This is a genomic window from Campylobacter sp. RKI_CA19_01116 (assembly GCF_025771405.1).
Classification (GTDB): domain Bacteria; phylum Campylobacterota; class Campylobacteria; order Campylobacterales; family Campylobacteraceae; genus Campylobacter_D.
Genome location: NZ_JAKMQF010000001.1, coordinates 229,037 through 269,688, shown reverse-complemented (window position 1 = coordinate 269,688; position 40,652 = coordinate 229,037). Strand labels below are relative to the sequence as shown.

General features: G+C 28.9%; 41 protein-coding genes and 1 pseudogene (1 of these 42 cut by a window edge). 26 read left to right on the top strand and 16 right to left on the bottom strand.

Annotation, left to right across the window (positions count from 1 at the left end):
• Nucleotides 1–25: 25 nt before the first annotated feature.
• From L8U41_RS01415 to mqnE, 7 genes are all read right to left on the bottom strand, one after another.
• Nucleotides 26–766 (bottom strand): Tfp pilus assembly protein FimT/FimU, encoded by a 741-nt coding sequence (locus L8U41_RS01415; RefSeq protein ID WP_263727603.1) that lies wholly within the window; start codon nt 764–766, stop codon nt 26–28.
• A complete protein-coding gene (locus tag L8U41_RS01410; RefSeq protein ID WP_263727602.1) occupies nt 763–1,920 on the bottom strand; it encodes a hypothetical protein in 1,158 nt (385 codons plus the stop codon). The genes L8U41_RS01415 and L8U41_RS01410 overlap by 4 nt, the downstream gene beginning before the upstream one ends.
• A 6-nt stretch (nt 1,921–1,926) precedes the next feature.
• Nucleotides 1,927–2,460 carry a hypothetical protein gene (locus L8U41_RS01405; RefSeq protein WP_263663848.1) on the bottom strand — a complete coding sequence of 178 codons (534 nt, stop codon included), beginning with the start codon at nt 2,458–2,460 and terminating at the stop codon, nt 1,927–1,929.
• A gap of 2 nt (nt 2,461–2,462) precedes the next feature.
• Nucleotides 2,463–4,862: a molybdopterin guanine dinucleotide-containing S/N-oxide reductase gene (locus L8U41_RS01400; protein WP_263727601.1), complete on the bottom strand. Its 2,400-nt coding sequence runs from the start codon at nt 4,860–4,862 to the stop codon at nt 2,463–2,465.
• 63 nt (nt 4,863–4,925) lie between these two features.
• Nucleotides 4,926–5,366 (bottom strand): phosphoribosyltransferase, encoded by a 441-nt coding sequence (locus tag L8U41_RS01395; RefSeq protein ID WP_263727600.1) that lies wholly within the window; start codon nt 5,364–5,366, stop codon nt 4,926–4,928.
• A gap of 9 nt (nt 5,367–5,375) precedes the next feature.
• A complete protein-coding gene (locus tag L8U41_RS01390) occupies nt 5,376–6,692 on the bottom strand; it encodes an NCS2 family permease (RefSeq protein ID WP_263702464.1) in 1,317 nt (438 codons plus the stop codon).
• 8 nt (nt 6,693–6,700) lie between these two features.
• Nucleotides 6,701–7,765 (bottom strand): aminofutalosine synthase MqnE, encoded by a 1,065-nt coding sequence (mqnE, locus tag L8U41_RS01385; protein ID WP_257933294.1) that lies wholly within the window; start codon nt 7,763–7,765, stop codon nt 6,701–6,703.
• A 115-nt stretch (nt 7,766–7,880) separates the two neighbouring features.
• On the opposite strand from mqnE, the gene L8U41_RS01380 reads away from it, so the two are divergent.
• The 5 genes from L8U41_RS01380 to L8U41_RS01360 all read left to right on the top strand — a co-directional run bounded on the left by L8U41_RS01380 (nt 7,881) and on the right by L8U41_RS01360 (nt 15,524).
• Entirely contained in the window at nt 7,881–10,235 is a 2,355-nt protein-coding gene (locus L8U41_RS01380) for a nucleotidyltransferase (protein WP_263727609.1), read from the top strand.
• Nucleotides 10,236–10,238: 3 nt separating this feature from the next.
• Entirely contained in the window at nt 10,239–12,038 is a 1,800-nt protein-coding gene (gene glmS / locus L8U41_RS01375; RefSeq protein ID WP_263727599.1) for a glutamine--fructose-6-phosphate transaminase (isomerizing), read from the top strand.
• A 128-nt stretch (nt 12,039–12,166) separates the two neighbouring features.
• Nucleotides 12,167–13,558 (top strand): class II fumarate hydratase, encoded by a 1,392-nt coding sequence (fumC, locus tag L8U41_RS01370; protein ID WP_263727598.1) that lies wholly within the window; start codon nt 12,167–12,169, stop codon nt 13,556–13,558.
• 42 nt (nt 13,559–13,600) lie between these two features.
• Nucleotides 13,601–13,975 carry an HIT family protein gene (locus L8U41_RS01365; RefSeq protein ID WP_263727597.1) on the top strand — a complete coding sequence of 125 codons (375 nt, stop codon included), beginning with the start codon at nt 13,601–13,603 and terminating at the stop codon, nt 13,973–13,975.
• A gap of 436 nt (nt 13,976–14,411) precedes the next feature.
• The gene (locus L8U41_RS01360; RefSeq protein ID WP_263727596.1) at nt 14,412–15,524 is read left to right on the top strand and encodes a DUF4153 domain-containing protein; all 1,113 of its coding nucleotides are present in this window, start codon (nt 14,412–14,414) and stop codon (nt 15,522–15,524) included.
• A 52-nt stretch (nt 15,525–15,576) separates the two neighbouring features.
• Here the strand turns inward: L8U41_RS01360 and L8U41_RS01355 are convergent, their stop codons facing one another.
• The 3 genes from L8U41_RS01355 to nadD are packed head-to-tail and all read right to left on the bottom strand — an operon-like array spanning nt 15,577 to nt 18,850.
• Nucleotides 15,577–17,952 carry a tetratricopeptide repeat protein gene (locus tag L8U41_RS01355; RefSeq protein WP_263702468.1) on the bottom strand — a complete coding sequence of 792 codons (2,376 nt, stop codon included), beginning with the start codon at nt 17,950–17,952 and terminating at the stop codon, nt 15,577–15,579.
• Nucleotides 17,953–17,961: 9 nt separating this feature from the next.
• A complete protein-coding gene (rsfS, locus tag L8U41_RS01350; protein WP_012661160.1) occupies nt 17,962–18,291 on the bottom strand; it encodes a ribosome silencing factor in 330 nt (109 codons plus the stop codon).
• Nucleotides 18,292–18,304: 13 nt separating this feature from the next.
• Entirely contained in the window at nt 18,305–18,850 is a 546-nt protein-coding gene (nadD, locus tag L8U41_RS01345; protein ID WP_263678587.1) for a nicotinate (nicotinamide) nucleotide adenylyltransferase, read from the bottom strand.
• Nucleotides 18,851–18,909: 59 nt separating this feature from the next.
• On the opposite strand from nadD, the gene gap reads away from it, so the two are divergent.
• The 10 genes and pseudogenes from gap (at nt 18,910) to L8U41_RS07880 (ending at nt 28,041) form a co-directional block, all read left to right on the top strand.
• The gene (gap, locus tag L8U41_RS01340) at nt 18,910–19,905 is read left to right on the top strand and encodes a type I glyceraldehyde-3-phosphate dehydrogenase (protein WP_263702469.1); all 996 of its coding nucleotides are present in this window, start codon (nt 18,910–18,912) and stop codon (nt 19,903–19,905) included.
• 1 nt (nt 19,906) lies between these two features.
• The gene (locus L8U41_RS01335) at nt 19,907–21,109 is read left to right on the top strand and encodes a phosphoglycerate kinase (RefSeq protein ID WP_263702470.1); all 1,203 of its coding nucleotides are present in this window, start codon (nt 19,907–19,909) and stop codon (nt 21,107–21,109) included.
• Nucleotides 21,106–21,786, top strand: coding sequence for a triose-phosphate isomerase (locus L8U41_RS01330; RefSeq protein WP_263702471.1), 681 nt, complete (start codon nt 21,106–21,108; stop codon nt 21,784–21,786). The genes L8U41_RS01335 and L8U41_RS01330 overlap by 4 nt, the downstream gene beginning before the upstream one ends.
• Before the next feature lie 3 nt (nt 21,787–21,789).
• Nucleotides 21,790–23,424, top strand: a complete 1,635-nt coding sequence (locus L8U41_RS01325) for a hydrogenase small subunit (protein ID WP_263682777.1) — start codon at nt 21,790–21,792, stop codon at nt 23,422–23,424.
• A gap of 126 nt (nt 23,425–23,550) precedes the next feature.
• Nucleotides 23,551–24,096 carry an ATP-binding protein gene (locus L8U41_RS01320; RefSeq protein WP_220517270.1) on the top strand — a complete coding sequence of 182 codons (546 nt, stop codon included), beginning with the start codon at nt 23,551–23,553 and terminating at the stop codon, nt 24,094–24,096.
• Between the two features lie 13 nt (nt 24,097–24,109).
• Nucleotides 24,110–24,802 (top strand): dUTP diphosphatase, encoded by a 693-nt coding sequence (locus L8U41_RS01315; RefSeq protein ID WP_240390174.1) that lies wholly within the window; start codon nt 24,110–24,112, stop codon nt 24,800–24,802.
• Nucleotides 24,799–25,518, top strand: coding sequence for an EI24 domain-containing protein (locus L8U41_RS01310; RefSeq protein ID WP_263702473.1), 720 nt, complete (start codon nt 24,799–24,801; stop codon nt 25,516–25,518). The genes L8U41_RS01315 and L8U41_RS01310 overlap by 4 nt, the downstream gene beginning before the upstream one ends.
• A complete protein-coding gene (locus tag L8U41_RS01305) occupies nt 25,502–25,909 on the top strand; it encodes a pyridoxamine 5'-phosphate oxidase family protein (RefSeq protein WP_263727595.1) in 408 nt (135 codons plus the stop codon). Before L8U41_RS01310 ends, L8U41_RS01305 begins: the two co-directional genes overlap by 17 nt.
• A 134-nt stretch (nt 25,910–26,043) precedes the next feature.
• Nucleotides 26,044–26,694 (top strand): annotated as a pseudogene (locus L8U41_RS07885) (cache domain-containing protein); the annotation flags it as partial.
• A 231-nt stretch (nt 26,695–26,925) separates the two neighbouring features.
• Nucleotides 26,926–28,041, top strand: a complete 1,116-nt coding sequence (locus L8U41_RS07880; protein WP_412175017.1) for a methyl-accepting chemotaxis protein — start codon at nt 26,926–26,928, stop codon at nt 28,039–28,041.
• 30 nt (nt 28,042–28,071) lie between these two features.
• Here the strand turns inward: L8U41_RS07880 and fldA are convergent, their stop codons facing one another.
• The 5 genes from fldA to L8U41_RS01275 form a co-directional block, all read right to left on the bottom strand.
• Nucleotides 28,072–28,563, bottom strand: a complete 492-nt coding sequence (gene fldA / locus L8U41_RS01295) for a flavodoxin FldA (RefSeq protein ID WP_240388293.1) — start codon at nt 28,561–28,563, stop codon at nt 28,072–28,074.
• The gene (locus L8U41_RS01290) at nt 28,564–29,256 is read right to left on the bottom strand and encodes a hypothetical protein (protein WP_263702475.1); all 693 of its coding nucleotides are present in this window, start codon (nt 29,254–29,256) and stop codon (nt 28,564–28,566) included.
• Nucleotides 29,257–29,259: 3 nt separating this feature from the next.
• Nucleotides 29,260–29,577, bottom strand: a complete 318-nt coding sequence (locus L8U41_RS01285) for a DUF2325 domain-containing protein (RefSeq protein ID WP_012661148.1) — start codon at nt 29,575–29,577, stop codon at nt 29,260–29,262.
• Nucleotides 29,578–29,664: 87 nt separating this feature from the next.
• Nucleotides 29,665–30,798 (bottom strand): tRNA pseudouridine(13) synthase TruD, encoded by a 1,134-nt coding sequence (gene truD / locus L8U41_RS01280; RefSeq protein WP_263727608.1) that lies wholly within the window; start codon nt 30,796–30,798, stop codon nt 29,665–29,667.
• A complete protein-coding gene (locus L8U41_RS01275) occupies nt 30,767–31,588 on the bottom strand; it encodes a thiamine-phosphate kinase (protein WP_263682771.1) in 822 nt (273 codons plus the stop codon). Before L8U41_RS01275 ends, truD begins: the two co-directional genes overlap by 32 nt.
• Nucleotides 31,589–31,685: 97 nt before the next feature.
• On the opposite strand from L8U41_RS01275, the gene L8U41_RS01270 reads away from it, so the two are divergent.
• From L8U41_RS01270 to L8U41_RS01220, 11 genes are read left to right on the top strand one after another with little or no spacing between them, the layout of a single operon-like run.
• Complete coding sequence (locus tag L8U41_RS01270; protein WP_257396275.1) at nt 31,686–32,324, top strand: DUF5644 domain-containing protein; 639 nt, start codon at nt 31,686–31,688, stop codon at nt 32,322–32,324.
• Nucleotides 32,325–32,334: 10 nt separating this feature from the next.
• Nucleotides 32,335–33,039 carry a hypothetical protein gene (locus L8U41_RS01265; protein ID WP_263682767.1) on the top strand — a complete coding sequence of 235 codons (705 nt, stop codon included), beginning with the start codon at nt 32,335–32,337 and terminating at the stop codon, nt 33,037–33,039.
• The gene (locus L8U41_RS01260) at nt 33,023–33,418 is read left to right on the top strand and encodes a hypothetical protein (protein ID WP_263663828.1); all 396 of its coding nucleotides are present in this window, start codon (nt 33,023–33,025) and stop codon (nt 33,416–33,418) included. The genes L8U41_RS01265 and L8U41_RS01260 overlap by 17 nt, the downstream gene beginning before the upstream one ends.
• Nucleotides 33,411–34,067: an RsmD family RNA methyltransferase gene (locus L8U41_RS01255; protein WP_263727594.1), complete on the top strand. Its 657-nt coding sequence runs from the start codon at nt 33,411–33,413 to the stop codon at nt 34,065–34,067. Before L8U41_RS01260 ends, L8U41_RS01255 begins: the two co-directional genes overlap by 8 nt.
• A 57-nt stretch (nt 34,068–34,124) precedes the next feature.
• The gene (locus tag L8U41_RS01250; protein ID WP_039617681.1) at nt 34,125–35,171 is read left to right on the top strand and encodes a flagellar basal body P-ring protein FlgI; all 1,047 of its coding nucleotides are present in this window, start codon (nt 34,125–34,127) and stop codon (nt 35,169–35,171) included.
• The gene (locus tag L8U41_RS01245; RefSeq protein ID WP_039617679.1) at nt 35,171–35,536 is read left to right on the top strand and encodes a rod-binding protein; all 366 of its coding nucleotides are present in this window, start codon (nt 35,171–35,173) and stop codon (nt 35,534–35,536) included. Before L8U41_RS01250 ends, L8U41_RS01245 begins: the two co-directional genes overlap by 1 nt.
• A 60-nt stretch (nt 35,537–35,596) precedes the next feature.
• Entirely contained in the window at nt 35,597–35,803 is a 207-nt protein-coding gene (locus L8U41_RS01240) for a hypothetical protein (RefSeq protein ID WP_012661139.1), read from the top strand.
• Between the two features lie 42 nt (nt 35,804–35,845).
• Entirely contained in the window at nt 35,846–36,280 is a 435-nt protein-coding gene (locus L8U41_RS01235; RefSeq protein WP_263682764.1) for a flagellar protein FlgN, read from the top strand.
• 10 nt (nt 36,281–36,290) lie between these two features.
• Nucleotides 36,291–38,120, top strand: a complete 1,830-nt coding sequence (gene flgK, locus L8U41_RS01230) for a flagellar hook-associated protein FlgK (protein ID WP_263678571.1) — start codon at nt 36,291–36,293, stop codon at nt 38,118–38,120.
• Entirely contained in the window at nt 38,120–38,869 is a 750-nt protein-coding gene (locus L8U41_RS01225; protein ID WP_257403646.1) for a TIGR02757 family protein, read from the top strand. Before flgK ends, L8U41_RS01225 begins: the two co-directional genes overlap by 1 nt.
• Nucleotides 38,854–39,606 (top strand): TSUP family transporter, encoded by a 753-nt coding sequence (locus L8U41_RS01220; protein ID WP_263702484.1) that lies wholly within the window; start codon nt 38,854–38,856, stop codon nt 39,604–39,606. Before L8U41_RS01225 ends, L8U41_RS01220 begins: the two co-directional genes overlap by 16 nt.
• Here L8U41_RS01220 and L8U41_RS01215 read toward each other — a convergent pair.
• Nucleotides 39,603–40,652 carry the 3' portion of a type II secretion system F family protein gene (locus L8U41_RS01215; protein WP_263727593.1) on the bottom strand. 111 nt of this gene lie beyond the right edge of the window, so 1,050 of the gene's 1,161 nt are visible here — the last part of the coding sequence; its start codon lies beyond the right edge, outside the window — the gene reads right to left on this strand; its stop codon occupies nt 39,603–39,605. The two genes, L8U41_RS01220 and L8U41_RS01215, sit on opposite strands and share 4 nt — an antisense overlap.

Below are 40,652 nucleotides of genomic sequence, written 5' to 3'. Positions count from 1 at the left end.
CAGGGTGATACAACATCAATATATCTTATAAGGCATGACAGTAGGTGTTTTTATTATTAAGTATAATATTTTGTGATTTATTTGAAGAAAATTTAGGGATATAAGCATAGCCACTAATGGGATTTATAATAATGCATATATGCTCATTTTGATTATTAGATAATCTTATAATACAATCATTATTAAAAGAAGCAAGTTTATCATAAACACGTGTTGCGTTTTTCAAAGGCGTATATAAACGACCATAATCATCGAAAACTAAACGCGTACTTCCTTTACAAGCACCTTCAAATAAAACTTTAGATATACCATAAGTTTTTTCTATATTGTATTTTAAATTTGCTTTGAAATCATTTTGATTTATCACTCCACTTTGACCTGAGTTCATTAATATATCTGGATTGATAAGATCAACAGCTATTTCTCTGTCTTTATTGATCATATTTTTACCTATGTTTGCATTGCCATCGCCGTTTTTATCTAAAAAAATGGTATAGGTTTGTTCATTATTAGTGGCAGATTTTGAGCGTATAAAATACAGTTGCCATTTAGCCTTAAACCACTCTCGTTTAGCAATGTTAAATTCTTTAACTCTAAAATCATTTTGCATTAAAGCTAAATGTCTTGTGTATTTAATATCATTTAAAACTTGCTCAGCTCCCAAACGCAAATAATCAGGTTTATAATAAACATAAGCCATAGAAAATAATAAGGATAATACTATACAAACAAAAACTAGTTCTATTAAAGTAAAAGCTTGTTTCATTTTATAGAATAATATACTTTATGCTTACCTAAACTAACATAGATTTTACTAGCTTTTTTACTAGAATGAAGCTCTAGTTTACCCTTAGAAATACCATAAAATTTAAGTCTTAAGGCTAGTTCTTTATCTTGCATAGCAATATGTGTGAGGTTGTGTTGTTTTAAATTTAGAGCTAATTCTTTGGCTATATGATAATCATAGGCAAAATGTTTTTTGGGATCTTTTAATAAATAATAAAAACTTTGATTAAAAACAATACCAAGATAAAAAAATAATAAAAATATCAAAGAACATTCTATAAAAATTTTATGTTTTAGGCGTAATTGTGGCATTCTTGAGCGATAAGAAGACATTAAATAGCGAATCAACAAAGGCGTACAAACCACACAAAAAGGTAAAAAATCTTCTAAAAAAAGTCTTTGTCTTATAGAAAAAATTAAACAAAAAACAAAAGTACTTGCACTAATAAACCATAAAAGTGGCTTATCATCTTGTAAAAGAATTCTGTAAGCAACATAAAAAAAATAAAGAAAAATCAAAGGCGAAAAACAAGCTGCAAAAATACCCAAAGTATCCAAAAAATACCCCTTAGGTTTTCCACTTGCATCAAATCCATAAACACTCATTGCGATAGCAAATAAAATCAAAGAATATATAATAAGCAATTTATCTTTTTTATAAATAGCAAAAAAGAAAAAAGATAAGTATAAAATTGCAAAATTTCCATCTACAAAAAGAACTAAAACTAATAAAACATAAAATAAAAATATTTTCTCGTATTCAAATAATACTAAAATTAAAAGCGTAAAAAATATCACAATACTTGATTCATTAATAAGTAAAGCACTAGCTACACTACCAGGGAGCAATATAAAAAGCACCACAGAAATAAAAGCATCAAAAGAAGTTTTGGTATATTTTAAAGCTAAAATGTATAATAAAATACAGCTTAAAGAGTGCAATAAAACAAAAGGAAGTCTTAATCCAAAGTCATTTTGACCAAAAAGAGTAGTGCCAAATTTAGCAATCATAGCAATTAAGCTATGATCATAAAAATAAATTTGTGCTTCATTGTAGCTTATAGATAAAGTGCTTATGCCATACAATAAAGCACAAAAATCAAAAAATAAAACGGCTAGCAAATACCTTTTCATTTTTGATTAGTCAAGTTTTACAGGACCATTACTTGCGTGAGATTGTAAAAATCTTAAAATTCTATCTTTTTCTGCATCAGTAATTTTTGCAAACCCTTGCATAGCAGATAAGTATGCATCCCATTCTTCCATTAAATGTTCTTTTGGTTTATGTGCTGCGTGACAACTTGTACAAGTATCATAATAAGTTAATTCTATCTCATCCCAAGCAAGAATTTCTTGATCAGTTAAATCTTTACTCTTAACTAAAAATTCCATTTCATTGCTTGCATTTTTAGCATTTAAAGTAAGTAAAAGATAAATTCCATCTTTAGTATAAGCAAGGCTTTTTGGATTTGTCTCCACAACCTCGCCTTTAACTTTAATCAAAGAATATTCACCCTCTTCTTTTATAAGCTCTACTTTAGAGCCTTCATAAATTTGTCCTACCACTTTTTTGTTAGCACTATCTAAAAGATCTACTTTTTCATTAAAAATAAACATATCTTTAGCAAATAAAGCACTAGCTAAAAAAGTCAATACTAATATAATCTTCTTCATTATTAAGCTCCTATAATTTCTGGTGGTGTAGTTGAGTTATAAGGTTTTATAACTTCTTTTAGCTTTTTAATACCCACTAGACAAGTATTTACACTAGTTGCTTGAGCCATAGTTGAAGTTGGTCTTGAGCTTGTTAAAACATTTACATGACCTGCATTACATCTTGGCTTACTATCGCTTACATCTTCAGGATCATACCAAGCACCCTCTTGAATACTAATAACCCCTTCCATAATATTATCTGTTACAAAAGCACCTGCTAAAAGTGAACCACGATCATTATATACTTCTACAACTTCCCCATGAGTAATACCAAGTTTTTTAGCATCATTTGTATTAATCACCACAGGCTCTCTACCTTGAATTTTATACAAATCTCTTACCCAAGTATTATCAAGCTGAGAATGCACTCTATATCTTGGGTGTGGGCTTAACAAATGGAAAGGATATTTTTTAACTAATTTTTCATTACCTAACCACTCAGCTGGTTCAAACCAAGTTGGATGTGCTTTAAAGTCTTCCAAGTTATATTTTTCAAATTTTGATGAATAAATTTGAATTTTTCCACTTTCTGTTGCAAGTTTATTTGCTATAGGATCGGCTCTAAATTCAGAGTGTCTTACGAAATTATAAGCTTCTTTTGGAGCTTCAAAATGAATAAATCCTTGTTTCCAAAAATCAGCAAATTCCATATAATAAGGACAATCACTTCTGCCATAAAAACCTTCAAGCCATTGTTGTTTTGTTTTATTACCTGTAAATTTTTTATGCTCTCTTTCACCTATTCTTTTTGCTAATTCTTCAAAAATATCATAGTCATTTCTACTTTCAAAATAAGGCTCAATTACTTTTTTCATAGCATAAACATAATCTTGAGAATAAGAACCACCAAAACTAATATCATCTCTTTCTAAAGTTGTAGTTGAAGGCAATACAATATCAGCCATTTTTGCCATAGGAGTCCACCAAGGCTCATGTACGATTAGCGTATCAAGAGTTCTTAAAGCTTTGATAAGCTCATTTGTGTCCGGATGATGACCCAATACAGAAGCACCTACTACATACATAAGTTTGATTTTTGGATAGGTAATTTCTTTACCTTTAAACTTAACTGTTTTGCCTGGATTTAATATTGCTTCTGAAATTCTACTTGCAGGGATATTAGTATCAAGATTATTTTTACCTTGCGGTAAACCTACTGGTAATCTTACACCTGAAAATGCTTGTCCGCCACCTGAATAGTGCATTGAAAAACCAAATCCACCACCAGGTAAACCCACTTGACCTATCATAGAAGCTAAAACCATTAAAGTCCAATCAGCTTGTTCGCCATGGTGCGCTCTTTGCATAGCCCAGTTACCTGCTAAGAAAGTTCTATTTTTCACAAAAGTATCTGCTAATGCGGTAATAACTTTTTCTTCAACACCGGTAATATTTGCAGCCCAAGCTGGAGTTTTATCAATACCATCAGTTTTTCCAAGTAAATAAGGTAAGAATTTGTCAAAACCATCAGTATATTTTTCAATGAATTTTTTATCGTATTTTCCACTTTTATATAAATAATTCATCATACCAAGCATAAAAGCTACATCGGTATTTGGACGAATTTTAATCCACTGGGCATTTAAAATTTCTGCTGTTTGAGTGTATTGAGGATCAATAGTAATAAATTTGATATTTGATTTGCTGTATTTTTTATAATACTCATCATTACCACGATTTGCAACTTTAAAGTCAATTTGATTACATTTATAAAGATCAGCTCCCCATAAAACATAAACTTGGGTATTTTCTAAAATAACCTCATGAGAAGTTTGTAAAGAATAAACTTCTAAATCCCCTACTATACTAGCATTAACCTTACCAGCAGCTCCATTACTATACTCTCCATCAGTGCCGATGTGACCACCTAAAGCTGTATTAAAAAATCTTCCTGCTACTGAGTTACAATTGTGCAATAAACCTACATGCCCCCAAGCACCATAACTTGCATTAAATAAATTTTCAATAGGAGTTTCTTTTAATTTTTGCAATACAAGCTCTAAAGCTTTTTCCCAGCTTACTCTTACAAAAGGCTCTTTACCTCTTAATTTAGGTCTTTTTTTACCTTCTAAAAAACTTTTTCTAACACAAGGATACTTTACCCTAGTATCTGAATAAGTTCTATCAATGATAGCATCAGTGATAATAGAAGGATGTTTGTCAGATTGTTGTGGTGTAACTTTTACAAGTTTTCCCTCTGAATTTACTTCAGCCCAAAAAGCACCAAAGTGAGTAGCGTGAGGAATTTTTTTAGTATCATAAAATTTAGTTCCCTCGCTTGCAGCTATTAAAGGATTAACCGAAGCAATCGCTGAAGTAGCAGCAAGTCCTTTTAGAAATTTTCTTCTTGTTAAACTCATAAGACATCCTTTCTTAACAAAATAAAGTCAATATATATTATAGCATTTGTATTTGATTTAAAGCTAAATTTTAATACTCCAAAAAAAGTCAATCCACTCTTTAGCTTCTTTTATATAAAACTCAGGGATTAATAATGCTGAAGGTTTATAAAAAACACTTGCTACTTTGAGTTCTAAATGAGGATATTTTTCCATTAAAACTCTTTTGATTTCTATCATAGTTTCACCACTATCTATAATATCATCTATCAAAAGAACTTTTTTATATGAACTAAGATCAGGGATATTAAAAATTTTAATCGTATCTAACTTTTGGGTATCTTCATAATGAATGGAATTTAAAGAAAATAAGTTTCTATTACCCATACCTTCTGCTAAAAAATGACCCAAAGTCATACCACCTCTTGCAATGGCAAGTAACACATCAGGATTAAATTCTTCCTTAATTTTGCGTGTAAAAGGGATAATTTCTTTTTGAAATTCTTCATAAGCATAATAATACATAATCACTTCCTATAAAAATTGTAATAAAAATACTAGCAATGAAATCGCACTTAATACAATAATACCAAGATTAATTTTATCAAATTCTTTTTGCATGATACGCATAAATAAATACGCAATAAATCCAAAAGCAAAACCTGTAGTAATAGAGTAAGTCAGTGGCATCATGATGATAATAAAAAACGCACTTACTGCTATAGCTTTATCTTTAAAATTAATATTTGCAACTTCCATAAACATTAAAACACCAACAAGCACCAAAATAGGATAAATAGAATTTGCAGGAATGGCTTTAAATACTGGCAGTAAAAATAAAGTAAAAACAAAACATATAGCAGTAACTAAAGCTGTAAGTCCTGTCCTACCTCCTGCTTCTACCCCTGCTGAGCTTTCCACAAAAGCAGTTACAGTAGAAGTTCCAACAACCGCCCCCATAGCCGAACTTGCCGCATCAGCGCCCAAGGTTTTACCTAATTTTTTCTCACCTTGCTTTGGATCATCAAAGATTTTTCCTCTTGAGCCTACACCTGTGATTGTACCCACACTATCAAAAAGCTGAGTAACAAAAAAAGTAAGTACTATAGGAATCATGCTAAGCTCTAAAGCTCCTTTAATATCAAGCTTACCAAATATAGTACTTAAACCATTATCTCCACTAATAACTGGTAAAGATAAAAGTTGCTCAGGAAATTTAGCTCCATCAATACCAAAAATCCAAGCACACAAAGCACTTACAAAAACAGCTAAAATAAACGCAGCTTTAATCCTCCAAGCCCAAAAAACAAAAACCAAAAACAAGCCAAACAATCCAAAAAGCACTTTAGTGCTTGAAAAATCGCCCAAACCTACTAAGGTTGCTTCGCTTTTGGTGATAATCCCCATTTGCACAAGTCCCATAAAGGCTATAAAGGTTCCAATACCTGCTGATATGGCTTTTCTTAAATCATTTGGTATGCTTTTTATCACCCAAATTCTAAAATTAGTAAAAGATAATAAAGTAAAAACAATACCCGATAAAAACACAGCTCCCAAAGCACTTTGCCAAGGAATTTGATAGGTATTACACACACTAAAAGTAAAATACGCATTTAGCCCCATACCCACACTCATAGCCACAGGAGTATTAGAGAAAAAAGCACTAAAAGTAGTAGCTATAATAGTTACTAAAGCAGTTGCGACAATTAAAGCTTCTAGTGGCATACCTGAATTACTCATAATATTTGCATTAACCGGTATAATATAAATCATTGCTAAAAAAGTAGCAATACCTGCATAAATTTCAGTTTTTACATCACTATTATGTTCTTTAAGTTTAAAAAAATCCATTTTTATCCTTAATAAGTTTTTAATTCATTATACAAACTATCTCGTTCTATTGCTATATAGCCTGAGCTTTGAATCATTTCTATAAAAGTTTTTAAACTCAAGCCATTTGAACTTTTTGCGCCACCTGCACTTTGTATGCTTTCTTTTTCTATAGTACCATCTAAATCATTTGCACCAAAATCTTGAGCTACCATAGCTAAATTTATACCCATAGTTGCCCAATAAGCTTTAATATTTTTAATATTATCAAGCACTATCCTTGCTATAGCTAAGGTTTTTAAAATTTCTACCGAGCCAAGCGGTTTTTTACCTGTAATAAAACTATTATCTTGTTGCCAAACCAAAGGAATAAAAGCATTAAAACCACCAGTTTGATCTTGAAGATTTCTCAATCTTATCATATGATTAATTCTATTTTCTCTACTTTCTATATGCCCAAAAAGCATTGTGGCGTTACTTTGTCTGCCTTTTTCATGCCAAAGTTTATGAATTTTTAACCAATTTTCACTACTTACTTTACCATGACAAATTTTTTTTCTAACTTCCTCATCAAAAATTTCAGCCCCGCCACCTGGCATAGAATCAACGCCATATTCAAGCATTTTTTCTATCACTTCTTCATAGCTCATATTAAAAGCCCTGCTTAAAAAATCAATCTCAGCAGCAGTTAAGGCTTTAATATGTAAAAATGGATATTTTTCTTTAATCATTTTAAAAATTTCCAAATACCACTGCCATGAAGTGTTTTTATTATGTGCTGAAACGATATGAATTTCTTTTGTATCTCTTAAAACTGTTTCATCAACTATTTTCATTATCTCTTCGTGCGACATAGTATAAGGATTAGGATTTTTCCTGTGTGCTGAAAAAGCACAAAATTTACAAGTATCTGCACATATATTTGTAGGATTAATATGGCGATTGATATTAAAATAAACCTTTTTACCATGCAAATTAGTTCGAATTCTTTGTGCGTATTTGCCTAAAGTAAAAAGCTCTAAATCCCAAAGCTTGTTAGCTTCTTCTTCATTTAATCTTTCTTGATTTTCTAGTTTTTCTATAATTGTTTGCATGTTCTTACCATTTTTTAAATTTAAATTACAATTATAATTTTAACTTACTTAAAATTTAATACAAAGTATTTTTGGTATGATACTAGTAAAATTAAATAAGGATTATTATCAAGTTATGGATATACAAAAAATTCAAAAATTAAAAAATTCTTTAAAAGATTATGAAGCTTATTGCTCTAGACTTTTTTTAAAACAAGGCTCGTTTAGTTTTTACCATTCTAAAGAAATTGATCGTTTTATAGAAGATGTTTACGAGCTTGTTTTGAATGATTTTTTTGATGATTATTTTCCGCATAATGATAAATTCCCTTTTTGTATTATCGCTATTAAACAATATGCTAAAATGAATTTAAGTATAAAAGAAAATGTTGATTTATTACTTATTTATAAAGATATAAAAGCTTATAATATCAAGCCTTTAATAAAAGCATTTATTACTTCATTAAATGATATTAATTTAAATATCAATTATCAAATTTGTGAAATAAATGGACTTTATAATATAGCTAAAAATGAACTAAAACAAAATATTTTACAATATCGTTATATTTGTGGATCTAAAATTTTATTCAAACAAATCAAAGAAAAAATTTCTCAAGCTCAAGATGAATTAAAAGAAGAATTTGCTTTAAAAATCTTACAAGAATTTAACCCTTATCATCAACCTTTAATCAAGCAAGAATTTGATATTAATAAAAATTTTGGTGGTTTAGATGAGCAGCTTGATATAGAAAATTTAAGTATATTATTTAAAGATTCTCCTAAAAATTATATGCTTAATTTTATCAACGAAAAAGAATTAAGCGAATTTAAACTTGCAAGTGATTTTTTATTTTCACTTAAATGTGCAATGAATCTTTTAGAAGGTAAAAACACTAATTTATTTTTAATACAAAATTCACAAGAACTTGCTAACTTAATGCAAAAAAAAGAAAAGAAAAATTTAGATCTTAAATCCATACTTATTCAAAAAGCTATGCAATGTATGCAAACTTGTGGAATTTATACGCAATTTTTAGCAAGGTGCATCCAAGAAAAACACTATAAAGATAATGAACTTTATGAAACACAAGATAGCTTTTTTACTTATTCTAACAAAAGTGAAAACCTAAACTTGATATTAAATCAACTTTTAAAATTAGATGATAAAGATTATAATTTTGATATCAAACTCATTTTTGCATTAAAAAGAGCAGAAAACAAAGATGAAAATTTAGAATTATTCAAGAAAATTTTAGAAAGAAAGCATTCTTTTGCTCTTTTAAAACTTCTTGCTGATGCTAATATTTTAAAAGATTTTTGCAAACCTCTTACTCAAAGCAAATTCTTACTTGAAGAAGAAGGTGTTTATAGCGCATTAGATAGAGCATTACTTTGCTTAAAATACTTTGAAGAAAAAGATTATAGCTTTGATGAAAATACACTTTTAATAATAAAACTCACCATACTTTTAAGTGCTATTCATGAAGAAAATGAAATTTCTTTAGCAAATATTTACAGAGCTTATGTAGGAAAATTCCAAGTTGATAATGAGCTTTTAGATTTTGGCTTAAGATTATATAAAAATTTTAATGCTTTTAAAGACATTATAGAAAAAGAAGATATTTATAATTCTACTATTGTTTTAAATTTTATTTCCAAATTAAATGATATAAATACCTTAAAAACCTTACATCTTTTATCTTTTTGCAATGCTAAGGCTTTGGGTATAGAAAATCATTTTTATTATAAAAGTTTAGAAAGATTATTTCAAAATGCATTAGAAGGCTTTGAGGATGAGAATTTAATTGATGAGAGCCAAAGAAGAGTAAAAAAAGAACAAACCCTAAAAAGAAGTAAGGCTTTTTTAGATCTTGATGAACAAACTCAAAATAATATTACTCATATTAAATCCAATTTATTTTTTATAAAAAATAGTTTTGAAAAAATCATTAAAATAACGCAAATTACACAAAAAGAAAATTTTACTTTTTGGCTTGATAATCAAGATAATTTTACCCTAGAGCTTATAATGAATAGAAAAAACAATCTTGAAAATATACTCAATACTTTAAGTTCTTTAAATTTAATCTTTATGAGTTTCTTTGAATTATTTGATGAAAAAGTTTATTTGAAATTTGAATATTCAGATATAGTAAGCGATACTCAAAAACAAAGTTTAGAAAATTTACTAAATTCTAAATTACATTTAAAAGTACAAAAAAAGGCAAAAAAACCAAACATTAAAAAAGATGAATTAAAATTAGATATGAATTATTCCAAAAGCTATGCCAAAATAACCTTAAACACAAAAGATCAAAAAGGTTTAATGGCTTATGTGATGGATGTGCTTGCAAGATATGATATTATCTTAAGCGCAGCAAAAATTCAAACCATAAAAGAAAGAACGCGAAATGTTTTGATTTTGCATAAAAATGAAAGCTTGCAAGATCATAAAGATCAAATTCTTAAATCACTAATAAGCGAGTAAAAGATGTGTGGAATAGTAGGATATATAGGGACCAAAGAAAAGAAAAAAATCATATTAGAAGGCTTAAAAGAGCTTGAGTATAGAGGTTATGATAGCGCTGGCATAGCAGTAATGAAAGATGGAGAGTTAGACTTTTTTAAAGCGGTTGGAAAATTAGAAAATTTAGCCAATAAAACTGCTAATTTTAATAGTGATGGCTTTGGACTTGCTATAGGCCATACGCGTTGGGCAACTCATGGAAAACCAACTGAAATAAATGCTCATCCACATTTAGGACAATACTCTTGCGTAATACATAATGGAATCATAGAAAATTACCAAGAATTAAAAACAAAACTCACACAAGAAGGTGTTAATTTTCTAAGTCAAACTGACACTGAAGTTATTGTACATTTATTTGAATACTATGCAAGTAATTTAGAACCATTTGAAGCTTTCAAAAAGACTATAGCTGAATTAAAAGGTGCTTTTGCAATCTTGCTTGTAAGTAAAAAAGATCCGAATACAATTTATTTTGCTAAAAATGCTGTGCCACTCATCATCGGAAAAAATGGCGATGAAAATGAATATTATTTTGCATCAAGTGATGCACCTTTAGTTTCTTTAGTGGATAAAGTAGCTTATCTTGAAGATGGGGATTATGGATATGTGAATTTAAACGAATGCAAAATTTGCCATGATCAAGCTTGCATACAACCTGCTTTTGTAGCTTTAAGTCAAGATAAAAGTTATGCTCAAAAAGATGGTTATAGATTTTTTATGGAAAAAGAAATTTATGAGCAAAGTAGAGTTTTAGGCGAAGTTTTAATGGGACGCTTACAAGGTGAGCAGATTGTTTTTGAAGATATAGATGAAACTCTTTTGCAAAACATAGATGAAATAACACTTTGTGCTTGTGGCACAAGCTATCATGCAGCATTAAGTGGGGCTTATTTGCTTGAAAGACTTGCAAAGATTAAAACTAAAGTTGAAGTAGCAAGTGAATTTAGATACAGAGAAGCCATTATAGGCAAAAATACTCTTTTTATAGTAATCTCTCAAAGCGGTGAAACGGCTGATACACTTGAAGCTTTAAAAATAGCAAAAGCACAAGGAGTTAAAACTTTAGCAATATGTAATGTGGATAATTCTAATATCGTGCGTTTAGCTGATATATCATTACTTACTAGAGCGGGCATTGAAAAAGGTGTGGCTTCAACTAAAGCTTTTGCCACTCAAGTAGCAACTTTATGGATGCTTGCAATCTATCTTGCACAAAAAGCAAATTTAGATATGAGTAAAGAAATCAAAGCTCTAAGAAGCTTGCCAAGTATAGTTAAAGTTGAACAAAACTTGCATGAAAAAGTACACAGAATTTCAAAAAGATACCTGCATGGCCACGGCTTTTTCTTTATAGGAAGAGATGTATTTTATCCATTAGCTTTAGAAGGGGCTTTAAAATTAAAAGAAATTTCATACTTACATGCTGAAGGCTATCCAGCAGGTGAAATGAAACATGGGCCTATTGCTCTAGCAGATAGCGAGCTTTTTACCGTTGCACTAATGCCGCAAAATTGTCTTTATGAAAAAACCAAATCAAATGTAGAAGAATTAGCTGCAAGGGATTCTACCCTACTTGCTATTTCTCCACTTGATTTTGATTTAAGCGATGATTTTATAAGAACTTCAAAACAAGAACACTATATGTGTGAATTTTTTGAAATGATGGTGATCTTACAGCTTCTTGCTTTAGAAGTTTCTATAAGACTTGGTAATGATGTAGATATGCCAAGAAATTTAGCAAAAAGTGTTACCGTAGAATAAATATTTTGTGTAGTTTTGAAAAAACTACACTTTTTTAAAAAATTTTATAAATACTTCTTAAATTATAAGCAAACTTTAGGGTTTATTTGGTTTAAATATCATATCTTATTTTATTACAAGGAAAAGCCATGGAATATAGAATCGAACACGATACTATGGGAGAGATTAAAGTTCCTAATGATAAATATTGGGGTGCACAAACTGAAAGAAGTTTTGAAAATTTTAAAATTGGTTGTGAAAAAATGCCAAAAGTTTTAATTTATGCTTTTGCAAATCTTAAAAAATCTTTGGCTTTAGTTAATAACAAACTTGGCAAATTAGACGATGCTAAAAAAGATGCTATTGTGCAAGCTTGCGATGAAATCGTAGCAGGAAAATTTGACGATAATTTCCCACTAGCAATATGGCAAACAGGTTCAGGCACTCAAAGTAATATGAATATGAACGAAGTTATAGCAAATCGTGCTACTGAAATTATGGGTGGTGATTTTAGAAAAGAAAAACTTGTTCATCCTAATGATCATGTAAATATGAGCCAAAGCTCAAACGATACCTTTCCAACTGCTATGAGCATAGTTTCAGTAGAACAAGTAGAAAAAAAACTTATCCCTGCTTTAGATGAGCTTATTGCGACTTTTGAAAAGAAAGTAAAAGAATTTGAAGGGATTATTAAAATAGGAAGAACTCACCTTCAAGATGCTACACCACTTACCCTAGCTCAAGAATTTAGTGGATACCTTTCTATGTTACTTCACTCAAAAGAGCAAATCATCGCTTCTTTACCTACATTAAGAGAGCTTGCAATAGGTGGGACAGCTGTTGGCACAGGATTAAATGCTCATCCAGAACTTAGTGAAAAAGTAAGCGAGGAATTAAGCAAGCTTTTAGGTACTAAATTTGTTTCAAGTCCAAATAAATTCCATGCACTAACAAGCCATGATGCAATTAATTTTACTCATGGAGCTATGAAAGGCTTAGCTGCAAATTTAATGAAAATAGCAAATGATATTAGATGGTTAGCAAGTGGTCCTAGATGTGGTCTTGGAGAGTTAAACATACCTGAAAACGAACCAGGAAGTTCTATCATGCCAGGTAAGGTTAATCCTACTCAATGTGAGGCTTTAACTATGGTTGCAGTGCAAGTTATGGGAAATGATGCAGCTATTGGTTTTGCAGCAAGCCAAGGAAATTTCGAGCTTAATGTTTTTAAACCTGTGATTATTTATAATTTTTTACAAAGCCTTGATTTATTAGCTGATGCTATGCATTCATTTAATATCCATTGTGCTATTGGTATAGAACCAAATAAAGAAAAAATAGATCATAATTTACATAATTCTTTAATGCTAGTGACTGCATTAAACCCACACATTGGCTATGAAAATGCAGCTAAAGTAGCAAAAAATGCTCACAAAAAAGGTATTTCCTTAAAAGAAAGTGCTATGGAACTTGGTTTGGTAAGCGAAGAAGACTTTGCTAAATTTGTAGATCCTACAAAAATGATAGGACCAAAAAAATAATCAAAAGACTAGGAATATCCTAGTCTTTTCTTAAGAGTTAATATGATTTATGAAAATGATTTTTTATTTATAGAAAAAGAAAATTCTCAAATTCCTTGGGTGAAAATTTTTACTAAAGAAAATTACAGAGAATTAAGTGATTGTCCAGCCTTTTTACAAAATATGCTTTTTCAATATGTTTTAGCTTGTGAATTAAGCCTTAGAGAGTACTATAACCCAGAAAAAATCAACATAGCTTCCTTTGCAAACTATGTACCAAGAGTGCATTTTCATGTTATGGCACGTTTTAAAGAAGATGGGTTTTTTCCTGAATGCATGTGGGGAAAACAGCAAAGAGAAATTAAGGATTTAAATTTACCTGACTTTGAAGGATTTATATCAATTTTACTTAACAAAATAAAAAATATTCATGTTTAAAAAATTTATTAATTCTAGCTATCTAGCTTTATTGAATCATCCACTTGGAGTTATTTTTTATTTATGTTTTTGGTTTTTTGTAGCATTTTTTTATGATTCATACCAAACTAGTATTTTTTTACTTTTAACCCTATTTATAATTTTTTGTGAAACATTCACTGAATCAAAAAGCAATTTAATACAAAATTATAAAAGTTTGAAAAATTTATGGGTTGGATTTTTTGGACTAATTTTTTATATATTTTTAAATTTTATTTTTAAAGATGGCATAGAAAATTATTTAATATTTTTTACTAATAATTCTTTGTATATTTCCTTAACAACAGCTCTTATAGCTTTAGTATGTGCAAGAAAATTATATAATTTTAATTATTTTCATCATTTTTTAGCTGCCATTTCTTTTAGTATAAGCTTTTGGTTCATTTTTGGTATATTTTTGGCTATATTTTATGGTTCATTTGATTTTTTATTTGATATTTCTTCAAGCATGTTAGATTCTTGTGTTTTATCATTATGGCTTTGTAGTGCTGGAATTTTTTCTTTATTTTTACTTGGCAATTTTACTTCATACAATTTTCATAAAATTTTTGTTTTTATACTAAATACTTTTAGTATTTTATATATAATCATGCTTTTTACCTATGGTTTAGGAGCATTATTTAATCTTTTAGAAAATCTTAGTATAGTTCATTTATGTCTTTGGTTTGGTAGTTTTTTATTAATTAATCTTTGGATAAATTTATCTTTTTATAAAATCAAAAAATCATTACTTTATGCCTTTTTTATTGTGGTACTATCACTAAATATTTTCGTATTTTATGCTATTATAATTAGAATTACACAATATGGCTTTACGCCAGAACGCTTAGCAGTATTAGCTTTAAATTTATGGCTTTTGATTGCAAATTATCTAAGCGTGTTTAAACAAAAAATAGCATTAAAATTTTCTTTTTATCTACTTGCACTTATGGCGCTATTTTTAGGATTTTTTGCAAATTACATAAGCTTCTCTTCACAAAAATATCAATTGCAAAAATTAGAAATCTCTATACATTCTTTAAATCTTGACTATATTCAAAGCAGGCAATATTATAATCAAATTAAAAGTATCAAAAACACCTTGCATAATCTTAATAAAAATTATAACAACAATTATAGTTTTGATGATTTTTTAAAAACTTATAATTTAACTCATTTAAAACCACAAAAGATAGAATTTCACAATATGTCCAAAAAATTTCATCCAAAATACTCCAAATTAAAAGAAAATTACGATGAAGTATTATTTGATTTTGTTGCTAATTCAAGCGACTTTAAATATTTTATGAAGATTGATGATAATACCTTATATTTTTTACTTCAGGAAAAAGAACTTTTAAAGCTTGAAAATTTTGACAAAATCTTAAAAAATTATCAGAAAAATTCACAATTAAGCTACAAACTTAGCAATAACTCGTCTTTGATTTTTATCCCTTTGGAGTTTGACATTAATATAAAAGGTCAAATAACTTTTTTTAAAACTCATATTTTCATTAAAAACACCAAATAGACTTTATTTATGCAAATTTTCAAATCTGCACAAATAATAAATCATACAAAGCTTAATTCCAAATTTGCCACCATTTTTTATTTTGCTGTTTTAATTTTTGCATTAAAATATTTTGATTTTTTAATGCAAATTCATTTTCTTCATCAAGCTTTAATAATTCTTTAGTACACTCTAAAGCTTGCTTGTATTCTTTTAGCTCTTCTAAACACTGAATTTTTCCCACCAAAGCATCAGTATTTTCTTTTGTTATCTTTAAGCAATCTTCATAACATTGCAATGCATCATGAAAATCACCTAAATTTCTTAAACACTCTGCCTTATAATAATGTGTCCAATTTTGACTTTCATCTAAATTTAAAGCCATATTAAGATATTTTATAGCTTCTTTAAAATCTTGCGAATACACTTTAACTGCACCCATAAAATGATAACACTCATATGATTTTGGTTCAAGCTCACTTGCTTTTTTTGCCGCTTCAAAGCTTTCATCATATTTTCCTAAAAAGCTTAAAATTTGTGCTTTTTCTATCCAATACTCCCCAATATCATCAATTATTTTTAAGCATTCATTGATATCTTTTAAGGCTTCATTATATTTTTCAAGATTTCTTTTACATTTTGCTCTATGAAAATATGATTCATCATCTTCTTCATTACTTAAAATCACACTATCGTAACATTTTATAGCTTCTTCAAACATATAAAGATCTTCATAACAAAGCCCCTTATAATACTTTGCTCCATTATGGTTTTTATCAATTTTTAAAGCCTTATTTAAATCTTCTATAGCTTCTTCTTCTAAGCTTAAATTATATTTAGCAATTCCTCGCCAAAAATAAAGTTTAAAATTATTTTTATCCACCTTATGCGCTGCATTACAATAAGCTATTAATTCTTCATAAGATTCAAGTTCTTTTGCACAATATGCTCTTTCAAATAATACATCTTTTAAATCAATATAATCTTTATATGTTTTTATAAGCTCATTGTATTCATCCATAGCTTCTTGAAATCTTTCAAGTTTACTTTTAATCCAAGCTCTTTGAGAAAGAGAATTAACATAATCTTGAATATTATTTTGCTTTTTATAGTATTTAACAGCTAATTCGCTATCTTCTAAAGCTTCCTCATATTTTTCAAGATCAGATTTTAAATAAGCCCTATTAAAAAACACATCAGGATATTCTTTTTGATATTTCAAAGCTTTTTCATAACTTATCAAAGCTTCATCATATTTATCTATTTCATATAAACTATTACCCAAATGATAAAAACCATAAGGAACTGCGTGTTCAAGTTCTGCTAATTCTGATGGAGTAAAATCATGCTTTCTTGCTCTTTCTTGATAATATTTAGCTGCTAAATCAAAATCTTCTATAGCCTCTTCAATCATTTTTAGATTAATTTTAGTATTACCTCTATTAATATATGCTTGAGCGTATTCTTCATAAAGCTCAATTGTTTTATCATAATACTTCAAAGCTTGTTCATAATCTTTTAAATCATACAAAACTCTAGCTAATGCAAAACATGGATATTGTAAATTTTCATCTAAATCGATTGATTTTTTAAAAGCATCTATTGATAATTCTATCTTTTCTAAGTCTTTATAAATATGTCCCAAAATCAAATATGCCATTGCATTTTCATTGTCTAGCCCAATAGATTTTAAACAATCTTGCAAAGCTCCTTCTAAATCATCAACTTTACGTTTATTATTAGCCCTTTTATAATACGCATCAGCAAAACTCTCATCTTGCTCAATCGTCTTAGTAAAAAATTCTATAGCTTTTTGATAATCTTCCAAATTCTCACAAGCTACACCTTGATAATAAAAAATCTGCGAGGATTCAAATCCTAAATCTTGAGACTTTTTAAAATCAATCAAAGCTTGTTTTGGATCAACACTAAGCAAAGTAATAGCTCTAGTATAATAAGCCATATAATATTCTGGAGCTAAATCAATACAAGTTTGTAAATCTTTTAAAGCTTTTGTGTGCTCATCTAAAAGTATATAAACTCTAGCCCTATTAAAATATGCTAAATAATATGCATTATCTAGCGCTATAGTTTTATTAAAAGCCAAAAGTGCTTCTTGTAATAAATCTAATTTAAAATTACATAAACCCAAAAGATTAAATAAAAATATATTACTAGGATCAAATTCTACAGCTATGGTTGCATCTTTAAGTGCTTCTTGAAATTTCAAACAATTAAATCTACAAAGCGCTCTATTATGGTAAGCTTCTAAAAGCAAACGATGTTTGTCCTCATCATCTATAAAAATCATTTTACCATCTTGAGCAAGCGTAACCTCGCCTTTGCAAAAAGCTATAAGTTCACTTAAAACCTCATCGCATTTTTCAAATTCTGAATTTTCAAAATATTCTTTAGCTAAATCTGATAATTCAGTGATTAGATTATCCAAATATTAATCCTAGTTTTGATTTTCTTTATTTAGACTTTTTAAAAATTCTTCTATATTATATTTTGCTCTATAAGTTTCACTCATTAAATGAATTAAAATATCACCTAAATCAAGTACAGTCCATTCTTCACTACTTTCTATATTTAAAAACTCTTCACCTTTGCTTTTAAGATTAGTTTTTAAATCATCAATCAAAGAAAGCGCATGTCTTTCCCCCATAGTAGTAGCAATCACTACAAATTTAACAAAATAATCTTTATCTTGCATATCAAAAGTTTCTATTAAATCTGCTTTTTTATCATCTAAAATCTGTACTATATTATTAATTCTTTCTTGCATTATTTTCCTTTTGTTAAATATTTTTAAATTTAGAATAATAAAGCTTAACTTCTTCTTTGATTTGCTCACAAACTTGCGATGTTTGCAAGGTTTCTCTTATAAAAGAAGAAGAGATATTTACTTTAGTATCTAAAGTTTTAAAATGTTTTGGTATAAAAATACCATCTCTTTTGGCTACAACAAATTCTACCAAATTTTGCAATCTTTCAAATTCATGCCATTTTTCAAGACTTTGTAAATGATCAGCTCCCAAAATAAGATAAAATTTAGAAATTTCATATTGCTTATGCAAAAAATCAACACTTTCTATACTAGGTACGGGTCTTTGTTTTTTTATTTCAAAATCACAAATTTCAACTTTTTCCAAACCTCCCCAAATCATCTCACACCATTTTAAGCGTCTTTGCTCATTTGCTGTAAATTCTTGCTTAAAGGGGCTAATAAAAGTTGGCATAATAATGAGTTTATCAAGCTCTAAATTTGCTAGTGCATTAAAGACTATAGCATTATGCCCTAAATGGGGTGGATCAAAACTACCACCAAAAAGTGCGATTTTCATTAAAATTTAACCTTTTTTTAGTAGAATTTTACCTACTTAATCATAAAAAGGAAATGAAAATGGCTGTAAAAGTTGCAATAAATGGTTTTGGACGCATTGGAAGATGTGTTGCAAGAATTATTATGAAGCGCGATGATATCGAACTTGTAGCGATTAATGATACTACTGATATAGAGCTTACTAAATATCTTTTTAAATATGACACTGTTCATGGGGTATACGATGGTAGTGTTGAAAATGATGGTGATGATTTAATAATTGATAATAAAAAAATAAAAGTTTTAAAAAGCAGAAATGTAGCGGATTTAGACTTTGCAAAATATGGTGCACAAATTGTTTTAGAGTGTACTGGTGCACACTTAACTATGGAAAAATGTCAAGGATTTTTAGATCATGGGGTGCAAAAAGTTATCATGAGTGCACCTGCAAAAGATAAAACTCCAACTTATGTTTTAGGAGTAAATGCTCACGAATATAAAGGCGAAAACATCATCTCAAATGCAAGTTGCACCACTAACTGCTTAGGTCCAATTTGTAGAGTTTTGCAAGATAATTTTGGCATAGAAAAAGGTTTAATGACAACCATTCATGCATATACAAACGGACAAAGCATTATTGATGCAAAAGCAAGAGATAAAAGAAGATCACGCGCTGCTGCGCAAAATATCATCCCTACTTCAACTGGTGCAGCAAAGGCTATGAAGCTTGTTATGCCTGAACTTGATGGAAAATTACATGGTCAAAGCATGCGTGTACCTGTGGCTGATGTATCAACTGTGGATTTAACTGCAACTTTAAAGAAAAAAGTAAGTAAAGAAGAAATCAACGAAGTCTTTAGAAAAGCAGCTGCTAGCAATTTAAAAGGTATATTATTGGTTGATGATGAAGAAAGAGTTTCAAGTGATTTTATAACTTGCTCTTATGGTGCGATTGTAGCAAGTGATTTAACTCAAGTTATTTGTGATGATTTTGTTAAAGTGGTTGCTTGGTATGATAATGAATGGGGGTATTCTTCTCGTTTGGTAGATATGGCAGTATTTGTAGCAAAGGCTTAAGATGAGTAGTATTTTATCGATTAAAGATATTGATCTTGTAAAGAAAAAAGTATTTATTAGATGTGATTTTAATGTTCCTCAAGATGAGTTTTTAAATATCACTGATGATCGTCGTATTCGCTCGGCTATCCCTACTATAAGATATTGTTTAGACAATGGCTGTGCAGTTATTTTAGCTTCACATTTAGGACGTCCAAAAGAAATAGCTTCAAAATACTCTTTAGAGCCGGTTGCAAAAAGACTTGCACGCTTAATGTCTAAAGAAGTCATTATGGCTAAAGATGTTATAGGTGAAGATGCAAAGAAAAAAGCTAGCGAATTAAAATCAAGTGAAATTTTGCTTTTAGAAAATTTACGTTTTGAAAAGGGTGAAACTAAGAATGATGAAAACTTAGCCAAAGAACTTGCTTCTATGGCTGATGTTTATATTAATGATGCTTTTGGGGTTTGCCATAGAGCCCATGCTAGTGTTGAAGCTATTACAAAATACTTTGATAATGCAAACAAAGGTGCGGGATTTTTACTCCAAAAAGAAATAGAATTTGCAAGCAATCTTATCAAACACCCTGCGCGTCCTTTTGTGGCTGTAGTAGGTGGTTCTAAAGTAAGTGGAAAATTGCAAGCTTTGACTAACTTACTTCCAAAAGTAGATAAGCTCATCATAGGTGGAGGTATGGCCTTTACTTTCTTAAAAGCTCAAGGTTATGATATAGGAAATTCACTTTTAGAAGAAGATTTAATTGAAGAAGCAAATAAAATCTTACTCAAAGGTAAAAATTTAGGAGTAAAAATTTATCTTCCTGTGGATGTTACAGCAGCACAAACTTGCTCTCAAGAAGCAGTAATGAAATACACTCCTGTGCAAGAAATTCCTGCAGGTTGGATGGGGCTTGATATAGGTCCTGCTAGTGTAAGATTATTTAAAGAAGCACTTTCTGATGCTCAAACTATATGGTGGAATGGACCTATGGGGGTTTTTGAAATCGATAAATTCTCAAAAGGCAGTATTAAAATGAGTCATTATATTAGCGAATCTCATGCAACAACTGTAATAGGTGGTGGTGATACTGCTGATGTCGTAGCAAGAGCAGGTGATGCTGATGAGATGACTTTCATTTCAACCGGTGGTGGAGCATCATTAGAACTTATAGAAGGAAAAGAACTTCCTGGTGTAAAACCTTTGACTATAAAGGATAATGAATGATTTTTGCAGCAAATTTAAAGTGTAATCATACAAGATCAAGCTTTGAACTTTACGCTCAAAAATTAAACCAAAACTTAAACAAAGAAGATGAAATTTTCATCTTCCCTCCTAGCATAGCTTTCTTAAAAGACAATTTTTCATTTCAACAAGGCGCGCAGAATTTCTACCCTTGCGAAAATGGAGCATATACTGGAGAAATAGGTAAAATTCATTTAGAAGAATTTAACATCAAAAGCGTTTTAATAGGCCATTCTGAAAGAAGAGCTTTAAAGGAAGATGAAAGCTTTTTAAAGGCTAAATTTGACTTTGCAAAAAATCTTGATTTTAATATCATTTATTGTATAGGCGAAAGTTTAGAAACTAAAAATGCCAACAAAAGCTTGGATTTTTTAAAAAAACAAATTGAAAATATTGATTTATCTTATAAAAAACTTATCATAGCTTATGAGCCTATTTATTCTATAGGCACAGGAGTTAGTGCTAATCTTGATGATATCAACACTATACTTAATTTCTTAAGAGAATTTACCAATGCTAAGCTTTTATATGGCGGAAGTGTTAATCAAAGCAATATTAAAGAAATTTGTGCTTTAAAAAATTGCGATGGAGTATTGATAGGTTCAGCTGCATTAAATGCAAATGATTTTTTAAATATGATACAAATAGCTAAAGGTTAAAAAATGTCTTTGGGCAATGAAGAATTAAAAAGCATATTAGAGCATAAAATCACTCTATTAGAAAACTCACACAAAGAAGAAAAAAATATCTCATTAGAGGCTGTAAATTCTATCATTAAAATTTTAGGCTTACCAAATGAATTTAGCCCTTTGGCGCATAGATATTTTCAACTTCACACCCCACCTAGTCTCATATGGCTTCATTTAAGTGAATGCACAGGGTGTAGCGAGAGCTTACTTAGAACTTCATTGCCAGATTTTTTGGATTTAATTTTTGATTTTATTTCCTTAGAGTATCATGAAACCTTTATGAGTGCTAGCGGACATCAAGCAGAATCACATTTAGAGGAAGTTTTAGAAAAAAAAGATTTTCTTTTAGCTGTTGAAGGTGGAGTTTGTGCTATAGATCCTTTTTATCTAACCATAGGAGCACATGGTGAAAATGGATATGAAATTTTACAAAAATGTGCTAAAAATGCTAAAACAATCTTTGCTATGGGAACTTGCTCAAGCTATGGAGGAATTCAAGCTGCACATCCAAATCCCACCAAAAGCATAGGAATTTCTAAAGTCTTAGAAGAAAAAGTAATCAATATACCAGGTTGTCCCCCAAGTGATGTAAATATCATCGCAGCACTTTGTTTTTATATATTATTTGAGCAAGATATGGCTTTAGATGAGCAAAATAGACCTTTAGCCTTTTATGGTAAATGCTTACATGATTTATGCGAAAGAAAAGCTAAATTTGAAGCAGGAAATTTTGCTCAAAGTTTTGATGATGAAAATATTAAACAAGGTTATTGTCTTTTTAAAGTAGGTTGCAAAGGACCTTATGCTTATAATAATTGCCCTAAGGTTAAATTTAACTCCAAAACCTCTTGGCCAGTAGCTGCAGGACATGGATGCATTGCTTGTAGTGAAGAAAATTTTTGGGATGATTTTGGTTTTTATGAAAAACCTATGAGTAATGAATTTGCTTATAATGATTTTTCTATTATATTAGATGATAAAATAGTCCATAATAGTTCTATCAATGAGCTTAATTCAAATAATATTTTACTAGATTTAGAAAGTGATACTAGTGGGATTTTTTATCTAAATGATATAAAGATTAATTTTTTAGATTTTAGTTTTGAAGCTAATCCTAAAGTTTTTTTAAATAATTTTGCAAAAACCAAAATGACTATGACTTTAGTGCAAAATTACCAAGAGCAATTTAAAACATATTATGATTTTATACAAGAAAATTACGATGATGAAAGCAAAACTAGCAATAATATCTTAGACTTATTTTATTTTATATATCCATTTATTAGTGGAAAAAAATTAAATCATTTAGATGAGTTTTTAGATCTTGCTTTAGCTTATAAGTTTAAACATCCTAGCAAATTTGATTTTAAAATCACAATTAATGAACAAGCAAAACTTGATGTTTCTAAATCAATGCGCATGCCTTTAATTTATATTCTAGGCGGCTTAGATAGAGAAGGTATTGCTTTTGGATTGATTTTTTCTTTAAAAGAACATTTAAAACAAGCTCTAAAAGCATGCAAAAAGACACATAACAAAGAGCAAATTTTAATATGTGCAAAAAACGAAAAATTATTAAAATTATTTTGGGATTTAACGAGCATTTAAAGACTTAATGCTAAAATATTTATCTCCCTAAATATTTGAAATTTGCAAAGTGCAAAACTTTGCAAATTTATTCAAGATTTGGTTATTTTGACGATATAACCTTATCTTTACTTGAAAGGAAAAGCTATGCAAATTTCTAGCTACAATTCTCAAAATTTTTCTATGGATATTAAAACAAAAAATGGCAATCATCTTTCTTTTTCTATGTATGATAAAAAAGAAGCAAAATTAGATAAAGATGGAAATTCAGCATCTTTGAGTTTAAGAAATCAATTTGGTTTTTCATTTTCATATAGTGGAACTAAACTTTCACAAGAAGAAATTGAAGAAATAAAAGAAGCAGTAGCCAAAGTACAACCTCAAATCGATGAGTTTATGAAAAACTCAAGAGTAGGAACCTTAAAACCAAAAGAGCTCATTACCACTGCAATGAAAATTGGCGATGCCTTACCTGAACCAAAAAATGAAGAACATAAAAAGGCTACTTTACATGAGTTATTTAATACCATGGATAAGAGTTTAAACAAAGAAATGAATAAAACTGATCTTGAAGATATTAAAAAGCAAATCTTCCAAGATAGCACTAAATTACTAGAAGAAATTTGGGAACAATACAACAAACAAAAAGAACAAAAAGAAGAAGACAATAAAGAATTTGGATTTTATGCTTAAAAAAGGAAATAACATGGAAGTAAAAGATATTTTAAAAAGCATGCTAGAACTCCAGCAAAAACTAAATGATGATACCAATGGTATAGGATGGGAAAATGGCTATACGAAAGAAGGTAAATTGATTAGTTTTAGAAGATGTATTTATATGGAGTGTGCTGAGCTTATTGATTCTTTTGCTTGGAAACATTGGAAAAGCATACACACTCCTGCAAACTGGGACAATGTGCGCATTGAAATAGTGGATATATGGCATTTTATTTTAAGTTTGATTTTAGAAGAATACAAAGAAAAACAAATAGATGATAAAAATTTCATAGCAGAGGAAGTTTCTTCTGTAACTTTTTTTGATGACTTTTGCAAAGAAACTTCTAATCCCAATGAAGCAGATATCTATGGAATTTTAAATGATATTGAGCTTATTATCCACAAATGCAGTGGTTTTGATTATGATTTAGGTGAACTTTTGAGTGCATATTTTGTTTTAGCTAGAAAATGTGGTTTAAATTTCTTTGAGCTTTATAAAACCTATATTGGAAAAAATATATTAAATCAATTCAGACAAGAAAACGGCTACAAAGAAGGCACTTATAAAAAAACTTGGAATGGCACAGAAGATAACGAAGTTTTAAATCAAATTTTAAAAGAAACACTAGATTATAAAGAAATCTATCAAAAACTTCAAGATGCTTATAAGCAAATTAAATGAATATACTATACCTAAGCTTGCAAGATTTTCTTAGCAAGCCTTTTTTAAAATTCTCAACTTTGCCTTTTTTAATCAGCTTGGTTATTTTTGCCCTGCTAGTATATTATAGTTATGATGTATTTTTTTCTTATATTGAAGATGTGGTTAGTGGCTCTTTTATGGCTTGGTTTTTTAGTTTTTCTATAGTGCAATTTTCACTTGCATTTTTAAGCGCTATAGGAGGATTTTTTATAGTAGTATTTGCCTCTGTATTTTTTACTATGTTTATAATTTCTTTTTTAACTCCTTATATAGTCAAAAAAATCAACCAAAAATACTACAACCATTTCATACAAAGAGAAGTAAATTCTTTAGAAATTTTACTTAAAACATTCAAATTTTTACTCATCTCATGCGTATTATTTGTAGTAGCTACTTTTTTGTTAATTATACCTTTTGTTAGCATTGTGATTTATTATGGAGTATTTTATTATTTATTTCACAAACTTTTATTACTTGATGTATTAAGCAATGTCTTAGATAAAAACAATTTTGATGATTTTTATAAAAATTCATCACCATTATATTTTAAAATTATCACCTTAGTCTTTTTTGCTTTATCAAGCATACCTTTACTTGGTTTATTTTTACAAGTATTTTATATAATCTTCTTAACCCACTTAAGTTATCAAAAAATTTTAAAACTTAAAGCCAATAATAATGGACGAAAGAATTAAAAAATTTATCCATTCACAAAAACTTTTAAATTTAAGTATGCTTGATGAGGATGGTGGAGTATATTGCGCAAGCTGTTATTATGCTTTTGATGATAAAAATTTAGCTTTAATTTTTGCTAGCGAAGAACATACTAAACATATTCAACTTGCCTATAAATCCCCTAAAGTAGCAGTTAATATAGCGCTAGATACAGATGTTATTAATCTTATTAAAGGAGTGCAGATCAAAGCTCTTTTTCAAAAAGCCACCAAAGAGCAAGAAAGAATATACTATAAAAAATTTCCCTTTGCAAAACTTGCACAAGCTTGTATTTTCGCTTTAAATATACAATGGACAAAATACACTGATAATAAAATTTTACTTTCCAAAAAATTAGAATTTTCTCTTTAAAATACTTTTAAAATATATTGTATTTTTAATAAAACCTAATATTATTTATAAATTTTTAAATATTTTTTTAATAAAATCATATAATTTACCATAGTAGTAAAACTTTAAATTTTTAACTTTTCAAGGAGAAAAAAATGTTCTCATCTACCAAAAAATATTTACTAGGTAATTTTTCCAACAAAATTGCCTTTTTGGTTTGTATTTTTGTTATAGTTTTATTATGTGTTTTAGGTGTTTTTAATTATATTAAATCAAAATCTAATAGCCATACTTTGTTAGTTCAATTTCAACAAAAAGTTGCTTTTGATGTAAGCAAAAGATTTGATTTATATGCAAGTGATAGACGTAATATAATTAATTCTTTAACAAAATATATCAAAGAAAATAAGCATAATCTTAATTCAAAACAATACACTAGCTTGTTAAAATCCATAGGAGATTCTTTAGGTTTTGACTTAACTTATGTAGGATTTGAAGATGGCTCTATGTTTAGATCAAATGGCAACAACCAAACTCCAGAAAGTGGTTATGATCCTAGAACTAGAGGATGGTATAAAGAAGCCAAAGAAAAAAAAGAGTTAATTGTCACAGAACCATACATATCTTCTAGCATGAAAAAACCTACTATTTCTTATGCCAATCCTATTATAGAAAATGGTGAAGTTATAGGTGTAGTTGCTGCTGATTATGATTTAAAAAAATTCTCAGAAGAAGTTTTAGCTATAGGTAAAACACCTTATTCGCATGCTGCTGTTTTAGCCCATGATGGAACCTATCTTTTTCACACTGATCCTTCTAAAATTTTAACCTCAACCAATACAAGTAAAGATATTGTTGCATATTATCTTAAAACACCAGAAGGTGCAAATAGAAGTCTTTCAAAAGATATTTTTAAAATTCAAACAAAAGAAAATGAAACTAGAGCTTTAATTTGTAATGGTGGAATTAATCCAAAATATGTTATCTGTTCTATAGCTGATTATGATTTTTACAATGATGCAGCTAAACAAACACTAATGGAACAAATTATTATTTCCTTGATTGCTATTTTTTTTACTTTGATTTTTATTAGAATGATTATTTCTTACAATCTTAAACCAATTGCAATCATTTCATCAGGATTACATAATTTCTTTAATTATTTAAACCACAAAGATTCTCACTCTCATCCTATTAAGCTTAAAACTCAAGATGAATTTGGAAAAATGGCAGAAGAAATTAATGAAAACATTGAGATCATTAAAGAAGCTCTAAACAAAGATGCAAAAGCCATTGAAGAATCTGTCAATATTGCTAAAAAAATAGAAACAGGTGAGCTTGATTTGCATATTAGCTCTCATGCTAACAACCCTCAAATTCAAGAATTAATGAAAGTGTTAAATAGTATGCTTACAACTTTACAAAGAAAAATTGGCAGTAATTTAAACGAAATTTTAGCTGTATTTGATAGCTACAAACGCTTAGATTTCACAGCAACTATTAATGCACCAAAAGGCGATATTGAAAAGGCCATAAATTCTCTTGGAGATGAAATAAAAAACATGCTTACACAATCACTTCACCAAGGAGAATTACTCAACCAAAAGGCCGAAGCACTCAAACAAAGCATGCAAGAACTTACAAATGATGCTACACATCAAACCTCATCACTGCAAGAAAGCGCAAGAGCTTTAGAGCAAATGAACTCAGCTATGAGTGAAATTTCCATTAAAACACAAGATGTAGTAAAACAAAGCAATGATATCAAAAATGTAACTACAGTAATTTCAGATATTGCAGATCAAATTAACCTACTTGCATTAAATGCAGCTATTGAAGCAGCACGTGCTGGTGAACATGGACGTGGCTTTGCTGTTGTTGCTGATGAAGTTAGAAATCTAGCAGAAAGAACTCAAAAGTCTTTAGGTGAGATTGAAGCTAATACTAATATCTTAGCCCAGTCAATAAATGATATGGGTGAAGCCATAAAAGAAGAAGCAGATGATATTAGTCAAATCAATGAATCAGTAGCTACTATAGAAAAACTCACACAACAAAACTCTCAAACAGCTATGCAGACTAATACTATTGCAAATGAAGTAGATTCTTTAGCACAAGATATGCTAAGTGAAACTAAAAAAAGAAAATTTTAAACATAAAGATGCCTTTTAGGCATCTAATTTTTAAGAAAAAGAAGGTTTAATTTGCTCTAACCAAGCATCAATTCTACTTTCTGTTAAATCCTCATGATTATCATTATCTAATGCTAGTCCTACAAACTTATCACCTTCTACGGCTTCACTTGATTCAAAAGTATAACCACCCGTAGAAACAGCACCTACCAAATTTGCACCCGCTGCTTTTAAAGCTTGAGCAAGTTTTCCCATAGCACTGCAATATGTATCTGAATAGCTTTCACTATCTCCCATACCAAAAACAGCAACAGTTTTACCGCTAAGATTTAAAGCTGAAAAATCAAAACCATCCCAATCATCTTGAAAATCACCACTTCCCCAAGTAGAAGTTCCACAAATTAATTTATCATAAGAATTAATTTTCTCTGCATCAATATCTGCGATATTTAATACATCTGAAATTCCTAATTTTTGAGCGATCATGTTTGCCGCACCTTCGGTATTACCCATTGAACTACCATAAATTACTGCTATTGACATTTAACATCTCCTTAAAATTTGATTATTAATAGTATAGGGAACTAATTTTAGCAAAGTTTTATTATTTTCGCATAAAAAATGTCTTATTTCTTCATGTTGAGTGAAATTTTTATTTCTTGGATACACAATATAAAATCTTTCAAAAGAATTTTCTTTTATAAATTGCAAAGCAAGCTCTATATCTTTATCACTATCTTTACAAAATAAAGGCATGACTGCCATTTTTTCATTAATAATAATGATATTTTTATAAATCTTTACTTTGGATTTGGTATTGCTTTTGCAAATTTTATCATATACAAAAGCCTCAAAAGCAACTTGTAAAGGCAAAGTAAAACTAGGTGATAAGAACACATTTTGTATTAATTTCGCTAAAGTATATTTTGGCATCTTTGCTTCAAGTTGTATTTGATTTAAATTTCCTTCTTTATAAGCTTTGATGATTTTATGAGAATATGGACAAAATTGTTTTATTTTGCTAAATCTCAAAGTCCTTTCTGTGCTCATATTTTGAATTTTTAACTCAAAAATATTTCTTAAACAGTCAGCTTTTTTTGCATAGATATAAGGTATTTTTAGATCATCTTCAACTAAAGAATTATATAAATTTAAAAAAATATGATTAATACTTTTTTGTTCTAAATCTCTAAATATTTTAGGTATAAAATCCTCTTTTTCATTAAATCCAAACATACACTAAGCCTTCTTTGCGCACTCATAGGTTTGATCAAGTCCAAAAACCTTACAATATTCACAATACACACAACTCACACTGCGTTTAGCACAAACTAAAGGTATATTGCGTTTTTTTGCCTCTGTTTTGATTTTTTTCATAGTATTATGATTTAAAAAACTAGTAAGCATAACTATACATTCAGTATTTTGTGGAATGGGTTTTCTATTTACCCTATTTTCATTTCTAGCATCCCAATGCTCTATGCTTTTTGCACCTAGGTTTGTCAAAACTGCTTTTATTGGGGTTATTTCATCCGCTCCGATAACCAAAACTGACATTGAGTTTTCCTTTTTATAAAAATGATAATTGTTATTATAATTTATAAAAGATAAATTTTTACTGATACTCAATATCAATTTTTTAAATTATATATTATGAGTTTGTTCAAAGATATCTGTGTGTAAAATTTCTTCTAAAATCACTGTGGCATACGAGCCTTTTTGTAAGAAAAACTCCAAAGTAAAATGAGCTTTTTCTTCATCATAATAACCTTTGCAATCTTGCAAATAAGACCACATAAAGCGCCTTGAACCTTGCATTTTATTTTTAAACTCATATGCAAAAGAAAAAATCTCATCTTCTAATTTTTTAGCTAAACCTTCGTTTGTTTCATAAGCTTTAGAGCCTATTAAAAGACCCATCGCACTAATATCTTTTTGATTGAATCTTTCTACTTCACTTGATAAATCTTCACATATAAAACATTTACCAAAAGGATAATGTCCTAAAACTTCGCCCTTTAAAAGTTTAAAAAACTGCTTTTGATTTTTTAAACTTTTAATTCCATCTTTATCTAAATCATATATTTGTTTTATTTCTTTTTCACTAAAGTCATTAATAAAATGTGACAATTCCACCCTTTTGCTCAAATATCTATTAAAAAGCTCGCTTTGAAAGGCAGAAATTAAAAATTCTTGTATTTTTTTATTTTTTATTTTTTTGCCTTTTAAAATTTCTAGTCCTTGTGAAAAATTATCTTGAAATTTGCCAAAACGCTGATATCCAAAATAATTAGCAAAACCTTGTTCTTGGATATTTTTAAAAGCTTGTTCTATTTTTAAAGCATCTACTTTTGAAACTTTTTTTAATCTTATAAAAAATGAATTTCCTTTTAAATGCCCTATTCTAAGTTTATTATCATGATAAAAACTTTCTAAAATTTTCATCTTATCATGTTTAAAATTTTTTAGACTCTCTTCAAATTTTTTAGGCATAGAAATATATTGAAAAGTTAAACCTTGTTTATCTTTTAAACCACTATAACCAAAATCTCTCATTTTAACACCGCTTTGCTCACTTAAAATTCTCAAAGCCTCGCTAGTGCTTAGATCTTTTTTTTGTATATGTAAAATTAAATGTTCACCTTTACCACTAAATTCATACAAAGGCTTTTCTCTTACTACAAAATCATTACTATTTTTTGAAAAATACACATTTATCGGGCTGTGTTTTAAAGTATATAAGGGCTTAAAAATGATGTTCTCTTCCATAAAATTTATACCTTCCTGTTGTTGTTTTTGCAAAAATATTTAGTTTAATTCTGTGCTTTTTTGCCATATTTTGTATAAATGCTTTATGTTTTTTATCAAAAGCAAATAAAATTTCATATTCTTCTGCACTATTTAAGCTAAATTTATCTAATTTTTTAAAAAATTTTGCATTAAGTTGATTTTGAAACAATATTCTTGATAAGTCTTTATTTAAACCATCTGAAATATCCATACTTACTCTAACTTTTTTTGCTATATCATAAAAAAATTTTTGTCTCAAACTAGGTTTTATAAAACGATGTTTAGAATGCAATTTTCCACCGCGAAATAATATATTTAAACCTTTTAAACTCTCACCTAATTTCCCACTAAAAGCAAGCAAATCTCCTTTTTTCAAACCTTTTCTAAAAATAGCCCTTTTATTTACCTTAGAAATAATAGTTATGCTAATATTGATTTTATTATCCGCTATGGTATCTCCGCCTATAATTTGTACTCCAAATTCTTTTGCACTATCTAGCAAGCCTTTTTGCAAGGCTTTAACTTGTTTCATATCTAAACATTTTGGCAAAGAAAGTCCTAAAAGAGCGTATTTTGGTGTAGCATTCATAGCAATTGCATCAGAAATATTAACAAGCATAGCCTTTGCTCCAATTTGTTCTAAACTCATCCAAGAGCGCTTAAAATGCACGTCTTCACAAAATAAATCTTTAGAATAACAATATCCATCGATTATTGCCCCATCGTCTCCATTGATAGAATTAGCAAAGGCGTTGATAATAAATTTTTCTTTATCCATGTGAATATTTTATACAAAAAGCTTTTAATTTTATATAATAATCAAATTTTTATAAGTTTAAAATGTATATAATGAAAAATAATACCAAGGATAAAATATGCAAATAACTTTAAGAATTTTTCGTTTTGATAAAGATAGTGATTATTTAGCTTATTATAAACCTTATGTTTATGATAGTAAAAATTTTAAAAGTGTTTATGATGTTTTAAGTCAAATTAAAAAAGATGACATATATTTTGATTTTGAAGAAAATCCAGAAAGTTGCATTAAAGTCAATCAAGTTACAATCAGACAAAGAAGAGATTTAAATAATATCATAGAAAGATTTGGCAAAGAACTTACCATAGAACCACTTGATACCAAAAGAGCAACCAAAGATTTAATCATGGACAAAAGTGATTTTTTAGAAAAGTTAGAGCTTTTTAAAGGACTTATTGATATACACGATATAGAACTTTATAAACAATATGATTTTTTATATTATACAAGTGAAGTTAGGGAATTTTTACCTGAATATCTTGGCGATAGCTTTTTTGTATTTGCTTATAAAATGCTACTTAAATACCCAGAAAAAGCACCTCAATTTTTAAAATTAGTCGCAGATGAAGAAAAAGGAATTTATTATCACACAAAATTTAAAAATTTTATTTCTTCAAATGAGCTTGATTATGAATCTTATATTAAAGAATTAAAAGTTATGCTTGTAAAATCAGGCCTTGCAAGAAGTATTTTTTAAGGAATGAGTAATGTACAAAATCTACACCAATAGCAATAATGATTTATTTTGTTATTTTGATATTATCAAAGATGCTTTAGATAAAGTTGGAGTTCAAAGCACATTATGCGAAAAGCCTTTGGGTAAAAATTATTTTATTATTGATTATGATCCAAAAGATATCTTAGATGAATATTCTAGAATGATGGATGAGGATAATATTTTAGCTTGCGAATGTAGCTCTTATGAAATTATGAGTAAAATTGAAAAAATCCAATATGCTCCAAAGATTTTTTTAGATCATCTTAAACAAGAACACATTAAGCATTTTTTTGAACAATTTAATATAGGTGTATATCAAGGATTTTCAGACGCAAGCTGCTCTTTAGAGCTTGCCAAAGCGCTTAAAGCAAATGTAATAGATTTTGAAAGAAAATACAAAAGTTGTGGCTATAGTTTTTTAAATTTAAACACCCAATTAGCATACAAATGTGCAGCTTCTGTTGTATTAGATGCTTATGATAATGGTTGTGATTTTTTAGTAGTTGAGGATTTTTATTCTTTTTATATGTTTGATAAATGTTATAAAGAATTACAAGCTATTTCAAATAGAAATTTTGAAGATTTTTATATTTTAACTTTTGCAGAGCTTGCAAATTTAGCTCTAGGTATAGTACCATACACTTTAAAAAAACACAAATTAAAAGTGAGTTTAATCAATGAAAATCGCTCTTGAATGTAAGGATTTAATTTTAGAAAAAACTTTAGAAATCGCTTTGAGGGATTTTTTAGTTTTAAAAAAAGATTGTGATTTTTTAGTCTGCGATGAAAAAGTTAACACGCAAAAACCACAATTTATCATCAATAAAAAATCAAATTTTTTATCTCATCCTTTTAATATAGAGGAATTACTTAATGCTTTAAATGATTTCAATGCAAGTTTGCAAAGTATTGCTTATAAAATAGCCATGCGTGAAAAAAAACTTATGAATCAAAAATGTGAAGCCATTTTAGAGCAATTACGTCAAGAAAGTCATGAAAAAATCGATGCGATATTTGATCTTTACAAAACAGAGTTAAAAAATCTTATCAAAGAAGAAAATAATAATGCATAAAATACAAGAATATCAAAGCGTAAAAGATTTTTTAAAAAATTACAAAGAAGATAAAAAAACAAACTCAAAAAAACAAACTCAAAAAATTTACACCACCATAGAAAGTGGAATCTATAAAGGTAAAAAAATTTTACTTCCTAGTCTAGACACCACAAGAAGCACCAAAAACATAGTAAAATCTTGCGTTTTTAATGTTTTACGTTTTTCTTTACAAGATAAGGTTTTCATAGAAGCCTTTGGAGGAAGTGCTCTAATGGCATTAGAGGCAAGAAGTAATGGCTGCTTAAAAAGTTATGCTATAGAAAAAGATAAAAAAGCTTATGAAATCGCTTTAAAAAATGCTTCCAATATTGATCAAAATACCATTTGCTTTAATGATGATACTTTTAAAAAAACCCTTCAAATTATTCAAAATTCCAAAGAAGATATTATTTTATATCTTGATCCACCCTTTGATATTAGAGAAGGTTTTTTTGATATTTATAAAAAAACTTTAAAATTGATAGAAAATATAAAAAATTCAAATGTTAAAATCATCATCATAGAACATCACAGTACTTTTAAAACTCCAGCGAAAATACAAAATTACGAAAAAACAAAAGAAAAAAAATTCGGTTCAACCACTCTAAGTTTTTACTCCTTTATATAAATTTGGAACCTTTTTTGCTTTAATTTATGAAAATAGCATAGATTAAAGGAAGAATCGATGAGAATATTATTTTTGAGCTTAGTACTAAGTCTAAGCGTTTTTGCAGCTACTATTAAAGAACTTACCAATGTAGTAGGTGTTAGAGATAACCAACTTATAGGATATGGTTTGGTTGTTGGTTTAAATGGAAGCGGAGATGGCACAAGTAGCGAATTTACACTACAATCTATTTCAAATATGCTTCAGGGTATGAATGTAAAAGTTAGCCCAGGTGATATAAAATCAAAAAATACAGCAGCAGTAATGGTTACAGCAAAACTTCCTGCTTTTGCAAGAAGTGGGGATAAGCTTGATGTAAGCGTAGCTTCTTTAGGTGATGCCAAATCTTTACAAGGTGGAACCTTACTTATGACAGCTCTAAAAGGGGTTGATGGAGAAATTTATGCAGTAGCTCAAGGCTCTTTAGCTATAGGTGGACTTAGCCCAAGACCAGGTGCAGCAGGAACACACTCAACCTCAGCAAATGTTATTAATGGTGCAGTCGTAGAAAGAGAAATTCCACAAAACTTTAGCCAAAGTGAAGATTTGATTTTAAGTTTAAAAGAAGCGGATTTTAAAACGGCTAATAATATAGAAAGAGTTTTAAATACTATTTTTGATACAGATATAGCAAAAGCTTTAGATTCTAGAACTATAAAATTAACAAAACCTGAAGAATTTTCTCATGTTGAATTTATGGCAAGAGTATTAGAACAAGATATAGCTTACACTCCAGAAAGTAAAGTGATCATCGATGAAAGAACAGGAACTATAGTAGCGGGAGTAAATATAGAAGTTGAACCTATATTAATTACCCATAAAGATATCACTATAAAAATAGATCCAAACAATACCGTAGCTTTAGGACAAAATGAAATCGATATGAAAGATGGTGGTATTTTAGATCCAGTATCTAATACTTTAAAAATCACAAACAATAAAACAACAGTAGCAAACATAGCTAGAATGCTAAATAAACTTGGAGCAGCGCCAAATGATATCATAGCTATTATGCAAAATTTAAAAAGAGCTGGTGCAATTAGTGCTGAATTAGAGGTAATATGATGAGAGTTGATAATTATTTAGCGAGCAAAAACTATAGTAGCGAACTTTATGAAAGTATTACTAAACACAACAATAGCTACAAGGCTGCTAAAAACTATGCAGATAGTGCTTTTAAAAATGATTTAACTCATATACAAGCATTAAATGATGAAGATAAAGCTTTAAAAGAACAAACTGATGCTTTTGAAGCTTTTTTAATCAAAAGTGTTTTAGATATTTCTTTAAAACAAGAAAATTCTTTATTTGGAAAAGATGCAAGTGATGAAATTTATTCATCTATGTATAATGATACTATGAGTAAAGCATTAAGCGGGGGGTTAGGTTTTTCAAAATTATTATTTGATTATTTAAAAGAAAGGGGTTAAGTTATTTTTTTAAGTGTCGATATAGTTCTTAGAGTTTTTCAATAGAACTGGAGGCTTAAAATGATAAACCCTATACATCAAAGTTATGTAGCTCAGGTTGCTACTAATGATATAAATAAAACAGAAAACAAAGAAAACAACAAGGCAAAAGAAACTCAAAAGGCAGAAGAAAGTAAAGCATCTTTAATTGCTTCTCAAATTAAAAATGGTGAGTACAAAATCAATCTACAAGCCACTTCTAAAGCAATAGCAGATTCTTTATTATAATTTTTATCCTTTTTTGGGTTGCTGCCTAAGAAAGGATAAAAAATGGTTAAACAATATTTAGATGAAACAAATTCTATTTTAGAAAAACTCATCAATCTTACTTTAGAAGATATAGCGCAAATTCAAGCTGCTAATCATAAACATGTAAGTAAAAGTGTTGAAGATAAAACTAAACTTGTAAATGACTTCCAAATTGCTAAAAAAAATCTTGACAAGGCTTTGGTAGAACTTAGTAACCAAGGAAACAATAAAGGCTTAGATGAGCTTTTGGATGACGAAGATAAAGAAAAACTTACTCTTTTAAAGCAAAATTTAAATACCTTACACCAAAAAAATAAAGAATATGCCAAACTAGCTCTTATTATTAAAAATTTTTACGACAATCTTTTAAATGCAATGTTTGAACAAAATGGAACAAATAATGCTTATGGGGATAATAAGACAATTCCAGATTCATTATTTAAGATTAATGTTTAAAGGCTAAGTCATGGGAATTTTTGATAGCTTATATACCGGAGTTAGTGGCATAAGAGCTGCTGAGCTTCAAATTAACACAACAGGTAATAATATTGCCAATGCAGACGCAGTGTTTTACACAAGACAAAGAGCTGTGCAAAGCTCAGGTATGTCTCTTGATAGAGGTGGTTTACACTTAGGAACAGGCACACAAATTGATACCATAAAACGATTGCACGATGAGCACTCTTATTATGAGTTAAAAAATGCCACTACTCAACAAAATTATACAAATTATTTAGGACAAATTTTACAAGAAGCAAGCCAAAGATTTCCTGATATGCAAGGAACTGGTATTTTACAAGATTATAAAAATTATTATGATGCATGGAATAATTTTGCTTCTAATCCAAGTGATGGAGCAAGTAAAATAGATCTTGTTAATAGTGCAAATACATTAACTCAAAACATACAAAAAACCCTACAAGATCTTAGCAAAATGCAACAAACTGTCAACGAGCAAATCAGACAAACTGTAGATGAGATCAATAATATTGGTCAAGAAATTGCAAATATCAACAAACAACTTGAAAATGAAGAAGTTTTACCTACTGATAATGCAAATCAATTAAGAGATAGAAGAGATGAACTTGAACTTAGACTTTCAAAATTAGTTGATGCAGTAGCTTGGAAAGGGAAAAGCTCTCAAGATAGTACCCTAGAATCTACTATGACTGATTCTGGAAGATATTATGATTTAAGTATTCAAGGTTTTAGCATAGTCAATGGCTCTAGCTTTCATCCTTTAAAATTAGATGATAATAATCCTAATGGATTTTATCAAATTTATTATGAAGTAAATGATGAAAACCGCTATGATTTAACTAGTAAAATTTCAGGTGGACAACTTGGAGCTCAGCTTGACCTTAGAGGTAGAAACTATGATGGCAATCACGATACTTACAGCGATGGAAAATTGCAAGAGTATAAAGATATGCTCAATACCTTTACAAAAACACTTATAACTCAAACTAATAATGTCTATGCTCAAGCAGCAACTGATAAAGTAAATTCGGATGATTTAAAAGGTTTAAAACCTGATACTTCTTTAATGAGTTATGATAAAAATATCCAAGCAGGAAGCTTTGATATTACAGTTTACAACGAAAAAGGTGAGCCTGTTGCTACTAGAACTATAAAAATTGATGTTAATACCACCATAGAGGATGTTGTTAAGCAAATCAATGCAGATATTGATGATAACAAGAATGGTCAAGGTGGTGATGATTTAAATGATTTTTTTCAAGCCTTTTATCATTATGATGGACAAAGTGATAGTGGAAATTTCCAAATCAATGGCTTAAAAAAGGGTTATAAAATAGCTTTTAAAGACAATGGTACAAATTTCCCAGGGGCTTTAAATGTATCTTCATTTTTTAATGGTCAAGATGCAAGCAATATCAATGTAAATTCAAGCATTAGAAATGATCCAAATAGCTTAAAAGCAAGCTCAAATGGAGTTGATGGAAACAATGATGTAGCTAATGCTATGTTGCAACTTCAAAATCAAAAAGTAAATTTTTATAATAAAGATGGTACAGTTGATACTATGTCTTTAGATGGATATTATAGAAAATTTACAGGTCAAATTGCTTCAGATGCTGAAAGCAATGGTTTTGCGCATGCAACTAATATGACGGTATTTAATACAGCCTATGCAGAATATCAATCAAAAAGTGGCGTAAATACTAACGAAGAATTAGCAGCGCTTATACAATATCAAGCAAGTTATGGCGCTGCAGCTAAAATCGTAACTACTGTTGATCAAATGCTTGAAACCTTACTTGGTTTAAAATCTTAATGCAAATTAAAGCTCTTTTAGATGAGGCTATTTTAAGTAAAAATACTCAAAAAGAGCTTTTCTCTCATCCTGATCCTTTGCAAATTGCAAGTGTTTATAAAGATGAAACCATAGCTTTGCTTTGCGCTTTATTTGCTTATGGAAATGCTAAAAATATTGTAAATTTTTTAAAAAAACTTGATTTTTCCTTGCTTGAAAGAAATGATGAGATTATTAAAAAAGAATGCAAAGATCTAAAATACCGCTTTCAAAACTCTCAAGATATAGCTCAAATTTTTATCACACTTAAACGCTTAAAAAATGAAGATAGTATAGAAAATATTTTCACTAAAACTTATCAAAAAGAGCAAAACATCACACATGCAATAAAAGCTTTTATAGAAACAATTTATAAACTTAATCCTTATAAAAGCTATGGTTATGAGTTTTTCTTTTCAAAAGAATTTAAAACTCCAAAAGGTCCTTTAAAAAGATACAATATGTATCTTAGGTGGATGGTAAGAAAAGATGAGCTTGATTTGGGTTTGTTTAAAAATATCGATAAAAAAGATTTACTTATACCCTTAGACACCCATACTCATAAAGTTTCATTAAAACTTAAGCTTTTAAAGCGTAAGATTTATGATTTTAAAAGTGTTTTAGAGCTTACTCAAAGTCTTAAAAAATTTGATCCACAAGATCCTATAAAATATGATTTTGCTCTATATAGAATCGGACAAAACAAGGAAAGCTTATGGAGCTTGAATTAACTTATTATGTGATTTTATTTTTTGTTGCTGCTTTTGCAGGCTGTGTTGATGCGATTGTAGGTGGTGGTGGACTTATTACTATACCTGCTTTATTTGCTTGCGGGATCCCTCCTCATTTAGCCCTAGCCACCAATAAACTTCAAAGCACTTTTGGCTCACTTACTGCGGTTTTATCTTATAGAAAACATATGAATATAGAAAAAATTGCCTTAGGTATTTTATTTACCGCAATTGGAGCTGTTATTGGTACTTATGCAGTTTTACTAATAGATCAAAACGCTGTTAAAATCATTGTGCTAATATGCCTAGCTTTAGTTTTTCTTTATACTATTTTTAAGCCTAATTTAGGAAATGTTCATAATGAAGCAAAAATGAGCGCCACAAGCTTTCAAGTCACTTTTGGTTTATTGCTTGGCTTTTATGATGGCTTTTTAGGGCCTGGAACTGGGTCTTTTTGGATTTTTGCTTGTGTAATATTTCTTGGTTTTAGTATGAAAAATGCAAGCATTAATACTAAAATCTTAAATTTCACTAGCAATGTAGTGGCTTTAGGAGTGTTTTTATACTCTTATGAAGTACTTTGGAAAGTTGGTATTTTAATGGGTATAGGCCAAGTCTTAGGTGCCTTTGTAGGCTCAAAACTAGTCTTAAAAACACAAGGAACTTTTATCAAAAAACTCTTTTTAACTATGGTTGCTTTAACTATAGCTAAGGTTGCTTATGATTATCTTGTTTAAATTCCTTGACTAATTTGCCACATAGGTAAAAATACACCCAAGGCTAAAACTAAAATCAAACTCGCCATAAAAATTGTCATCAAAGGCTCTAAGACACTTAAAAGTCTTTGAGTGTAATTTTCTTTTTTATGTTCATAAAATAAAGCAAGCTCATAAGTACTCTCATCTAGTTTAGAACTTTTTAAAGCTAAATTTAACATTCTTATCGCAAAAGATTCAAAAAGCTTTATTTTGAAAAAAGCTTGATCTAAATCAAGTCCTGATTCAAATGAAGTCTTTATAATAAACATTTTGTTTTTAAAAAATTGATTTTCTATACCTTCACAAGCAAGCTCAAAAGCTCTTTTTATATCCACCCCTGCTTTCAATAAATAAGAAAAAATCAAGAAAAAACAAAATTTATCTTGATAAAATATTATCTTTCCAAAAATGGGAGAATAAAAAAGAATTTTATGAAAAAACAAAGACTTTCTAAAAGAGTAAGCAAGCATTATAAAAAATCCCATACCTAATAAAATAAATACATAAAAATGTTTAAAAAAATCTCCTAAAACAAAAAGAATTTGAGTGATTTTTGGCAAATCTAGTTCAAGTTGCAAAAATAAAGTTTTAAATTCAGGCAAAACCAAAATCATCAGTACAAAAAAAGCTAAAATAATACATGTAAAAACAAAAAGTGGATAAGTTATAGACTTTTTAAACTGCTTAAAACTATGAAGGTTTTTCTCTTTTAGATTAATGATAATCTCAAAAGCCCTATATAAATCCTCCTTACCGTCACAAATTTTTAAAACAGCACATTCTCTAGAATTTAAAACACCTCTAAAAGCTTCATTATAAGAGCTTCCATTTTTGAGTTTATTATAAATCATACTAAATATTGTAGCTATATGCACATCATGATTTGATCTTGTAAATTCTAAAATAGCTTCTTGTAAGCTTAATCCTGCTTTTAAAACCATACTTAAATCTTTAAGGATAAAAATAAGCTCTTCTTCTTTAATTTTATGTTTTGTTGTCCCAAAGTATTCTTCAACACTAATAAT

Excerpts from the sequence above, each read along its gene's own strand:
- L8U41_RS01415 (WP_263727603.1), bottom strand. The coding sequence starts at position 766 with ATGAAACAAGCTTTTACTTTAATAGAACTAGTTTTTGTTTGTATAGTA.
- L8U41_RS01410 (WP_263727602.1), bottom strand. The coding sequence starts at position 1,920 with ATGAAAAGGTATTTGCTAGCCGTTTTATTTTTTGATTTTTGTGCTTTA.
- L8U41_RS01405 (WP_263663848.1), bottom strand. The coding sequence starts at position 2,460 with ATGAAGAAGATTATATTAGTATTGACTTTTTTAGCTAGTGCTTTATTT.
- L8U41_RS01400 (WP_263727601.1), bottom strand. The coding sequence starts at position 4,862 with ATGAGTTTAACAAGAAGAAAATTTCTAAAAGGACTTGCTGCTACTTCA.
- L8U41_RS01395 (WP_263727600.1), bottom strand. The coding sequence starts at position 5,366 with ATGTATTATTATGCTTATGAAGAATTTCAAAAAGAAATTATCCCTTTT.
- L8U41_RS01390 (WP_263702464.1), bottom strand. The coding sequence starts at position 6,692 with ATGGATTTTTTTAAACTTAAAGAACATAATAGTGATGTAAAAACTGAA.
- mqnE (WP_257933294.1), bottom strand. The coding sequence starts at position 7,765 with ATGCAAACAATTATAGAAAAACTAGAAAATCAAGAAAGATTAAATGAA.
- L8U41_RS01380 (WP_263727609.1), top strand. The coding sequence starts at position 7,881 with ATGGATATACAAAAAATTCAAAAATTAAAAAATTCTTTAAAAGATTAT.
- glmS (WP_263727599.1), top strand. The coding sequence starts at position 10,239 with ATGTGTGGAATAGTAGGATATATAGGGACCAAAGAAAAGAAAAAAATC.
- fumC (WP_263727598.1), top strand. The coding sequence starts at position 12,167 with ATGGAATATAGAATCGAACACGATACTATGGGAGAGATTAAAGTTCCT.
- L8U41_RS01365 (WP_263727597.1), top strand. The coding sequence starts at position 13,601 with ATGATTTATGAAAATGATTTTTTATTTATAGAAAAAGAAAATTCTCAA.
- rsfS (WP_012661160.1), bottom strand. The coding sequence starts at position 18,291 with ATGCAAGAAAGAATTAATAATATAGTACAGATTTTAGATGATAAAAAA.
- nadD (WP_263678587.1), bottom strand. The coding sequence starts at position 18,850 with ATGAAAATCGCACTTTTTGGTGGTAGTTTTGATCCACCCCATTTAGGG.
- gap (WP_263702469.1), top strand. The coding sequence starts at position 18,910 with ATGGCTGTAAAAGTTGCAATAAATGGTTTTGGACGCATTGGAAGATGT.
- L8U41_RS01335 (WP_263702470.1), top strand. The coding sequence starts at position 19,907 with ATGAGTAGTATTTTATCGATTAAAGATATTGATCTTGTAAAGAAAAAA.
- L8U41_RS01330 (WP_263702471.1), top strand. The coding sequence starts at position 21,106 with ATGATTTTTGCAGCAAATTTAAAGTGTAATCATACAAGATCAAGCTTT.
- L8U41_RS01325 (WP_263682777.1), top strand. The coding sequence starts at position 21,790 with ATGTCTTTGGGCAATGAAGAATTAAAAAGCATATTAGAGCATAAAATC.
- L8U41_RS01320 (WP_220517270.1), top strand. The coding sequence starts at position 23,551 with ATGCAAATTTCTAGCTACAATTCTCAAAATTTTTCTATGGATATTAAA.
- L8U41_RS01315 (WP_240390174.1), top strand. The coding sequence starts at position 24,110 with ATGGAAGTAAAAGATATTTTAAAAAGCATGCTAGAACTCCAGCAAAAA.
- L8U41_RS01310 (WP_263702473.1), top strand. The coding sequence starts at position 24,799 with ATGAATATACTATACCTAAGCTTGCAAGATTTTCTTAGCAAGCCTTTT.
- L8U41_RS01305 (WP_263727595.1), top strand. The coding sequence starts at position 25,502 with ATGGACGAAAGAATTAAAAAATTTATCCATTCACAAAAACTTTTAAAT.
- L8U41_RS07880 (WP_412175017.1), top strand. The coding sequence starts at position 26,926 with ATGGAACAAATTATTATTTCCTTGATTGCTATTTTTTTTACTTTGATT.
- fldA (WP_240388293.1), bottom strand. The coding sequence starts at position 28,563 with ATGTCAATAGCAGTAATTTATGGTAGTTCAATGGGTAATACCGAAGGT.
- L8U41_RS01290 (WP_263702475.1), bottom strand. The coding sequence starts at position 29,256 with ATGTTTGGATTTAATGAAAAAGAGGATTTTATACCTAAAATATTTAGA.
- L8U41_RS01285 (WP_012661148.1), bottom strand. The coding sequence starts at position 29,577 with ATGTCAGTTTTGGTTATCGGAGCGGATGAAATAACCCCAATAAAAGCA.
- L8U41_RS01275 (WP_263682771.1), bottom strand. The coding sequence starts at position 31,588 with ATGGATAAAGAAAAATTTATTATCAACGCCTTTGCTAATTCTATCAAT.
- L8U41_RS01270 (WP_257396275.1), top strand. The coding sequence starts at position 31,686 with ATGCAAATAACTTTAAGAATTTTTCGTTTTGATAAAGATAGTGATTAT.
- L8U41_RS01265 (WP_263682767.1), top strand. The coding sequence starts at position 32,335 with ATGTACAAAATCTACACCAATAGCAATAATGATTTATTTTGTTATTTT.
- L8U41_RS01260 (WP_263663828.1), top strand. The coding sequence starts at position 33,023 with ATGAAAATCGCTCTTGAATGTAAGGATTTAATTTTAGAAAAAACTTTA.
- L8U41_RS01255 (WP_263727594.1), top strand. The coding sequence starts at position 33,411 with ATGCATAAAATACAAGAATATCAAAGCGTAAAAGATTTTTTAAAAAAT.
- L8U41_RS01250 (WP_039617681.1), top strand. The coding sequence starts at position 34,125 with ATGAGAATATTATTTTTGAGCTTAGTACTAAGTCTAAGCGTTTTTGCA.
- L8U41_RS01245 (WP_039617679.1), top strand. The coding sequence starts at position 35,171 with ATGAGAGTTGATAATTATTTAGCGAGCAAAAACTATAGTAGCGAACTT.
- L8U41_RS01240 (WP_012661139.1), top strand. The coding sequence starts at position 35,597 with ATGATAAACCCTATACATCAAAGTTATGTAGCTCAGGTTGCTACTAAT.
- L8U41_RS01235 (WP_263682764.1), top strand. The coding sequence starts at position 35,846 with ATGGTTAAACAATATTTAGATGAAACAAATTCTATTTTAGAAAAACTC.
- flgK (WP_263678571.1), top strand. The coding sequence starts at position 36,291 with ATGGGAATTTTTGATAGCTTATATACCGGAGTTAGTGGCATAAGAGCT.
- L8U41_RS01225 (WP_257403646.1), top strand. The coding sequence starts at position 38,120 with ATGCAAATTAAAGCTCTTTTAGATGAGGCTATTTTAAGTAAAAATACT.
- L8U41_RS01220 (WP_263702484.1), top strand. The coding sequence starts at position 38,854 with ATGGAGCTTGAATTAACTTATTATGTGATTTTATTTTTTGTTGCTGCT.